Source organism: Glycomyces sp. NRRL B-16210 (assembly GCF_000719515.1).
Classification (GTDB): Bacteria; Actinomycetota; Actinomycetes; order Mycobacteriales; family Micromonosporaceae; genus Glycomyces.
The window spans coordinates 57,523-113,337 of record NZ_JOGR01000005.1; the positions used below are offsets into that span (position 1 = coordinate 57,523).

Below are 55,815 nucleotides of genomic sequence, written 5' to 3' on the forward strand. Positions count from 1 at the left end.
CTCGGCGGTCTTCATCGACGCCGTCGACCAGGGGCTGTGGAGGATCGCCGCCAGCGTGTTCCAGTGGTTCGTCGCCGCCACGGCGGGGATCTGGCTCGCCTCGAACCTGCCGACCCTCCTCGCCCGCGGCATCACCCGCCGCGAGATCACCGTCGCCTACCTCCTGTTCGGGCTCCTCGCCTCGATCGCGAGCGTCGCGATCACCATCGGCGGCTTCGCCGCCGAGCACGCCCTGCTCGCCCTGACCAGCGAGCCCCTCGGCACCTGGGGCGAGACCCTCACCATCGGCCTGCGCTACCTGCTGGTCACCCCGGTCTACTTCTTCGCCGGGGCGTTCATCGGCGCCGCGGCCGCGCGCTTCGGCGACAAGGGCTGGTTCACCGTGGCCGTCCTCGTCGGTTCCGGCGCCCTCTACGTGGGCCTGCTCGCCCTGGAGTTCGGCGACCTCGACGGCTCCGGCCGCCTCGCGGCCTTCCTCGCCGGAGGCATCGGCGCCACCGCGGCCCTGTGCGTCGCCACGGCCCTGGCCCTGCGGTCCATCCCCGTCAGAGCGAAGCGGGCATGACATGAACGCCACCCTCGCCGGACGCAGATACCGGCTCGGCATGCGGCTGTCGGCCGAGGTCGCCACCACCTTCGGCCTGTGGTTCCTGATGTCGCTCGCGGCCGTCCACGCCGTCATGATCGGACTGCGGGCGCTCACCCCCTTCGACGGGGACTTCAGCTTCTACCTCTTCCCGGCCCTGCCGCTGATCCTCACCGCCGTGTGCTGGGTCCACCTCCTGCGGGCCTTCCCGGCCGGCATCGCCGGCGGCATGACCCGCAAGGAGCTCCTGACCGCCTTCGCGGTCTTCGGCGCGCTCGTCACCGCCGGAGGGTTCGCCCTGTCGCAACTGATCGTGCTCCTCCAGGACCTCCTCGTCCCCGGCGACCTCGGCGACGTGGACGCCTACGGCCTCGCCCCCATCGAGTCCCTGACCCGCTCGGCGGTCTTCGTCGCCGCCGGCCTCGCCGCCGGAGCGCTCATGTCCCGCTTCGGCGCGCAGCGACTCGGCGGCGCCCTGGCCGGCGTCGTCGTCGCCGTCCTCCTGTTGCGCCAGATCCCGCTCGAACTGGCGAAGGCCGGATACGCCGGCGAGCGCACGATCGTCTTCCTGGAGTACCCCTCCAACCCCGACCTGCTCGCCCCGCTCGACGCGATCCTCGCCCTCCTGCTCGCACTCGTCGCCTGGGCCGCCCTCGCACGGGCGCCCATGCCGCACAAGAAGGGATGAGCCATGGGCCTCATCGGCGCGCAAGTCCCCTTCCCGGTGCTGGTGCTCGCCGCCTGCATCGCGGCCGGCGTCGTCGCCGGGCTCCTGCTCACCACCGGCCCCGTCGCCCCGCCCGGCCCGCGCGAGCGCCCCGGGCGGGCCGCGGGGGCACCGGCCCGCACCACACCCCCCGCCGACCCCTCACGCCCTACGCCCGGCGAGTGCGACACTGGAGAACGGCCAGTACACGCTTCGGAAGGTCAGCACATTGTCGATCCAGCCCATCCGCATCTTCGGCGACCCGGTCCTGCGCACGGCCGCCGAGGAAGTCGACACCTTTGACAAGGAACTGCGGGGCCTCGTGAAGGACCTGCTCGACACCATGCGCGACGAAGGCGGCGCCGGGCTCGCCGCACCCCAGCTGGGCATCGGCAAACGGGTCTTCTCCTTCGACGTCGACGACGTCATCGGCCACATCGTCAACCCCGTCCTCGAATTCCCCGACGAGGAGGAGCAGGACGGCCCCGAAGGGTGCCTCTCCCTCCCCGGGCTCTACTTCGACACCATCCGCCGCCAGAACGTCGTCGCCAAGGGCTTCAACGAATACGGCGACCCCCTCCAGATCGTCGGCACCGGCCTCATGGCCCGCTGCCTCCAGCACGAGACCGACCACCTCGACGGCATCATCTTCATCGACCGCCTCGACGCGGACCGCCGCAAGGCCGCCTTGACCGAGATCCAGGCCCAGGACTGGTACAACGAAGACGTCAAGGTCAAAGTCACCCCCCACGACGCCAAGGGTGTGTTCTTCAAACGATGAGGATCGTCTTCGCCGGGACCCCGGAGGTCGCACTGCCGACCCTCGAGGCCCTCCACGGCTCCGACCACGAGGTCGTCGCCGTCCTGACCCGACCCGACGCCCGCACCGGCCGCGGCCGCAAGGTCTCCCGCTCACCCGTCGCCGCCTGGGCCGACGAGCACGGCGTCGAAGCGCTCACCCCCGCCAGACCGCGCGAACCGGCCTTCCTCGAACGCCTCCGCGAACTCGACGCCGACCTCGTCCCCGTCGTCGCCTACGGCGCGCTCGTCCCGCCCGCCGCCCTCGCCGTCCCCCGCCTCGGCTGGATCAACCTGCACTTCTCCCTCCTGCCCGCCTGGCGCGGCGCCGCCCCCGTCCAGCACGCCGTGCTCGCCGGCGACGCCATGACCGGCGCCTGCGTCTTCCAACTCGAAGCCGGACTCGACACCGGCCCCGTCTACGGCCGCCTCACCGAGCCCATCGCCCCCACCGACACCTCGGGCGACCTCCTCGGCCGCCTCGCGGTCGCCGGAGCCCGACTCACCGTCGACGTCGTGAGCGCCCTCGAAGCCGGCGCGCTCGTGCCCGAACCGCAGCCCGAGGACGGCGTCACCTACGCCCCCAAGATCACCGTCGAGGACGCCCGCGTCCGCTGGGACCACCCCGCCTTCGCCGTCGACCGACGCGTCCGCGCCGTCACCCCCGCCCCCGGCGCCTGGACCGAATTCGAAGGCAGGCGCCTGCGCCTGGGCCCGGTCGCGATCGACCCCGAAGGCCCGAGCCTCGCCCCCGGCGAGGTCGCCCTCGCCAAGCGCGCCGTCCACGTCGGCACCGCCACCGAACCCGTCCGACTCGACCGGGTCCAACCCGCCGGGAAGCAACCCATGGACGCCGCCGCCTGGGGCCGCGGCCTCCAAACCGAGAGCCCGGTGTTCACATGAGCGACCGACGCAAGCGCGCCCGCCGCGAAGAGGCCAACGACCGCCCGAACGTCAACCCGCGCCGCGTCGCCTTCGACGCGATCCGCGCCGTCACCGCCGACAACGCCTACGCCAACCTCGTCCTGCCCCGGATGCTCGCCGAGACCGACAACACCGGACGCGACGCCGGCCTCGCCACCGAACTCACCTACGGCACCCTCCGCAGCCTCGGCACCCTCGAAGCGATCCTCGCCGCCGCCTCCGGACGCGACGTCCGCGCCCTCCAGCAGGACCTCGTCGACGCCCTCTGCCTCGGCGCCTACCAACTGCTCTACATGCGCATCCCCGCGCACGCGGCCGTCGCCACCACCGTCAGCCTCGTCAAGGCCGCCGTCTCACCGCGCGTCTCCGGACTCGCCAACGCCGTCCTGCGCAAAGTCGCCGCCAAAGACCTCGACGAGTGGGCCGAGGAACTCGCCACCGGCGACCGCCTCGCCGACCTCTCCCTGCGCCACGCCCATCCGAAATGGATCACCGCCGAAATCGAGGCCGTCCTCGGCCCCGACGAACTCCCCGCCGCGCTCGCCGCCGACAACGTCGCGCCCCCGGTCCACCTGTGCGCCAAGCCCGGCCGCATCACCAAAGGCGACCTCTCCCGCGAATCGCGCGGCGGCGTCCACGGGCAGTGGTCGCCCTACGCGGTCTACCTCCCCGGCGGCGACCCCGGCCGCCTCAAAGCCGTCGCCACCGGCCTCGCCCACGTCCAGGACGAAGGCAGCCAGCTCGTCGCCCTCGCCCTCGCCGAGGCCCCGCTCGAAGGCCCCGACCGCGCCTGGATCGACCTGTGCGCCGGACCCGGCGGCAAGACCGGCCTCCTCGGCGCCCTCGCCGCCCAGCGGGAAGCAGCCCTCGACGCCGTCGAGATCCAGCCGCACCGCGCCGAACTGGTCGCCAAGGCCGCCCGAGGACTGCCCGTCACCGTCCACACCGGCGACGGCCGCACCTTCGGCGAACCCGGCGCCTTCGACCGCGTCCTGGTCGACGCCCCCTGCTCCGGGCTCGGCGCGCTGCGCCGCCGCCCCGAGGCGCGCTGGCGCAAGCAGCGCTCCGACATCGACGACCTCGCGGTGCTCCAGCGCGAACTGCTCGCCGCGGGCCTGCGCCTGGCCCGCCCCGGCGGCATCGTCGCGTACGTGACGTGCTCGCCGGTCATCGCCGAGACCGAAGAGGTCGTCGCCGCGGTCCTCAAGGCCGGGGGAGCGGAGCCGGTCCGCTCCGAATGGCTCGCCTCCCGCGTGCCCGACTCCGCGCGCGGCGAAGCCTCGCAACTGTGGCCCCACCGCCACGGCACCGACGCGATGTTCCTGGCACTACTGCGCAAAACCGGGTAAACAGGCGCACAACGGTCGATAGGGCCTCGTCGGGAATATCCGGCGGGGCCTTGCCCCTTGCCAGATTGGTAGCGCTACCATACATTGACAAAGGTAAATGTTCTCCGGGTTTCCGGCATGAAAAGACCCCAAGGAGCACCGACATGCAACGACGACAACGACTCGCGGCCATCGTCGCGGGCGCGGCGACAGCGGCGGCCACCGCGCTGGGCGCGGCATTCCTGCTGAGCCCCAACGCGGGCGCGCAGGACGCAGAGGCAGCACAGGCGCAGGCACTGTGGACGAACCCGGACACGCAGGCGGCCCGCTGGGTCTCCCTGAACTCCGGCGACTCCCGCGCGAGCCTGATCAACGACCGCATCGCGCAGACCCCGGCGGGCAACTGGTTCACCCAGCACAACCCCGCCACGATCCAGAGCCAGGTCGCGGAGGTGGTCGCGGGCGCGGCCGCCGACGGCGCGGCGCCGGTCATGGTCGTCTACAACATCCCCAACCGCGACTGCGGCGGCCACTCCGGCGGCGGCGCCCCCGACCACCAGTCCTACCGCCAGTGGGTGGACGCGTTCGCGTCCGGCCTCTCGGGCCCGGCGTACCTCGTGCTGGAGCCGGACACGCTCCCGCACAACTGCTCCAACGACGCCGAGCGCCAGGAGATCAACCAGTCCCTGACCTACGCGATCCAGGCGTTCAAGGCCGCCTCGCCGCAGGCCCACGTCTACATCGACATCGGCCACTCGGACTGGCTCGCGCCCTCCGTCGCGGCCCAGCGCCTCCAGGACGCCGGCGTCCAGTACGCCGACGGCTTCGCGCTCAACACCTCGAACTACCGCACCAGCGAGGAGTCCGCCGGCTACGCCCAGGAGATCCAGAACATCATCGGATCCGACAAGGGCGCGGTCATCGACACCAGCCGCAACGGCAACGGCCCCTTGGGAGCCGAGTGGTGCGACCCGGCCGGTCGCGCGATCGGCGCCTTCCCGACCACCTCGACCGGCGTCGCGGGCGTCGACGCCTTCCTGTGGGTCAAGCTCCCCGGTGAGGCCGACGGCTGCGCCGGCAGCGCCGGGCAGTTCGTCGCCGACATCGCCTACGAGCTCGCCAACAACGCCGGTTCCGACTGGCCCGGCGACGTCGACCCGACCGACGGCCCCACCGAGGAGCCCACGGACGAGCCGACCGACGAGCCCACCGACGACCCGACCGACGAGCCGACGGACGACCCCACCACCGGTGGACCGGCCGAAGGGGACTGCACCGCCCGCATCCAGGTCGTCAGCGACTGGGGCACCGGCTGGCAGGGCAACGTCTTCATCACCACCGAGCAGGCCGTCAACGGCTGGACCCTCTCGTGGACCTGGCCCGGCTCGCAGTCGATCGAGAGCAGCTGGAACGTCCAGCTCTCCTCGAGCGGCTCGACCGTGACCGCCTCCGACGTCGGCTGGAACGGCACCATCGCCGCCGGCCAGACCCAGGAGGTGTTCGGGTTCGTGGCCTCCGGCCCCGCGGCCGACCTCGAATTCGCGTGCTGACGGGTCGAAACTCGACCTGAGTCTCACAAGCGTTGAGACGTCCGGCCTGCGTCGCGGTTTCGCGACCTACACTGTCCGTGTGGCACAGTTCCAAGCGGCGCAGGCCGACACCGTCATCGCCCCGAGTCTGCTGGCGGCCGACTTCGCCCGCCTCGCCGAGGCGGCCGACGCCGTCGAGGGGGCCGTCGACTGGCTCCACGTCGACGTCATGGACAACCACTTCGTTCCGAACCTGACGCTCGGACCCCCGGTCGTCAAGGCGCTCAAGGCCGCCACTGACATCCCGCTCGACTGCCACCTCATGATCGAGGACCCCGACCGGTGGGCCGTGGGCTACGCCGAACTCGGCGCCTACAACGTCACCTTCCACGCCGAGGCCGCCGCCGACCCCGTCACGCTCGCCAAGCGGTTGCGCGCGGCCGGCTCCAAGGCCGGGCTCGCCATCGACCGCGACACCGCCGTCGAGGACTACCTCGACCTCCTCCCCGAGTTCGACACCCTCCTGATCATGACGATCAAGGCGGGCTTCGGCGGCCAGTCGTTCCTGCCCGAACTCCTCGACAAGGTCCGCACCGCCCGATCCCACGCCCGCAGCGGCCATTTGGAGCTGCGCATCGAAGTCGACGGCGGCATCGCCGAGGACACCATCGCCGCCGCGGCCGAGGCGGGGGCCGACGCGTTCGTCGCCGGCACCGCGGTCTACGGCGCGGCCGACCCCGCCGATGCGGCACGGCGCCTTCGCGCCCGCGCCGACGCGGCGCGATCATCCGGATGAGCCGGCCATGCCAGCCACCCCTGATCTGGTCCTCATCGCCGACGCCGATCCCGAGATCGCCGAATTCCTCGCCGCACGCCTGAGAGCCGACGGCTTCGACACCGCGCTCGCCCGCGACGGCTACCAGGCCCTCGCCGGGATCGCCCTGCGCCGCCCCGGCATCGTCCTGCTCGAAGCCGACCTGCCGTTCATCGACGGCCTCGCCCTCACCCGGCAGCTGCGCGCCGACCCGGCCACCGCGAGCCTGCCGATCATCCTGCTGTGCGCGCAGGCCTCCTCGGCCGACAAGATCGCCGGCCTCAAGGCCGGGGCCGACGACTACATCGCCAAGCCCTTCGACCCCGCCGAGGTCTCCGCCCGCATCGGCTCGGCGATCCGCCGCCACCGCGAGATCCGCGAGTCCTCCCCGCTCACCGGGATGCCCGGCAACGACCGCATCCTGCGCGAACTCCAGGCCTGGATCAAACGCGGCGACCCGTTCGCCCTGTGCTACATCGACATCGACCACTTCAAGGCCGTCAACGACGTGTACGGCTTCGTGCGCGGCGACGAGTTCATCAAGGGCCTAGCCGAGTGCGTCTACGCCGCCGCCGGCGACGCCGGGGCCGCCCCGGTCTTCCTCGGCCACGTCGGCGGCGACGACTTCACGATCCTGTGCGCCCCCGAGCACGCCGAGGCCGTCACCGGCTTCCTCAACGAGCACTTCGCCCGCCGCGTCAAGCAGCTGTGCGACCCCCGCGACGTCGAGCGCGGCTACATCGAGCACGCCGACCGCAGCCGCCGCATGACCCGCTCGCGCCTGCCCACCCTCTCCACCGGCGTCGCCCTCTCCACCGTCCGCCGCTTCGCCGACGCCTACGAGGCGGTCGCCGAGGCCACCACCCTCAAGAGCGTCGCGAAGTCCCACACCGGGAACTTCGTGGCCTTCCCCGAGGGCCGTTCCCCGGGCAAAACGGGCAGAAGGCCCGTATTCTGGACGAACGACGGGTGACAGTGAGACGACACTCACGGAATAGGGACACCTCGATCCGACCGTGGCACAATTCCTAGTAGCAAACGCGCGTCAGCGGGGTCGGTGAAACTCCGAGCCGGCGGTGAGCGGCGACAAGCCGCGAGTCCGCGACCCGTCCGCAACCAGCGGACGGTTGACCTGGTGAGATTCCAGGACCGACGGTCAAAGTCCGGATGGGAGCAGACGCAGCGCAGGAGTCCACCCGTGGGCGCTCTGCGCGGAATCCTCTTGCCCCCGCCTGCGTGCGCACCGCCTCGCAAGGTAGGGAGTTCCATCCGTGTTCACCGGAATCGTCGAAGAACTCGGCGAAGTCGTCAAGGCCAGTGAAGCGTTCCTGGCCGTCCGCGGGCCGCTCGTCACCTCGGACGCCGCCCTCGGGGACTCCATCAGCGTCAACGGCGTCTGTCTCACCGTCGTGGCCGTCGAAGACGAGGTCTTCACCGCCGACGTCATGGAGGAGACCTACCGCCGCACCGCGATCGGCAAACTCCGCGAAGGCGACCGGGTCAACCTCGAGCGCGCCGCCACCCCCACCACCCGCCTCGGCGGGCACCTCGTGCAGGGCCACGTCGACGGCGTCGCCGAGATCGTCAAGCGCACCCCGGCCGCCGAGTGGGAGGAAGTCTCCTTCCGCCTCCCCGCCGGCCTGGCGAAGTACGTGGTCGAGAAGGGGTCGATCACCGTCGACGGCACCTCCCTCACCGTGGCCGCGATCGAAGGCGACGAGTTCACCGTCGGCCTGATCCCCACCACCCTGGAAGCGACCACCTTGGGCCGCAAGCAGGTCGGCGACCAGGTCCACATCGAGACAGACGTCGTCGCCAAGCACGTCGAGAAACTCCTTCAAGGCTCAACCGCATTCGCGCCCGCGCAGGCGTCCGACGAGAGAGGCCCCCGATGAACGACATCCATTTGGACGCCGTGGAGGACGCCATCGCGGCGATCGCCGCGGGCAGGCCCGTCATCGTCGCCGACGACGCCGACCGCGAGAACGAGGGCGACCTCGTCTTCGCCGCCGAGGACGCCACCACCGAGCTGGTCGCGCTGACCATCCGCCACACCGGCGGCTACATCTGCGTCGCCATGCCCTCGGCGACCGCCGACCGGCTCGACCTGCCCCCGGCCCACCACACGAACCAGGACAACAAGGGCACCGCCTTCGCCGTCTCGGTCGACGCCCGCAAGAACGTCACCACCGGCATCTCGGCCGCCGACCGCGCCCAGACCATCCGGGTCCTCGCCGACCCGGACACGCTCGCGACCGACCTCAACCGGCCCGGCCACGTCGTCCCGCTGCGCGCCAAGGACGGCGGGGTGCTCGTGCGCCGCGGCCACACCGAGGCGGCCGTGGACCTCACCCGCCTCGCCGGGAAGGCCCCGATCGGGGCCATCTCGGAGATGATGAACGACGACGGCTCGATGATGCGCCTGCCCGAGCTGCGCGCCTTCGCCGACGAGCACGGCCTGGCGCTCATCACCGTCGCCGACCTCGCCGCCTGGCGCCAGCGCAACGAGGTGCACGTCAAGCGCCTCGCCGAGGCCCGCCTGCCTCTGGAGGCCGGGCAGTTCACGGCCGTGGGCTACCGCGCGGTGTACGACGGCAACGAGCACGTCGCCCTCGTCAAGGGCGACATCGGCGACGGCCGGGACGTGCTCGTGCGGGTCCACTCCGAGTGCCTCACCGGCGACGCGTTCGGCTCGCTGCGCTGCGACTGCGGCCCGCAGCTCCAGGCCGCGCTGCGCGCGATCGAGGCCGAGGGCCGTGGCGTGGTCCTGTACATGCGGGGCCACGAGGGCCGCGGCATCGGCCTGGTCCACAAGCTCCAGGCCTACCAGCTCCAGGACCAGGGGCGCGACACGGTGGACGCGAACCTCGAACTGGGCCTGCCCGCCGACGCCCGCGACTGGGCCATCGGCGCGCAGATCCTCGAGGACCTCGGCATCAAGTCGATGCGGCTGCTGACGAACAACCCGGAGAAGCGCGCCGGGATCGAGGGCCACGGCCTCGAAGTGCTCGACCGGGTCGCCCTGCCGACCTACGCCACGCCCGACAACCTCGCGTACCTGACGACCAAGCGCGACCGCATGGGGCACCTCCTCGCGGACCTGCCCCTGGCCGAGCCGGTCGTCACCGCGCCGGTCACGGCCGCGCCGGTCCCGATCGAGCCCGCCGCGAAAGCGCCCGTCTCCTCCTGCAAGGCGGCCTGACATGGCCGGACACGGGGCACCCGAGGTCCACGCGCCCGACGCGTCCGGGCTCACCCTCGGCATCGTCGCCACGGACTGGAACGAGTCGGTGGTGGGCCAGCTGCTCAAGCGGGCCCTCGAAGCCGCGGCCGACGCCGGAGTCGCCGAGGTGAAGGTCCTGCATGTGGCCGGCGCGGTCGAACTGCCGGTCGCCGCTCAGGCGCTGGCCCGCAGGTACGACGCCGTGGCCGCGCTCGGCACCGTCATCCGCGGCGGCACCGCCCACTTCGACTACGTGTGCAAGTCCGTCACCGAAGGGCTCACGCGCGTCGCGCTCGACGAGTCGACGCCGGTGGCCCACGGCGTGCTCACCGTGGACGACCAGGAGCAGGCGCTCGCCCGCGCCGGCTTCCCCGACTCCACCGAGGACAAGGGCTACGAGGCGGTCGTGGCCGCGCTCGGCGCGGCCCTGGCGATCCGCTCGCTCGACGCTCGCGAGTAGGCCGACTCCGCACTCCTGCCGCACCCGTTGCCCCGCAACGGGTGCGGCTGCTCATTCCCCGGTCCGCAGTCCGTCCAGCAGCCGGTCCAGCGCCCGTTCGGTGTCCTCGCGCGCCCGCTCGCGGTCGGTGCGCGCCAGCCACAGCGCCGCCTCGTTCATCGCCCCCGACAGCAGCCGCGCGAGCGGCTCGACCGGCTCGTCCGCGATGACGCCGGCCTCGACGAGCGAGGCGAGGGCCTCGGCCAGGTGCCGCGCCGAGGACTCCTCGTCCATGGCCCGCCACTCGTCCCAGCCGAGCACGGTCGGCGCGTCCACCAGGAGGATGCGCCGCACGTCCGGGTCCGACCCGGCCGCGAGGAAGGCCCGGCACCCCGCCCGCAGCCGCTCCCACGGGTCCTCGTGCCGGTCGGCCTCGGCGGCCACGCGCTCGCCCAGCTCCTCCTGCGCCTCGGCGGCCACGGCCCTGAACAGCCCGAGCTTGCTCCCGAAGTGGTGGTAGGCCGCGCCCTTGGTGACCCCGGCGGCCTGCGCGACCTCGGCGAGCACCACCTCGTGGTACCCCTCGGCGCCGAACCTGCGGCGCCCCTCCGCCAGCAATGCCCGCCGCGTCGCGGCCCGCTGCTCGGTCCTCGTGACTGCCACGCCTCGCCCTCCTTTTTCACATACCCGGAGTATGTTAACATCGAGACTCACATACCGAAGGTATGTGAAACCGACCCACTCAGCAGGAGATCCGCCATGGGCACCAGCCTCAGCAGTTTCTATCCGGTGATCGCCACCGGCGACGTCGCCGCCGCGCACGAGTTCTACGTCCGCCACTTCGGCTTCGCGGCCACGTTCACCGCCGACTGGTACGTGAGCCTGCACCGGCCCGACGCGCCGCACTACGAGCTCGCGCTCCTCGACGCCGCGCACCCGACCGTGCCCGAAGGCCATCGCACCGCCCTCAGCGGCGGTCTGATCCTCAACTTCGAGGTGGACGACGTGGACGCCGAGCACCGCCGCCTCGTCGGCGAGGCGGGCCTGCGCGAGCTCCTGCCGCTGCGCACCGAGGAGTTCGGTCAGCGCCACTTCATCGTCGAGGCCCCCGACGGCGTCATGATCGACGTCATCACGGTCGTCCCGGCGACCGGGGACTACGCCGAGCAGTACGCCCCGGGGCATGCCCCGGACGCGTAGCCGCGCTCAGCTGTAGTGCTGGAACGCCGGCCACAGCTCCTCCCAGGTCCCGTTCGGCCCCTGGCAGACACCGACGGTCCGGCCCTGCTCCTCGTTCTCGACGCCGATCCCGTTGTCCAGCACCGCGACCGCTTCGCAGGAATCGAAGTATCGGCTCACCCGCGCCAGCGGCAGCCCGACCGTGATCACCGTGTCCGCCGCCTCGGTCGGCGGCCCGTACTCGTGCAACTGGTTGTGCCCGCTGTAGACCGGCGGCAGATCCTCGCCGAAGCGGTCCAGGGCCCCGGCCTCGCCGTAGTTCGCGGTGATGACGATCGCCTCCGTCCCGGCCGGGAGACCGTCGTACACCGCCTGCACCTGGTCGGTGTACGCCTGCCAGCCGATCTGGTCGGGCACCGAGGAGTTCATCGCCGGGACCGGCGTCTCGCCCACCGACTCGGCGGGGATCAGCGGCAGCGCGACCACCGCGGAGACGGCGGTGTTCAGGCCGACCGCGGCCACCAGGAGGACCCGGCGCCCCCTGGAGGCCGCCCAGGCGGCCACCGGCACGCACCCGGCCGCGTACAGGGCGATGAGCAGGCCCATCGGGTAGTAGAACTGCCCGCCGGTCGCCAACGTGACCACCAGCAGGATCGGATAGGCCACGGCGAGAGCGCGGACCGGGCGCCACTGGGGCCTGCGCAGCAGCGCGACGATCCCGGCGATCCAGACCGGCACGAGGAAGGTCCCCAGCAGCACGAACTGGAACGGCAGCAGCAGGATCCGGTTCTCGGCGCCGTCGGTCTCGTTGATCGCCGAGGCCATCTCCAGTTGCGGCCAGCCGTTGACCGCCTGGTAAATCAGGTTCGGCGAGCCGACGACCAGCGCCAGGGCGACCCCGGCCCACAGCCACTTCGAGGCCAGCGCCCGGCGCGGGCCCACCGCGAGGAGCGCGACCGCGACGCTGAGCAGCAGCAGGACCACCAGGTGCTTGTTGTAGAGGCCGACCCCGGTGACCGCGCCGACGGCGAGCCACCAGCGCGCATCGCGCGTGAGGGCCCGGATCGCGAAGAGCAGCACGGCCGCCCACACCACGAGGTCCACGGTGGCCGTCGAGAGCAGGTGCCCGAAGGCGAGGGCCACGCCCGCGAACGCCAGGCCCCACGCGCAGAGCGCCTGCGCGGCCTTGCCGCCGCCGAGTTCGCGGACGGTGAGCACCGCCAGCCACAGGACCGCGACCATGCACAGGACGGCCGGGACGCGCATGGCCCACACGGTGTCGCCGAAGAGCGCGATCGCCGCCTTCCCGATCAGCGGGGTGAGCGGCGGCTGGTCGACGTGTCCCCAGGCCGGTTCGAGCATCCGGAAGTACAGCTCGTCGCGGTGGTAGTCGTATCCGGCGTTCGTCGCGGCGAGGACCGCGGTGAGGACCAGGCTCGCGAGCGCCGGGTGGAGGCGGAAGAGGGGTCGCATGCGGGGCCTTTCGGGATCGAGGGGCACGGGAGTCCCCGGTGTCCTCAGAGCATCCCGCAGGGTGCGGTGCCGCGCAAGCTCATCGGGCGTCCCGGATCGTCTCGATCGCCTCGTGGAAGGCGGGCGCGGCCCGCTCGAAGTGGTCGGTGAGGAAGGCGATCTCGTCGGGGGAGCAGGAGGCGAAGACTTCGGCGAGGCGTTCGCGGGCGGGGGCCAGAACGGTGTCGAGTTCGATCGCCTCGGCCTCGACCGCTTCGACGAGGACCCGCCTGCGGTCGGTCGGGTCGGGGACGCGGCGCACCAGGCCGCGCTCCTCCAGGCGGTCGATGAGGCGGGTGGTGGCGCCGGTGGTGAGGCCGGTCTTGGCGGCGAGTTCGCCGGAGGTCATGCGCCCGTAGAAGGAGAGCGTGCCGACGGCGTAGAGGTCGGTCGGGCCCATGCCGACGGCCTGCGCGGTGGCGAGGCCGTGGAGGACGATCGCGTTGAGGTAGCGCGGGTAGACGGCGCCGAGCTTCGCGAAGTCGGGACTTGACACGACTGATTCCCTTCCTTAAGCTAATATCTGCATCAATGCAGAGAATGAACTGATGCAACCATTGCTCAAGCTACCAGAAAGGGAGCCGATGGACACCGAAGCCGTCACCGCGCTCATCGACCGCACGGTCGCCGCCTGGGGCCAGGGGGACGCCGAGGCCTACGGCGCGAGCTTCACCGCCGACGCCACCTACGTCACCTTCGTCGGCACCCTCTACCGCGGCCGCGAGGAGATCGTCCGCGCCCACCGGGCCCTGTTCGAGAAGTTCCTCCTGGGCACCGAACTCGCCGACCGGATCGTCGACATCCGCCCCGCCGGACCCGGCGCCGCGGTCGTCACCAGCCGCGGCGACGTCTACAAGCACGGCAGGCGGCCCGAGGACGCCAAGCTCACGAAGGTCCAGACCTACACCGTCGTGCGCGAGGACGACGGCGAATGGCGGATCGCCGCGTTCCACAACACGAAACGCAGGACGATCATGGAGCGGATCCAGTTCGCGTTCGCGCGCGAGACCGCCCCGGTGTGAGCCGCGATGATTTCGCGGGCCCCGGCTCGTCTGCACCGGGGAGACCGACAGAGGAGACGACATGAGCGACCCGAAGCCGCAGGCCATCGACTACACCTTCACCGCGCGGATCGAGAAGGACGGCTCCTTCCCGACCTACCTGACCGTGCCCGGCTCGGCCGAGCTGCTCGGCACCCGCAAAGCGGTGAAGGTGACCGGGACGCTGGACGGCCACGAGTTCGCCGCGACCCTCATGCCCTCAGGGCAGGGCCCGCACTGGCTGCCGGTGCGCGCGGCCCTGTGCAAGGCCATCGGCAAGGGCGAGGCCGGCGCCGAGGTGACCGTCCACCTGTCCCAGCGCCTCACCTAGGGCGTCGTGCGGCCCATCTGCGCTCGCTTTGCTGCCGGGCTTTCGAAAGAACCCCAGTACTCGAAGGCCCCGCCGCGGCTTCGGCGACGCTTGCAAGCCGTGCGATGCGCACGGTGAGCGAACGAATGGACTCGGACACCGACTCGCCGGGGTTCGTCATCACCCCCTGGCGTCGACGCGCGCGAAGTACGCGTCCACCAGCGGCTTCCCGACCCCGGTCATCCACTGCTCGAACGTGAGCAGGCCCGGGTGGATCCGCCGCAGCGCCGCGATGTCGACCGCGAACCGGGTCTCGTTGATCGCCGTGAGCATCTTCGCCGTCGACGGGCTCGACTCGCGGACCACCTCGATCGGGACGGCGGTGTACGGCACCTCGCGCCCGACGACGCGGCCGATCAAGGCGGCCTTCTCGACCTGCGTCAGGTCGTCCCCGGCCAGCTCGTAGGCCTTCCCGGCGTGCGCGACGGGATCGGCGAGCGCGATCGCGGCGAACGCCGCGATGTCGTCGGCGGCGATGAGCGGCTCGTACGTGTCGGCCCACAGGGTGGAGACGAGCGCGCCGTTCTGGAGTTCGCGCGGCGAGTCGAAGGTGTTCTCCATGAAAGCGGTGGGCCGCAGGACCGTCAGCGCCAGCCCCGTCTCCCGCAGCGCCGCCTCGGCGGCGGCCTTGCGTCCCAGCATGTCCATCTCGCCCTCGAGCGGCATCCCGACCCCGATCGCCGAGGAGTGCACGACGTGGCGCACCCCGGCGTCCTTCGCCGCCGCGCCGAGCTTCGCGGCCGCGCGCGCCTCGTGCTCCAGGTCGTCGCCGTACGGCCCGCCCTCGTACGAGCCGGCGTGGACGCTGAAGACGCCCCAGGCGCCCTCGGCGGCCCGGTCCAGCGAGGCCCGGTCGTCCAGGTCGCCGGTCACGACCTCGGCGCCCGCCTCGGCGAGCGCCCGCGCCTTCGCTGCGGAGGCGTCCCGGGTGAGGGCCCTGACCTTCCAGCCGTCGGCGAGCAGGCGAGCGGCGACGGCCCCGCCCTGGCGTCCGGTCGCGCCGGTGACGAGGACGGTCTTCGCGGTGGATTCGGTGCTGCCGGCTGCCATGCGCGGCTCCTTTCCGTTCCTGGGGCCGCCGACTAGTATCGGAGTCGACGACCCGGTTCCTGAAACGGAACAGTACACCCGTTTATTTTCGATCGCGAGAGGGGCACCCGTTGCACACCGCGGCCAAACGCGCCGAACGCGTCGACGCCCAGCGCAACCGCCAGAAGGTCCTGGAGACGGCCGACCGCCTGTTCGGCGAGCGCGGCACCGCGGTCTCCCTGGGGGAGATCGCCGCCGCCGCCGGCGTCGGCGCGGGCACCGTCTACCGGCACTTCCCGACCAAGGACGCGCTCATGGCCACCGTCCTCGACCTGCGCACCGAGCAGCTCACCGCCCGCGGCCGGGCCCTGCGCGAGGAGTGCGCGCCCGGCGCGGCATTCTTCGCGTTCCTGCGGCACGTCTCCGACCAGGCGCTGGCGAACCGCGCGATCTGCGAGGCCCTGGCCTCGCGGGGGGAGTGGCGCCGGCCGCTGCCGACCGAGGGCCGCTGCGTCATCGACTCGCCCCTGGCCTCGCTGCTCGCGAGCGCCCAGGAGGCCGGCGAGGTGCGCGACGACCTGGACGTGGAGGACGCGCGGGCCCTGATGCTCGGCTTCGTGGCCATGGCCCAGACCCTCGAGTCGCCCGAGCGGGCCTGGGTGCTCACCGAGATCCTGTTCGACGGCCTCCGTCCCGGTCCGAAACGAAACCCCGGGATGCATAACGAAACCGCGACCGCACTCGGCTCCCGTAACGAAACGGAACGGAACTGCCCGGTGTGCGGCGGCGCCCTGTCGCTCTCGCCGACCGGCCGCCCCGCCACGTACTGCTCGTCGGCGTGCCGCCAGAAGGCGTTCCGCGACAAGCGGAGAACCGCGGGGCCCTCCGCCCGTGAGGCCCGCGAACCCCGACCCGGCAAAGCCGGCGCCCGCGAACCCTAGAGCGGAGGGCCCTGCGGCCCCCGCCTTTCTCCTAGGTCGACAGCGAGTAGCTGTTCACCCGGAAGTCGTAGCCGCCCGCGGCCGAGGTGATCTCCCAGCCGAACTGGATCTGGTCGATCCGCACGTTCGGCATCCGGCCCTGGTTCACCAGCCACTGGCAGATCGCGGTGATGTCCACCGACCCGCTCGTCGACTGCGAGGTCGCCAGGAAGCTGTAGACCGGGTTGGCGCCGTTGCTGCCCTGGAAGTAGTCCCAGTTGCGCCCGCCGAGGTTGAACTGGCCCTCGTGGGACCCGAGCGGGCCGACCGGCCCGTGCCACTGGGTCCAGATCATGATCTCGTGGTCGTGGCCGTTGCCCCACACGTCGTAGGCGCTGTTGTAGGCCAGCCCCGAGCCGCTGGTGGGCACGGTGATGCTGTGGGAGCTGGAGACGCTCCCCATGTTGGAGACGTTGCGCCCGAGCGTGTACGAGACGTTCGGGTAGGACTTGATGCCGCCGGTGTTCGGGTGGTCGGCCCATACGCCCCAGTCGGACTGCGAGTTCGCCCAGATGGACTGGTAGCCCGCGCCCGAGCCCCAGATGTTGTTGTAGAGCGTGTAGGGCCCGGTCGTCCAGTTGCCCCACTGGTCGTCCGAGGACCAGGTCTGGGCCTGCGCGGGGGACTGGAGTGCGCCGACGGCGCCGGCGGTGGCCAAGGGGGCGGCCAGAGCGGCGGTGAGGAGCGATCTGCGTCGCATGACGAGCACGCCTTTCTCTCAGTTGCGGTTTCAGTCACCGGCATTCATGTTGACGAATGTCGATATATTAATTAGACCACACGCCCAAATTAATGTCTAGTCCCGGTTTGCCCCACCTGTACCCCAGCGTGATCCCGGTCTCGGCCGTCCCGCACTGCGGTAGCCGGGCCGCGTCGGCGTCGGCCCGCGCTCCCTCGCGGCGTAGAATTCCCGGTCGTGAAGACCTTCGAGCAGCTCTACGCCGAACTCGCCGAGAAAGCACAGACCCGACCCGAGGGCTCCGGCACCGTCGCCGCCCTCGACGCGGGCGTCCATGCCATCGGCAAGAAGATCGTCGAAGAGGCGGCCGAGGTCTGGATGGCCGCCGAGTACGAGTCGGACGAGGCCGCGGCCGAGGAGATCTCCCAGCTCCTCTACCACCTCCAGGTGATGATGGTCGCCCGCGGCATCAGCATCGACGACGTCTACCGGTACCTCTGATCCCCGAAAGGCCCATCCGCATGCTCCGCATCGCCGTGCCCAACAAGGGCGCGCTCTCCCAGGGCGCCACCGACATGCTCACCGAGGCCGGCTACCGCCAGCGCCGCTCCAGCCGCGACCTCCAGTCCGTCGACGCCGACAACGGCGTCGAGTTCTTCTACCTGCGCCCCGGCGACATCGCCACCTACGTCGCCTCCGGCGACCTCGACCTCGGCATCACCGGCCGCGACCTCGCCGTCAACTCCGGCGCCGAGGTCGAAGAGGTCCTCTCGCTCGGCTTCGGCCGCTCGACCTTCCACTACGCCGCCCGCCCCGGCACCGTCGACTCGGTCGCCGGACTCGACGGCAAGCGCATCGCGACCTCCTACCCCGGCGTGGTCGAGCGCGACCTCGCCGCCCACGGGGTCACCACCGCCATCGTCGAACTCGCCGGCGCGGTCGAGAACGCCATCGCCCTCGGCGTCGCCGACGCCATCGCCGACGTGGTCGAGACCGGCACGACCCTCAAGCAGGCCGGACTCGCCGTCTTCGGCGACCCGATCATGCGCTCCGAGGCCGTCCTGCTCCGCAAGACCGGCAACGGCGCGCCCTCCTCGGTCGACCAGCTCCTGCGCCGCCTGCGCGGCGTGCTCGTCGCCCGCTCCTACGTCATGCTCGCCTACGACGTGCGCGCCGAGATCCTCGAGACCGCGGTCGAACTCACCCCCGGCATCGAATCGCCCACGATCTCCCCGCTGCACCGCGAAGGCTGGGTCGCCGTCCAGTCCATGACCGAGCGCGCCGACCTCCACCGCGTCATGGACGCCCTCTACGAGATCGGCGCCCGCGGCATCCTCGCCTCGAACATCGACGCCTGCCGCCTGTAGCGCTCAGGACAGACGCGGCCGCTCCAGCGCGGCGGCCGCGTCGGCCCGCTCCCGCAGCTCCGCGGCCATCGCGACCGCCTCGCGCACATCGCGATGGGCCGCCACCGCGTCGTGCCACAGGTTCCCGGCCGTCATCGCCCGCACCGTCGCCAGACCCTGCATCCGCTGGACGCGGCCCTGCACCACGTCCACCGCCTGAATCCGCGCGTACGGCACCGCCGTGTACGTGTTGACCAGCAGCCCGCCGCGCACCACGAACGCCCGCTCCTGAAGGGCCGCACCGGTCCGCTTCCACCGCAACGGCATCCGCCACCGCGCCCGCCGCGGCGGACGCGCCACCGCTTCAGGATCGAGCGTCGAGGCCACGTCCAGCTCCGGCACCGCCTCCACCGCGACCCGGGCCACCAGCTCGGCCCCGCCGACCGGCAGCAGCATCGTCGACTCGGACGTGCCCGAGCCGCCCTGCTGCGCCACCGCCGCCGTCCACACCTGCACGCGCCGCCAGCCGCGCGAACGCCACAGCACCGGCTCGTCGAACGAGACCGCGGTGACCCGGTCGACCGGCACCGTCCCGTGGCTCGTGTCCGTCAAGCCCCGCTCGACCAGCAGGTTCCCGCCGTCGCGGCTGAGCCGGAACCGGCAGTTGCGCAGGAACTTGTTCACCGTCGAGATCGTGCTCTGGAGGTACCCCAGCAGCGCGGGCGCGAAGAACCCGACCCACACCGTCGTCACCACGTTGCCGAACCCGAAGATCGCCCCGCTGATCGCGAACGCCGAACCGATCACCGCCAACGCGGTGACCTGCACCGGCAGCGCCTCCAGCAGCGAGGCGAACGCGAGCCGCCGCGCCGTCACCGTCGGCACGACCTCGTCGAGCGCCGCACCCGTCGCCGCCGGCTCCGCTCCTTCCGGCAATGCCTCGTCCGCAGCGGGCGCCTCAGGGGCCACCGGCCTGCCCGCGATCGCCAGCAGCTCCGCGCGCAACGCCAGCGCCCGGTCCACCTTCAGGTAAGCCAGGCGCGCGTCCGTCCCGTCGCCCCCGGCGACCTCGATGTTCAACTGCGCCAACCCGAACAGCCGCGCCCGGATCGGGCGCACCAGGTCCACCGACTGGAGCCGGTCCAGCGGGACCGTCCGGTGGCTGCGGGTGAACACGCCCGCGTAGATGTGCAGCTCCCGGCCCCAGATCACGAAGCCCCGGTACTGGATCGCGATGAGGCTCGCGATCCCGCCCGCGACCGCCGCGAACACCGAGATGTACACCGCGAACAGGAAGTTCCCGGTCGTGAACACGTTGATGCCCGCCGCGGCCGCCGCGGCGATGAAGAACCGGAAGCTCTCCAGCAGCGGCGTGAGCGGGTGCAGGCGCTGGCGGACGGTCCCGGTCGGCGGCGCTTCCTGCTGGAACTGCACGTGATCCGCTGCGGCGGCACCGTTCTCGCCCGGGCCCTCGAAGGCTCCCTCGGCCACTGTGGCCGGTTCCTCCCACTGCGGGGGAGTGGCGTGCGTCCCGTCCTCGGGCGCGGCGTCCTCCGGGCGGTCCCCGCTCACAGGCCCTCCCGGACCTCGGCGGCGCGGACGGCCAGGCGGTCGCGCAGCGCCGCCGCCACGTGCGGGTCGAGCCCGGGCACCTCGACGGTCGATCCGAGCGCCGCGGTGCGGACCTTGACGGTGGTGAGGCCGAACATCCGCTCGATGGGCCCCGCCGAGAGGTCGATGAGCTGGATCCGTCCGTAAGGGACGATGTTGAGCCGCCGCGTCAGCAGCCCGTGGCGCACCAGGAAGTCCTCTTCGCGTTCGGCGTAGCCCCAGGAGGCGACGACGCGGACCACCGTGAACGCCCGCAGCCCCGCGATCACCACGTAGCCGCCGAGGGCCCACAGCGGACCCTCCCAGCCGAGCCAGATCGTCAGCGGCACCGACGCGAGCACCGCGAGTATGAACAGGTTCAGCAGGCTCCGCAGCACCCACACCGTGCGCAGTTGCCGCGACATCGGCTGCCAACGCAGGCCGGCGGGCCACAGGTCCCAGATCGGGGTCGCTCTCGGGCTCATGACTCGATCATTCCACCTTCTCGGTCTCGCAGGGAAACCCGCGCGCGGTCAGGAACCCGCGCAGGGTCTCCAGGTGCTCCTCGCAGGCCGCCCAGCGCTTGACGCGGTCGGCGTCGTGCAGGCGCGGGTTGCGCCACAGCAGCATCCACGCCGCGTCCAGGCGGCAGCCCCTGGCGGAGCAGACGGGGGTATCGGCATCAGCGGTCACAAGTGCGATTGTCGTCCCCGCCGCGCGCCCGCGCCGCCCGCGAGCGCGAAAAGTGGCGCATTCCTTCGCAGGCGCCGTAGAGCGGTCCTCACCCGTGGCGCGGCCACACCGCGGTGTCGATGAACGCCTCGACCACCTCGATCACGTCCGCGAGCGCGTGCGCGGACTCCACCAGCGGCCTGCCGCGGATGAACAGGCCGTGGTCGGCGCCGGGGATCTCGCAGACCTCCCCGGGCAGCTCCTTCGCCAGCGCGTTGTTCCAGGCCGGGTCGGCCGTGCCCCCGATGAGCAGGAACGGCGCGGTCGAGCGGCGCAGGGCCTGCACGATCGGATAGTGCTGGAGGAGCGGGGTGAACCAGATCGCCGGGAGCCCGTGGTGGGCCGCCAGCACGGAGGCGGCGGTCCCGATGGACTTGCCGACCAGCAGCGGCGGGTCGTCGTTGTGGACCCGGTCGAGCACCGCCTCGGTCTGCTCGCACACGCCCTCGATGAGCGTCTGCGCGTCCGCCGCGAGCCGGTCCACGTCGTTCCACACGATCGGATACGTATGGGCGCCACGCGATTGCAACGCCACGTGCGTGTACATCAACAGCGGGCCCTGGACGCTGTAGTTGCGTCCGGGAAGCAGCAGGGCCTGGCGGCGACGGGGCATGAGTGGAATTCTAGTGCCGGCGGGCCGCGATCGCGGGCCTGCCGACTGGAGGTACAGGAGAGCCGCACGACCACGGGGGAAGTCGTGCGGCTTGCAGAAAGCATAGCGCTCCGACATTTCGCAGCAACGGATTGAATCGGCGCGGCGTGCCATCCTTGGGGCGAAAGGCCCTTCCCGAAACCTCGAAACGGCCATGAGGCAGTCTAGACCTGCTGTGCCGCAAGGGGTTCGGCCGCAATTGTCGGGTTCCTGACAAAACCCGGTGCGGGCGCGCCACACCGGTCCCCGCGGGCCCCTGCGAGTGGGGAACGGGCGAATTAGTATCGACAGCACCAGACCGAAGCGCGTGAAGGAGCCCTCATGGCATCACCCGAGGACGACCGTTCGAAGGACCGCCCCGGCGGCGTGCCCACTCCCGCGGAGAACGCCGCCCTGCTGGAGAAGGCGCTCTTCGAGATCAAGAAGGTCATCGTCGGTCAAGACGCCCTGGTGGAGCGCATGTTCGCCGCCCTCCTCGCCCGCGGCCACTGCCTCATCGAAGGCGTCCCCGGCGTCGCCAAGACCCTCGCCGTCGAGACCATGGCCGGCGTCGTCGGCGCCGAGTTCCAGCGCATCCAGTTCACCCCCGACCTCGTGCCCGCCGACATCGTCGGCACCCGCATCTACCGCCAGTCCACCGAGACCTTCGACGTCGAACTCGGCCCCGTCTACACCAACTTCGTCCTCGCCGACGAGATCAACCGCGCCCCCGCGAAGGTCCAGTCCGCCATGCTCGAGGTCATGGCCGAAGGCCGCATCTCCATCGGCGGCCAGACCCACCGCCTCCCCAAGCCCTTCCTCGTCATGGCCACCCAGAACCCCATCGAGCAGGAAGGCGTCTACCCCCTGCCCGAAGCCCAGCGGGACCGCTTCCTGTTCAAGATCAACGTCGGCTACCCCACCGACGCCGAAGAACGCGAGATCGTCTTCCGCATGGGCGTGGACACCCCCGTCCCCGACCGCATCCTCGACACCGACGACCTCCTGCGCCTCCAGCAGGCCGCCGACGGCGTGTTCATCCACAACGCGCTCGTCGACTACGCCGTGCGCATCGTCATGGCCACCCGCAACCCCGCCGCCGCCGGACTCGGCGCCATCAGCCACCACATCCAGTACGGCGCCAGCCCCCGCGCCTCCCTCGGCCTCATCCGCGCCACCCGCGCCATCGCCCTCCTGCGCGGCAGGGACTACGCCCTCCCGCAGGACCTCGACGACATCGCACCCGACGTGCTGCGCCACCGCCTCGTCCTCTCCTACGACGCCATGGCCGACGGCATCGGCGCCGACCGCCTCGTCGCCCAACTCCTCGCGGCCGTCCCCGCCCCCACCGTCACCCCCCGCCAGGACGCCGCGCCCCGCGCCGCCGTCAGCCCGCAGCAGCCGGGCGCCTGGTAACCGCGTGAACCTCGCCGACCTGCGCGCCCTCGACCGCCTGCAACTGCTCGTCACCCGCCGCCTCGACGGGCTCCTCCACGGCGACTACCTCGGCCTGCTGCCCGGACCCGGCTCCGAAGCCGGCGAGGCCCGCGAATACCGCGCCGGCGACGACGTCCGCCGCATGGACTGGCCCGTCACCGCCCGCACCACCGTCCCGCACGTGCGCACCACCGTCGCCGACCGCGAACTCGAGACCTGGCTCGCCATCGACCTCTCCCCGAGCCTCGACTTCGGCACCGTCGGCATGCTCAAACGCGAACTCGCCGAAGGCGCCGTCGCCGCCTTCGCCTACCTCGCCGGACGCGGCGGCAACCGCATCGGCGCCGTCGTCACCGATGGCGGCCCGCCCAAAGCCATCCCCCCGCGCCCCGGCCGCGGCGGGGCCCGCTCGCTCCTGCGCGCCATCACGAGCCTGCCCCGCGCCTCCGGCCCGATCGCCGAGGCACCGGGCCACAGCCTCGCCGACCTCATCGACAAGACCCGCCGCCACGCCCGCCGCCGCGGCCTCGCCATCGTCATCTCCGACTTCTTGGAGGACGAAGTCCGGAAAGAACAGCAGCACGGTCTCGGAGACGAGTACGGCCCGGCGGGCGAAGCCCGCTGGGTCCGCGAACTGCGCCGCCTCGCCGTCCGCCAGCAGGTCCTCTGCGTCGAGATCCTCGACCCGGCCGAACTCGCCCTCCCCGACGTCGGCGTCGTCGACCTCATGGACCCCGAGACCGGCGCCTCCGTCGAAGTCCAGACCGGCAACGCCCGCTTCCGCGCCCGCTACGCCGAGGCCGCCGCCGCCCAGAGGGCCCGCATCGCCGCCGGCATCCGCTCCGGCGGCGCCGCCCACCTGCGCCTGTCCACCGGCTCGGACTGGCTGCGCGACATCGCCGCCTTCGTCGCCGAACGCCGCCACCTCGCCGCCTACCGCTGACCCGGTCCGACACCGACCTCCGAAGGAGCACCCTTGATCCGCCTGCTCGACCCGATGTGGCTCCTGGCGCTCATCCCCGTCGCCGCGCTCGCCGCCGTCTACGTCTGGGCCCAGTTCGCCCGCAAGCGGGTCGCCGTCAGGTTCGCCAACGCCGCCCTGCTGGCCAAACTCGTGCCGCGCCTGCCCGGCTGGCGCCGCCACCTCCCGGCCGGCCTCCTCGTCATCGCGCTGGCCCTCCTGGTCGGCGGCATGGCCCGCCCCGCGGTGGACGTCGAGGAGCCCCAGGAGCGGGCCACGGTCATCCTCGCCATCGACGTGTCGCTGTCGATGATGGCGACCGACGTGGACCCCACCCGCATCGACGCGGCCAAGTCCGCCGCCGCCGACTTCGTGGCCGAACTGCCCGAGCAGTACAACGTCGGGCTCGTCTCCTTCGCCGGCTACGCCTCGGTCGTGGTGCCCCCCACCAAGAACCGCGCCGAGGTCACCTCCGCGATCAACGGCCTCACCCTCGCCGAGGCCACCGCCACCGGCGACGCGGTCTTCGCCTCGCTCCAGGCCGTCCAGCAGGTCCTGGCCGACGCCACCGGCGAGCTCGCCCCCGCGCGCATCCTCCTGCTCTCCGACGGCTACCGCACGGCCGGGCGCACCGTCGAGGAGGCCGCCGACGCGGCCGCCGCCGCTGAGATCCCCGTCTCCACCGTCGCCTTCGGCACCGACGAGGGCATCATCGAACTCGACGGCGACCTCGTCTCGGTCCCGGTCGACCGCGAGGCCCTCGCCGGGCTCGCCGACGCCACCGGCGGGGAGTACTACGAGGCGGTCACCGTCGAGCAGCTCCGGGCCGTCTACGAGGACATGGGCTCCTCCCTCGGCTACCGCACCATCGCCGAGGACGTCTCGCAGTGGTTCGTCGGCTCGGCCATGGTCCTGCTGTTCACCGCGGCCGGCCTCAGCCTCGCCTGGACCTCCCGGCTCACCTGATCGTCTGAGGCGGATACCACACGGTGCGTGAAGGCCCCTTCGCCGCCGCGGCGGCCCGTCGCTACGATCGTCGGTGGCTTCGTACAAAGAACATGAGGGAGTTCGAACAATGGCGCGCACGGTCCTCGTCACCGGAGGCAACCGCGGGATCGGCCTCGCGATCGCCCGGGCCTTCGCGGCCCAGGGCGACAACGTCGCCGTCACCCACCGCGGCTCCGGCGCCCCCGACGGCCTCTACGGCGTCCAGTGCGACATCACCGACGCCGCCTCGGTCGACGCCGCCTTCACCGACGTCGAGGCCAAGTTCGGCCCCGTCGAGACCCTCGTCGCCAACGCCGGGATCACCGACGACACGCTCCTGCTGCGCATGAGCGAGGAGCAGTTCGAACGCGTCGTCGACACCAACCTCAAAGGCGCCTGGCGGGTCGCCAAGCGCGCCTCCTCGAAGATGCTCCGCGCCAAGCACGGGCGCATGATCTTCATCTCCTCGGTCGTCGGCCTCTACGGCAACGCCGGTCAGACCAACTACGCCGCCTCGAAGGCGGGCCTGGTCGGCCTCGCGCGGTCCATCACCCGCGAACTCGGCTCGCGGAACATCACCGCGAACGTCGTCGCGCCCGGCTTCGTGGAGACCGACATGACCGACGCCCTGCCCGAGGCGCAGCGCAACGCCTACTTCGCGAACATCCCGGCGAAGCGCTTCGCCACCCCCGAGGAGGTCGCCGGAGCCGTCACCTGGCTCGCCGGCGACGCCGCGGCCTACGTCAACGGCGCGGTCATCCCCGTCGACGGCGGCCTGGGCATGGGCCACTAGGCCCCGCGAAAGCCCCTGGGCCTCAACAGTTTTCGAGAACGAACAGTGACGACGGAGGAAGACATGTCTGGAATCTTGGACGGCAAGCGGCTGCTCATCACCGGGGTGATCACCGAGCAGTCCCTCGGGTTCGGCGTGGCCAAGTACGCGCAGGAGCAGGGCGCCGAAGTGGTCCTCACCGGCTTCGGACGCCTCTCCCTGGTCAACCGCATCGCCGGCAAGCTGCCGAAGCCCGCCCCGGTCATCGAACTGGACGTGACCGACGCCGAGCACCTCGACGGCCTCGCCGCCAAGGTCCGCGAGCACGTCGACGGCATCGACGGCGTGCTGCACTCCATCGCCTACGCCCCGCCCTCGGCGCTCGGCGGGAACTTCCTGAACACCCCCTGGGACGACGTCGCCACCGCCGTCCAGGTCTCGGCCTTCTCCTACAAGTCCCTGGCCATGGCCGCCCTGCCGCTCATGGGCAACGGCGGCTCCATCGTCGGCCTCACCTTCGACGCGAGCCAGGCCTGGCCGGTCTACGACTGGATGGGCGTGGCCAAGGCCGCCCTGGAGTCCGCCAACCGCTACCTCGCGCGCGACTTCGGCCCCAAGGGCATCCGCGTCAACCTCGTCTCGGCGGGCCCGCAGCGCACCATGGCCGCGAAGTCCATCCCCGGCTTCGAGGCCTTCGAGGAGGCCTGGACCAAGCGCGCCCCGCTCGGCTGGTCGCTCACCGACTCCGAGCCGGTCGCCAAGGCCGTCGCCGCGCTCCTGTCCGACCTGTTCCCCGCGACCAGCGGCGAGATCCTCCACGTCGACGGCGGCTTCCACGCCGTCGGGGTCGAGCGCACCGAGTCGTAGCGGAGCCGCCGGTTCCCCGACCATGAGCAGTCCAGCCAGCAACCGCCCGGCCGCGAACGGCCAGTCACGAACGGTCCATCCATGAACGAAGCAGCCTTGAACGGATACGACGCGGTCCTGCTCGTCTCCTTCGGCGGACCGGAGGGCCCCGGCGACGTCCTGCCGTTCCTGCGCAACGTCACCCGAGGCCGCGGGATCCCCGACGAGCGCCTCGCCGAGGTCGCCGAGCACTACTACCACTTCGGCGGCGTCTCGCCGATCAACCAGTGGTGCCGCGAGGTCATCGAGGCGCTGCGCCACGAGTTCCGCATCAGCGGCATCGACCTGCCCATCTACTGGGGCAACCGCAACTGGCCGCCGATGCTCGTGGACGCGGTCACCCAGATGACCGGCGACGGCGTCAAACGCGCCCTCGCGCTGTGCACCAGCGCCTACGGCTCGTACTCCTCGTGCCGCCAGTACGTGGAGGACATCAACGCCGCCCGCGCCGCCGTCGGCGAGACCGCGCCCGCGATCGACAAGATCCGGCACTTCTTCGACCACCCCGGCTTCGTCGGCGGCTTCGCCGCGCAGCTGCGCGAGAGCCTCGACCGCATCGAGGACCAGTCGAAGACCCGCGTGGTCTTCACCGCCCACTCCATCCCCACCGTCATGGAGGAGTGCTCCGGCCCCGAAGGCGCCCGCTACTCCGACCAGGTCGCCGAAGCCGCCGGACTCGTCGCCGACGGCGCCGGCTGGAACGGACCGATCGACGTCGTCTGGCAGTCCCGCTCGGGCCCGCCGTCGATGCCGTGGCTCGCCCCCGACGTCAACGACCACCTCAAGGTCCTCGCCGCCGAAGGCGTCGACACCGTCGTGGTCAGCCCCGTCGGGTTCCTCTCCGACCACATCGAGGTCCTCTGGGACCTCGACAACGAGGCCGCCGAGACCGCCGCCGAACTCGGCCTGCGCTACCTGCGGGCCGGCACGCCCCGGGTCGGGGCCGACCTCGTCGGCATGTTCCGCGACCTGGTCGCCGAGCGCGTCAAGGGCGAACCGCTCAAGCGCCTGGGCAAGCTCCCGGTCTGGGACCCGACGGTCGAGGGCTGCTGCCCCGCCCGCCGCCCCCCGGCCCCCGAGAAGCACCGCCGCTGACATCGCCGGGCCCGCCCGCCGAGCCGTTCCGCGGCCTTCGGCCGAGCGGGCCCGGCACCGTCGTCCCCGCAGGTAGCACTCGCATGACATGCTTGGGGGGTGGACTCCGTATTCATCTGGATCATCGCCGCAGTGATCCTCGGCGTGGCCGAACTCTTCACCGGCACTTTCGTCCTCGCCATGGTCGCCGGCGGTGCCGCGCTCGCCGGCATCGCCGCCGCCTTCGGCGCGCCCTTCTGGCTCCAGGCCGTCCTCTTCGGGGTCGGCTCGGTCGCCTCGATCTTCGGGCTCCGCCCGTTCCTCAAGCAGGCCCTCGAATCCGAGCGGAGGAACGAGGGAGGCCACGCCTTCGGCACCCGCGCGATCGAGGGCGCCGAAGCCCACGTCCTCGAGACCGTGGACGTCTCCGGCGGCCTCGTCGAGATCGCCGGCGACAACTGGACCGCCTACCCCCTCGAACCCGACCAGGTGCTCGAACCCGGCGACAGCGTCACGGTGGTAGAAATCAAGGGGGCCACCGTGATCGTCTGGAAGCAGACCTGAAGCCGCCCCTCCGCCGGCCCGCCCCTCGGGCCGGACACCGACGCAAGACCATGAAACGCCCGCCGATCCGCCAGACAACTGGAGGCTAGAACACCATGGATGCCGTAGGCATACTCCTGCTCATCGTCGCGTTCTTCTTCATCATCGTGCTCTTCCGCTCGATCAAGATCGTGCCGCAGCAGTGGAACTACATCATCGAGCGCCTCGGCCGCTACCGCCGGACCCTCGAACCGGGGCCGCGACTGCTCGTGCCCTTCGTGGACTCCGTCCGCGCCAAAGTGGACCTTCGCGAGCGCGTCGTGAACTTCCCGCCGCAGCCGGTCATCACCGCCGACAACCTCGGCGTCCAGATCGACACGGTCCTGTACTACATCATCACCCAGCCCACCGCGGCCGTGTACAACATCGACGACTACCTCGCCGGCGTCGAGCAGCTCACGACCACCACGCTCCGCAACGTGGTCGGCTCCATGGACCTGGAGAAGACGCTCACCAGCCGCGAGGAGATCAACGCCCGCCTCGCCGCCGAGCTCGACAAGGCCACCGACAAGTGGGGCCTCAAGGTCACCCGCGTCGAGCTGCGTTCGATCGAGCCGCCGCTGAGCATCCGCGACGCCATGGAGAAGCAGATGCGCGCCGAGCGCGACCGCCGCGCCGCGATCCTGAACGCCGAGGGCACCAAGCGCTCGGCGATCCTCAACGCCGAAGGCGAGCAGCAGGCGCAGGTCCTGCGCGCCAAGGGCCAGAGGGACGCGGCCGTCCTGCGCGCCGACGGTGAGGCGAAGGCGATCCAGACGGTCTTCACGGCCATCCACACCGCCAAGCCCACCGACCGCCTCCTGACCTACCAGTACCTCCAGACGCTCCCGTCGATCGCCCAGGGCACCGCCAACAAGGTCTGGGTCGTCCCCGCCGAGCTCACCCGGGCCCTCGGCGGCATCGGCAACGCCTTCGGCGGCGGCGACAACGCCACCCCGGACGCCGAGGAGGAAGAGGTCGAGGTCGACACCAGCGCCCTCGAACTCGACGACGAGGCGAAGAAGGCCCTCGAAGCGGCCCAGCAGGCCGCCCGCGAGGTGCAGAACTTCGGCGAGGGCAAGACGACCAACGAGCTCCCGCCCGCGCCCGCGTAAGGCGCCGCGACCGAGCACGACGTGACGCCCCGGAGCGGCCCTGCGGCCGCCCCGGGGCGTTTCGCGCGCCTGCGGCACAATCAGCGGGTGCCCGAACCAGTGACCCGCATCGACGACCCCGACGACGAGCGCCTCGGCGACTACCGCGCCCTCACCGACCTCGCCCTGCGGACCCGCTTCGAGCAGCCGCACGGCTTGTTCATCGCCGAAGGCCACCAGGTCATCGCCCGCGCCCTGCGGGCCGGGTACCGGATGCGGTCGATGCTCATCGACGCCAAGCGCGCCGACCAGCTCGCCGGCCTCGCCGAGGACGCCCCCTGCTACACGGCCGGGCCGGACGTGCTCGAATCGGTCACCGGCTTCCACGTCCACCGCGGGGCCCTCGCCTCCTTCCACCGCAAGGAACTCCCCGAACCGGCCGCGCTCCTCGCCGCCGTCGGGCGCCTCGTCGTCCTGGAAGGCATCAACAACCACACCAACATCGGGGCGATCTTCAGGGTCGCGGCCGGGCTCGGCTTCGACGGCGTCCTGCTGGCCCCCGACTGCGCCGACCCGCTGTACCGCCGGAGCGTGCGGGTGAGCATGGGGGAGGTGTTCGCGGTGCCGTACGCCTACCTCGACCCGTGGCCCGGCGGGCTCTACCAGGTGCGCGAGGCCGGGTTCACCCTGCACGGGCTGAGCCCTTCGCGTGGCGCGGTCGACATCGGCGCCGTCGGCGCCGCCGAGCGCGAGCGCCCGGCCCTCATGTTCGGCGCCGAAGGCCCCGGGCTCACCGAGGCCGCCCTGGACGCCTGCGACCGCACGGTGGTCATCCCCATGCACGCGGGCGTCGACTCGCTCAACGTCGCCGCCGCGACCGCGGTGGCCTGCTGGGAGCTGTCCCAGCCGCGCCCTAGAGGCTGACGGCGGTGAACTCGGACTCGCACGGCGGGCCCCACGTGTAGGAGAACCGCCTCGCGTCGAGTTCGAGGTGCACCGCGAGCGCGGTGTGCGTCCGCAGCTCCTCCGGGTCGGTCTCGACGGGGTGGCGGCACACGGCGATCGGGCCGCCCTCGTGGTCGCGCATGGACGCGTAGAGGTGCTCGACGGTCACCGGCGACTCCTTGGCCAGCAGCGTCTCCATCCGCTCGCAGCGGTGGTAGGTCGACACCCGCCCCGTCTCCAGCCAGCTCTGGTGCACCCCGAGCGCCTCGGGGTCGCGGAAGTGGTTGGCGTGCAACAGGGGAGCAGTGCCCTCCTGGTAGATCACGCGCGAGCCGATCGGCGAGGTCTCGACCGTGACGACCCCCGAGTCGGCGCTGCCGACGAAGAAGTTCGCCGAGCACGCGGGCCGCGGGGCCGCGGCGTGGCCCACGGCCTCGGCCAGGGTCGCGGACTGGAGGATCCGCCAGGTGCGCAGGTGGAACGGCACCGAGTCGAGCTTCCAGTCGTCGACGCTCGCGCCGAGTCCGTTGACGCACAGGCCGATCCCAGCGCTGTTGACGCCGATCTTCGCCCCAGCCACGCCCGCCTCGGTGAATCCGATCACCGTGGTGTCGCCGTGCTTCCATTGCAGCAGTGCGCCTTCGACGCCGGTGAACCAGTCCCAGTTCTGTCCGATCTGGGTCCCGCCGGAGGCGAACACCCCGTCGGACCCGCCGAAGGAGGTGCACTCGGACCGCAGGCCCTCGGCCGTGGGCCGCCCGAACTCGCTCCAGGCGCTGTACAGCAGCTCGTACCTGGCGTTGAGCAGCGCGATGTCGAGCAGGCTCTGCCCCGAGCCGTCCGCGATGCCGTCCATGATCGCCCGGTAGAGCGCGTCCTCGCGCGTGAAGAGTCCGAGGTAGCGCTGCGAGCGCTCGGCGAGGTCGGCCTCGCTCAGGCCCGCGGTGAGCATCCGGGAGCGGTAGACCGCGATGTTGCCCGCGATCTGGTCCCGCAACTGCCGGCCGTGCTGCATGCCTTGCCGGTAGGGGCTCCCCTGGAGGTGGAGGAGGGGCAGTTCAGTCATGAGGGCCATTGTGACAGAGCCGATATGGGTCCGCCACCTGCTTTACTACCGCCCCATGAGCGACTGCTCGACCTGCGAGTAGTGGATGGTCCACCACTTCACCAGGCCCGTCTGGCCCGGCAGCAGGTGGTCGCAGGCGGAGTTGTGCCGCACGTAGTGCCACTCGATGACCCAGTTGTCGGTGAGCCGGTCCCACCACAGCTGGTGCGTCGCGAGGCCGATCTCCGGCTCGCCGACGTCGAACACCGACCGGTACCCGCCGGCGAAGGCCCGGATGCGGTCGCAGTCGAGCCCGCGCTCGTCGCCGTACGTGAAATAGAACACCGCCGCGCGGGCCATCTCCCTCGCGTACGAGGAGATCGTCAACCGGTCCCAGTCGAGGATCGCCGAGACCCGGTCGTCGGGTCCGTGCAGGACGTTGTGCGGGTGCAGGTCGCCGTGCGTGTAGCCGGTGTACTGCGGCGCGAGGTCCGGCGGCCGGCGGTCGCCGAGGCGCACCAGCAGGCCCCGCTTCAACCTGAGCGTCTGCTCGGCGGTGGCCTCGAACCCGGTCTTGTCCCCGCGCCCGGCCGCGACCAGCTCCAAGAGCCGGTCGACCTTCTGCAATGCCGCTTCCGTTGTCGGCGGGTTCTCCGCCTTCGGGGCACGGTCGGCGGGAATCGAGGCGTGCAGCGTCCGGTGGAGGCGCCCGATCACCGAGCCGAGGTCCCGGCAGGCGTCACGCGACATCGACAGGCCCGAGCGGTGCCGTCCGCCGACCCACGGGAAGACCCCGAACTCCTCGCCCTCCAGCAGGATGATGGCCCTGCCGTCCCGGCTGAACACCGGCAGCACGACCGGCACTCCTGAGGCCCCCAACGTCTGAAGCACATGAAACTGGAACTGGAGTTCGGGCCCGGTCACATCGCGGAACATCTTCAACAGGTACGAACCGGACGAAGTGTCGACCCGCCAGGAGCGGTTCATCAGCCCGGTCTGGACGCGTTGCATCTGGAAGACCTGGCCCAGATCCCAATGTGCCAGCGCCGCGTCGGGGAGTCGAGGCGCGGTCACGGTCATGCCCCCAAGCGTAGCCGTCGCCCGACCGCGCGGGCGACCGCGAACCCCCCTTGCGCCGCTCCCCGAACCGTCGTGTAAAGTTTCGTCTCGTGCCGGAGCGACCCGAAAAGGCCCGCCTGGCAGGCAAAACAAACTCCATATACACTCTTCAGTGTGCACGCGCGAGTGGCGGAATGGCAGACGCGCTAGCTTGAGGTGCTAGTGTCCTACTAATGGACGTGGGGGTTCAAGTCCCCCCTCGCGCACAGAACAAAAGGCCCCGGCAACGGGGCCTTTTTCGTGCCCTCGGCTGAATAACCGCCCGTGCCGGAAAGTGCCGATTCACGAGCCATTCGGCGCGGTCATCGGCCACAGTGCTCACTGACCGAACGGTCGGGCGGCTTCTGGTGTCGTACTCGCGCACTATCGTGGCTCGGGTATCGCAACGACTCCAGAGAGGCCCGTGATGGGAGCGAAGTCCGGACTCGTCTTTCTCGGTGAGGGACGTCCCGCCGAGGTGCTGAAGACGCTTCCCGAGCCTGACCCGGAGCGCTCGGCCGCGCTCGCCGACACGATTCTCGGTGGGGCTGTGGCGAGCGCCGGGACGCGGGTGCTCGGCGAAGGCGGCGTCTGGCCCGAGCGCGGGACGGTCTGCGTCGGCGCCTACGACGGCTTCGCGCTCGTCGGCTACGACAGGCTCGGCCCCGATCGGCCCAGCGACATCTCCGGGTGGATCGACGCGGTCTCGCCGACCGGCGGCGCCCACGGGGTCTTCATGCACAGCGTGGTCGACTACTGCGCGTTCGCGGTGTGGGAGGGCGGCGAACTGCGCCGGTCCGTCAGTCTCGCACCGGACTCGGGCGTCATGGAGGACCTGGGGGACCGTCTTTCCTTCGAAGCGCCGTTCTGGGACGGGAAGCACCCGATGGACGAGGGCTACCCGCTGCCATTCCACCCTCTGGAGTTCGGCGAGGCGGCCCTGGGCGCGTGTTTCGGCTTCGGCATCGAGGGCGATCCGTCCACGTACGAGTTCGACCCGTTCGCGTTCACGGTCCCCGCGTTCCGCCTGGCCGAGTAGCAGGGCGGCACCGCCGTACGGCAGTGCCGCCCTGCTACTCAGAACGCCCAGTCGTCGTCGCTGGTGTCCTCGGCCTTGCCGATGACGTAGGAGGAGCCCGAGCCGGAGAAGAAGTCGTGGTTCTCGTCGGCCCCCGGTGAGAGCGCCGCGAGGATCTCCGGGTTCACCTCGGTCTCCTCGGCGGTGAACCGGGTCGGGTAGCCGAGGTTCATCAGGGCCTTGTTCGCGTTGTAGCGCACGAAGACCGCGACGTCCTCCATGAGTCCGAGCGGTTCGTACAGCTCCCCGGAGTACGCCAGTTCGAGCTCGTACAGCTCTTCGAGGAGCGCGAACGTGAAGTCCTGCATCTCCTGCCTGCCTGCGGCGTCGAGCTTCTCCAGGCCCCGCTGGTACTTGTAGCCCGAGTAGTAGCCGTGGACGGCCTTGTCGCGCAGGATGAGCCGGATCATGTCCGCGGTGTTCGTGAGCGTGGCGTGGACCGAGAAGTGCAGCGGCAGATAGAAACCGGCGTACAGCAGCAGCGAGGACAGCAGGGTCGAGGCGACCTTGCGCTTGAGCGGCTCGTCGCCGTAGTAGTGCGCCAGGACCTTCTTGCAGCGCTCCTGGAGCAGTTCGTTGCCCACCGCCCACCGGTAGGCGTCGTCGATCTCCGCGGTCGAGGTCAACGTGGAGAACACGCTGGAGTACGAGCGCGCGTGCACCGACTGCATGAAGGCGATGTTCGTGTACACCGCCTCCTCGTGGTCGGTGCGCGCGTCCTGGATCTGGCAGATCTCCCCGACGGTGGCCTGCACGGTGTCGAGCATGGTCAGCCCGGTGAACACCCGCATGGTCAGCGTGCGCTCCTCGGGCGTCATGCGCTGCCACGCCTGGATGTCGTTGGACAGCGGGACCTTCTCGGGGAGCCAGAAGTTCGCCGTCAGCCGGTTCCAGACCTCGAGGTCCTTCTCGTCGGTGATGCGGTTCCAGTTGATCGGGCGCAGCCGGGCGGCCGGGTCGTGCCGGTACGACGGCGGGGTCACCGAGATCTCGGTGATCGGTCGGCCGGGGATCGTGTCGGTCATTGCGGAGTCCTTCTTCCTCGAACGGGGGCTAGAGCGTGCAGGCGCCGACGCACGCGTCGATCTCGGTGCCTTCGAGGGCGGGCTGGCGCAGCCGGATGTAGTAGAGGGTCTTGATCCCCTTGCGCCACGCGTAGATCTGGGCCTTGTTGATGTCGCGGGTGGTCGCGGTGTCGAGGAAGAACAGGGTGCACGACAGCCCCTGGTCGACGTGCTGGGTCGCGGCGGCGTAGGTGTCGATGATCTTCTCGTAGCCGACCTGGTAGGCGTCCTCGAAGTACTCGAGGTTGTCGTTGTCCAGGTGCGGGGCGGGGAAGTAGACGCGGCCGAGCTTGCCCTCCTTGCGGATCTCGATCTTCGAGGCGACCGGGTGGATCGAGGCGGTCGCGTTGTTGATGTAGGAGATCGACCCGGTCGGCGGGACGGCCTGGAGGTAGGCGTTGTAGATGCCGTGCTCCTGGACCGACGCCTGGAGCTCGCGCCAGTCCTGCTGGGTCGGCAGCGCGATCCCGGCGTCGGCGAAGAGCCCGCGGACCCGTTCGGTCGCCGGCTCCCACGCCCGCTCGGTGTACTTCGCGAAGTACGTCCCGTCGGCGTAGGCCGAGCCCGCGAAGCCCTCGAACGTCGTGCCCCGCTCGATCGCGAGCCGGTTCGAGGCCCTGATCGCGTGGTAGACGACGGCGTAGAAGTACATGTCGGTGAAGTCGACGCCTTCGGCGCTGCCGTAGTGGATGCGCTGGGACGCGAGGTAGCCGTGCAGGTTCATCTGGCCCAGGCCGATCGCGTGGCTCGCGTCGTTGCCCGCCTCCACCGACGGGACGGCCCGGATGTGCGACTGGTCCGAGACGCTCGTCAGGCCGCGCACCGCGGTCTCGACGGTCGCGCCGAAGTCGGCCGAGGCCATGGCCTCGAAGATGTTCAGCGAGCCGAGGTTGCAGGAGATGTCGCGCCCGACCTGCTCGTACCCGATCGCCTCGTCGAACGTGGACGGCGTGTTGACCTGGAGGATCTCCGAGCACAGGTTCGACATGTTGACCCAGCCCGGCAGCGGGTTGTCGCGGTTGACGGTGTCCTCGAACAGCACGTACGGGTAGCCGGACTCGAACTGGAGCTCGGCGAGGGTCTTGAAGAACTCGCGGGCGCTGATGGTGGTCCTGCGGATCTTCGGGTTCGCCACCAGCTCGTCGTAGTGCTCGGTCACGCCGAGGTCGGAGAGCGGGACGCCGTAGACGCGCTCGACGTCGTAGGGGCTGAACAGGTGCATCTCGCGGTTGTCGCGGGCGAGCTCGAAGGTCACGTCCGGGATGACCACGCCGAGGGAGAGCGTCTTGATGCGGATCTTCTCGTCGGCGTTCTCGCGCTTGGTGTCGAGGAACCGCAGGATGTCGGGGTGGTGGGCGTGCAGGTACACCGCGCCGGCGCCCTGCCGCGCCCCGAGCTGGTTGGCGTAGGAGAAGGAGTCCTCGAGGATCTTCATGACCGGGACGACCCCGGAGGCCTGGTTCTCGATCTGCTTGATCGGCGCGCCGGTCTCGCGCAGGTTCGTCAGCAGCAGCGCCACGCCGCCGCCCCGTTTGGACAGTTGCAGCGCGGAGTTGACGCTGCGGCCGATCGACTCGAGGTTGTCCTCCACGCGCAGCAGGAAGCACGAGACGAGTTCGCCGCGCTGCTTCTTGCCGGCGTTGAGGAACGTCGGCGTCGCCGGCTGGAAGCGCCCCGAGATGATCTCGTCGACCAGGCCCGTCGCGAGCTTCTCGTCGCCGCGGCCCAGGAACAGCGCCGTCGCCACCACCCGGTCCGTATAGGTCTCCAGGTAGCGGGTGCCGTCGAAGGTCTTGAGGGTGTACGAGGTGTAGTACTTGAACGCGCCCAGGAACGAGGCGAACCGGTGGTCGGCCGCGTACGCGCGCCGGTACAGGTCCTTGACGAACGTCCACTCGTAGGCGCGCAGGAACGCCTCCTCGTAGTAGTCGTTGTCGATCAGGTACGCGATCTTCTCCTCGAGGCTCTCGAAGCGGATCGAGTTGGGGACCACGTGCTGGCGGAAGTACGCCTGCGCAGCCTCGCGGTCCTTGTCGAACTGGATGGACCCGTCGGGGGCGAACAGGTTCAACTGGGCGTTGAGCGCGTGGTAGTCCAGGCGCGCTCCGATGCCGACCCGCTCGGCGGTCGTGAAGTCCATTGCGGTCGTGCTCATGCGCTGACCATCTCCCTCTCGTTCGCGCCGGCCCAGAACCGGGCCAGCCCCTCGTTCACTCGTTCCACGTCGCGCTCGGTCCCCAGCAGCTCGAACCGGTACAGCTCCGGCACCCCGCACTTGGCCGAGATGACCGGCCCCGCCAGGCAGTAGTACTCGCCGAAGTTCGTGTTCCCCGCGGCGATGACGCCGCGAAGGAGTCCCCGGTTGACCGGGTGGTTGAGGAAGTCGACGACCTGCTTGGGCACCGCGCCCCCGCGGATGCCGCCGCCGTAGGTCGGGACCACCAGCACGAACGGGCGCGCGACCTGGATCTGCCCCTCGCGCCTCGGTCGCAGCGGGATGCGGACCGCAGGCCGGTCGAGCCGCTCGACGAACCGCCGGGTGTTCTCCGAGACGCTGGAGAAGAACACCAGATCCGTCGACTCGGAATCCGGCAGCACGCGATACTGCCGCGGAACCCGTTCGCCGACCACGTCGCTCGGATACATGCGCGCCCCCTCGTCTCGATCTGCCGAACCCTACCTGAAACCCAAGATATAGTGAGTACGGTTTCTTCAGATCACTAGATCTAGTTCCGTGGCGAATCGTAGCGCGCACCGCCGACAGTCCGGGACCCCGGGTTTCCGAGCAGTCGATGACCTGCGAATTTAGGTGAGGCTAGCCTAAAGTTGTGACCTGATCGTCAGGACCGGCGATCCCGCGGCCGCCGTCACCGAGACGGGGGAACCGCGTCTCAGAGGTGTCGCCGTTCACCGGTCCGTGATTTCCCGTGCATTGACACCATTCAGTTAGTTAGTTAACCTGACTATTTATGACGGTCGCCTTCCCCGACCGAACTGATCGAGAGGACCTGCATGAAGATCGCCGTGGTCGGTGGCGGTTCCACCTACACCCCTGAACTCGCGGAGGGCTTCGGCGCCAATGCCAAAGCCCTCGGCATCGACGAGGTCGTGCTGGTGGATCCGGCCGCGGACAAGCTCGAGGTCATCGGCCCCCTGACGCGACGCATCATGCGCCGCCAAGGCAGCGACGCGCGCGTGACCTGGACCTCCGACCTCGACCGCGGCGTGGACGGCGCCGCCGTCGTGCTCCTCCAACTGCGCGTCGGCGGCCAGGACGCCCGCATCCAGGACGAGGCCTTCCCGCTCGAATGCGGCTGCGTCGGCCAGGAGACCACCGGCGCCGGCGGCCTCGCCAAGGCCCTGCGCACCATCCCGGTCGTCCTCGACATCGCCGAACGGGTGCGGCGCATCGCCGCCCCGAACGCGTGGATCGTGGACTTCACCAACCCCGTCGGCATGGTCACCAGGGCGCTGCTCGACCAAGGCCACCGCGCCGTCGGCCTGTGCAACGTGGCCATCGGCTTCCAGCGGCGCTTCGCCGCGCTCCTCGACCGCGCCCCCGAGGAGGTCACCCTCGACCACATCGGCCTCAACCACCTGACCTGGGAGACCGTGGTGCGCCTCGACGGCCGCGACGCGCTACCCGACCTGCTCGAACAGCACCGCGAAGCGCTCGCCGAGGAGGTCGACCTGCCTCCGGAGGTCTTCGCCGACGGGCTCGTTCCCTCCTATTACCTGCGCTACTTCTACGGCCACGACGCGGAGGTCGAACGGCTCCGCACCGCGCCCTCCCGCGGACAGGAGGTGGCCCGGATCGAAGCCGAACTCTGGGACCTCTACCAGGACGACACCCTCGACGAGAAGCCCGAACCCCTGTCGCGGCGCGGCGGGGCCTACTACTCGCAAGCCGCGGTGGACCTGATGCGCTCACTGCTCACCGAGGACGGCGCGGTGCACGCGGTGAACCTCCGCAACCGGGGCTTCCTGCCTTACCTGCCCGACGAGGCCGTCATCGAAGTCTCGGCCACCGTGGGCGCCGAGATCGAGCCCGCCGTGACGACGCCGCTCAACGCGCGGCAGCGCGGACTCGTGTCCGCCGTCGCCGCCTATGAGGAACTCGGCGTCGCGGCCGCCGTGCACGGCGGCGAGCGCCGCGTCTACGAGGCGCTGCTGGCGCATCCGCTCGTGGGCCAGCACGATCTGGCCGAGGGCCTGACCCGCCGCCTCATCGCGACCGGGCGGGAACACCTGCCTTGGGCGTGAACGGAGACCGGTTCATCGCCGTCGACGGCGGCAACTCGAAGACCGATGTCGTGGCCGCGACCGCCGACGGCCGCCTGCACGCCTACTTGCGCACCGGCACCTCGTCACCCCACCGGCTCGGCTACCGCGAATCGATCGACCTGCTGGGCAAGCTGATCGAAATCGCACGCGCCGAGGCCGGGTGGGGGAGCGAGACGCCGCTCGCGCGAGTCGACGCCCTACTCGCCGGCGCTGACCTGCCGGTCGAAGTGGAGCGCCTCAACACCGACGCGCGCTCACGGGACTGGGCCGAGCAAGTGCGCGTCGACAACGACACCTTCGCGCTGCTGCGCGCCGGAACCGACGACCGGAACGCGGTCGCCGTGATCTGCGGCGCGGGCATGAACTGCATCGGGCGCAACGAGAGCGGCGAGTGGTCGCGCTTCCCGGCACTCGGGCCGATCACCGGCGACTGGGGCGGGGGAGAGGACCTTGGCGACGCGGTGTTCTTCCACGCCGCACGGGCCGAGGACGGCCGCGGACCGGAAACCGCCCTGTGCGACGCGGTGCGGACGCACTTCGGGACCGCCTCGGCCGAGGAGGCCGCTCTGGGCCTGCACCTCGGGACGTTCGGGCGCGAGCGGGTCCACGGCTTGGTGCCGCTGCTGTTCGCGGCGGCCGACGCGGGCGACGAGTGCGCCGAGCAGGTCGTGGAGCGGCAGGCGGAGGAAATTACCGCGATGGTGCGGGTCTCGGTGCGGAGATTGGGTCTGAGCAAGGCGCCGTTCACGATCGTAGGCGGCGGGGGAGTGCTCGGGTCCGAACCGGAAGCGCTGCGACGGCATTTGGAGCCGAGGCTGGCGGAGGAGTTTCCGCTGGCCGCGTACACGGCGCTGAAGCGACCGCCGGTGCTCGGAGCGGCCTGGTCGGCGCTTGATGCTCTCACCGGCGAGGTCGGCGGCCCTGCGCATAGACGACTGGCCGCTGAACTCGAGGGAAGGGAGCCTTTGCGGGTCTCCTAGGGTCGCGGGCCGGTTGTCAACGGTGTTGCGAGGCAATGGAGTTGAGAGACAGCGGCGGCGCGGTGGTCCGTGGCGGTTGTCGATGGCGCAGTGGCGCAACGACCGTGCGGTATGCGGTCGAGCAGTGATGCGCTGGCGAGGCCGGGTACGTTTCGGGTTGCGGTGCAAACCATCAGCGACGGGACGGCCGCCCGGAAAATCGCGGTGCGTTGCCGGAGAGCGGCTGATTTCAGTCGCGGTTCAGGCAGGCGAGGCGTTCTCAGCCGCCGTCTCCTAGTGCCGCCTCCAGTACTCGGTTCTTGAGGTCTTCGTACGCGAGGTCCAGGACGCCTATCGCCACCGCGTCGCCGTACACCGCCGAGGGCAAAATCCTGTCGGCCAGCGGTCCGGCCTTGCCGCGCACGTGGTTCACCAGGGTCTCTCCACCCGCCCTCGCGATCTCCCCTCCCAGCACCAGGCTCGGCGGGTCGAACAGGCAGGTCAGCAGGTGCAGCGCTCCCGCGACCCTCTCCGCGTACGCGTCCATGAACCCTGCCGCGCCGCGCTTGACCGCCTCCGCCAGCACCGCCGCCGCATCCGCGCCCTCGATCCCGTGCCCCCGCCCGATCTCCATCACCGCCGGCGCCCCGATCCAGTCCTGATAGGTCGGCGCATCCGGGCCGGTCCGGTCCGGGAACACCGGAACGTATCCGAGCTCCCCGGCCGCCCCCTTCGCCCCCACGACCAAACCCTGACGCAGGTCGATCCCCGAGCCGATGCCCTCCCTGCCAAGCCACAGCAACACCAGGCCGCCGTCTACCGCCGGATTGCGCCGCTCGGCGACCGTCGCCGCGTTCACGTCGTTGTGGATCGTCACCGAGCAGTCCATCACTGCCTCGATCGCCGCGCGCATCCGAACGTCTTGAGCCCCTGGGATGTCCGCATAACCGATCGTGTCGGTCTCGGCGTCGTACGCGCCCGGCACCGCCATGTGGACCACCGCGATCCGGTCACGGTCGATCCCGGCGTCTTCTGCCGTGTGCCGCAGCATCCCGAGCGCCGCCCGGTCGATCGGCACGGCCGTGAAGTCGGTCCTCCTGGTGAACGAGGCGCGCTCGTTCCCCTTGAGGTCGCGAATGGCGACGGTGACGCCGTCCGGCTCGCGGAGCGTCACTGCGGCGGCGAACGCGTAGTCGGCGTTGACCGAGTAAACCTCCGCCTTGGGTCCCACCTGCTTTGCGGTGGTGCGCCCCAGCGTGACGGCGAGACCGGACTCGAACAGCCGCAGCATCACCTGCGAGGCCGTGGGCTTCGCGAGCCCGGTGAGCTTGCGCAGCTCCACCCGGGTGAGCGTGTCGTTCTCCAGCAGGTGGTGCAGCGCGGCGCGCTCGTTGATGGTGCGCAGCAGGTGGGAGGAGCCGGAGGGGACCGGTGAAGCCGGTGAACTGTTGGTTCGCATTGGCGTCCTTCTCGAGTGTGCGCAGGTGACCGGGCGTGCGGGAAGTTTATTCGCGCCGTCATTGACTCGGACGCTCGACGAGTATACTATCGGCGCTTATCAGTTAGTAATGTTATCTAACTATTAACTGGCGTCTTACCCCGACGGCGACCCCTCGTCGCCCCGAACAAGGGACACGACCATGATCGACCGCTCCGCGCGTCCGAGTTCCGGCAACCCGAGCCGTCATCTCCCGAGCGCCTTCACCGCGAGCCGCCGCACCCTCCTCCAGACCTCGGCCGCCGTCGGCACCGGCGGACTCCTCGCCGCCTGCACCGGCACCGGAGGCGGCGAGGGCCGCGCCACCACCCTCTACACCACCGGGCTCCAGGACGGCGCTCCGACGAACTTCAACCCCCTCGGCTGGACCGCCGCGTGGCCCGTAGGCAACTTCGCCGTCTACCTGTACGAGACCCTGCTCAACTTCAACCTGCTCACCGGCGAGGCCGAACCCTTCCTCGCCTCCGGCCTCGAATGGGCCGACAACGTCGGCACCGCGACCCTCCACGAAGGCACCACCTGGCAGGACGGCACGCCCCTCACCAGCGCCGACGTCGTCGCCACCTTCCGCCTCGCCGACCGCAACCCCGGCATCGGCTACGGCGACATCTGGACCTACATCGAGTCGATCGAGGCCCCCGACGACCGCACCGTCGTGTTCACCCTCGACCCCCAGAGCCCCCAGCGCCTGCGCCTGACCGACCTGCTCTGCTTCACCTACATCCTCCCCGCCCACGTCTGGGACCAGGTCGCCGACGACGCCCTGACCGAGGACCCCAACCTCGAACCGCTCGGCTCGGGCCCCTACAAGGTCGCCTCCCACACCCACCAGGACGTCACCCTCGAACGCCACGACGACTACTGGGGCAACGAGGTCCACGGCAAGCCCGTCCCCGAGAAGGTCGTCCACGCCATCTACGAGGGCAACGACGCCGCGAACCTCTCGTTCCAGAACGGCGACACGGATGTCTCGGCGCACTTCCTGCCCCGCGTCAACGAACTGTGGGAGGACCGCGGCCTGCCGGTCAAGACCTGGGACACCGCCGCCCCCTACCACCTGCCCGGCTCCATCCCGATGCTCATCATCAACACTGTCGAGGGCCCGCTCGCCGACGCGCGCGTGCGTCGCGCGCTCGCCCACGCCATCGACTACGCCAAGATCGCCGAGAGCGCCATGGCCGGCATGAGCGAGCCCGCCCACGCCAGCGTCATCCTCCCGCAGGGCGCCGAGAGCGTCCACTTCAACGCCGAGGCCGCCGCCGCGGGCTGGTCCTACGACCCCGCCGAGACCGCCCGCATCCTCGAAGAGGAGGTCGGCGCCGCCAAAGGCGGCGACGGCGTCTACGTCCTGCCCGACGGCACCCGCCTCGGCCCGTTCGTCGCCGCCACCCCGCAGGGCTGGACCGACTGGAACGCCGCCCTCGACATCGTCGCCACCACCGCCACCGAGGCCGGCATCGAGGTCGTCACCGAGTTCAGCGACTGGTCCGAGGTCAACGACAACCTCGGCAACGGCGCGTTCGACATGGTCCTGTGGTACGTCTCCGACGTCGCCCCCTCCAGCCCCTGGTCGCGCATCCGCGACCTCCTGGACGACCGCGACGTGCCGCCCGCCGGCGAGATGGCCTTCTGGAACTTCGGCCGCTTCCACCACGACGCCGTTCCCGCCCTCCTCGACGAGGCCGCCACCGCGCCCGACGCCGAGAGCGCCACCGCCGCCTACACGCAGCTCGACGACATCATCCGCGCCGAGGCCCCCGCCATCCCGCTCATGTACCGCCCGCTGGAGTTCTTCCAGTTCAGCGAGAAGAACTGGACCGGCTTCCCCACCAGCGAGGACCCCTACTGCGCCCCGATGCAGGGCATGACCGGCATCCAGATCCTCTCCAAGATCAAGCCCGTCGAGCAGTAGTACATGGGCTTCCTCCGCCACCTCCTCTCCAAGCTGGGCTGGTACGCCGCGGCGTTCGCCGCGGCCCTCGGGCTCAATTTCTTCCTGCCGCGCCTGCTCCCGGGCAACCCCGTCGACACCCTCGTCGCCCAGGCGCTCCGCGGCGGCGCCTCCAGCGAGACCAAGCAGCGCGTCTACGAGACCTACATCCAGGAGTTCGGACTCGACCAGAACCTCGGGGCCCAGTTCCTCACCTACGTCGGCAACGTCCTGCAAGGCGACTTCGGCACCTCCTTCAGCCGCCACCCCGCCGAAGTCTCGGCGATGATCGCCGACGCCCTGCCGTGGACGATCGCGCTCCAACTGCCCGCCGTCCTGCTCGGCTGGATCATCGGGAACCTCGTCGGCGCCGTCGCCGCCTACCGGCGCGGCGGCCTCGACCGCGGGATCTACCTCTCCAGCCTCTTCCTGACCGCCGCCCCCTACTACTGCCTCGCGATCCTGCTGCTCTACGGCTTCGCCGTGGTGCTCCCGCTGTTCCCCACCGGCGGCGGCTGGTCCTTCGGCCTCAGCCCCGAGTGGTCGGCCCCGTTCGCAGCCGACGCCCTCTCACACTGGTTCCTGCCGTTCCTGTCGCTCCTGCTGGTCTTCATCGGCGGGCAGGCGATCGGGATGCGCTCGATGGCCGTGTACGAGGTGGACGCCGACTACGTGCGCTTCGCCGAGAGCTTCGGACTCCCCGACCGCAAGATCGTCGGCTACATCTTCCGCAACGGGATGCTCCCGCAGATCACCGGACTCGCCCTGGCCATCGGCACCCTCGTCGGCGGCGCGCTCCTGACCGAGATCGTCTACTCCTACCCCGGGATCGGCACCCTCCTGTACGACGCCATCCTCAACAAGGACTATCCCGTGATCCAGGCCGTCACCCTCCTCGTCCTCATCGTGGTGCTCGTCGCGAACTTCCTGGTCGACGTCCTCTACGGCCTCATCGACCCGCGCATCCGCGCCGCCGAGAGGGGCGACCGGTGAACCGCCTCAGAGCACTCCCGCCGCACTGCCTCGCCGCCGCCGCGGTCTTCCTCGCGATCGCGGCCGCCGGCCTCGTCGGACCCCTCGCCGCCCCCGCCGGCCCCGGCGAGCTCCTCGGCGGTCCCTTCACCCCGCCCGGCGCCGAATACCTCCTCGGCACCGACCACCTCGGCCGGTCCGTCGCGATCCAGCTCGTCCACGGCATCCGCACCTCCCTCTACATCGGCCTCCTGGCCGGGGTCACCGGGACCGTGGTCGGCGTCGTCGTCGGCACCCTCGCCGGCTACCGCGGCGGCCTCCTCGACGAGATCCTCATGGGCTTCACCAACATCATGATCACCGTCCCGGCGATCATCGTGCTCCTGCTGCTGTCCATCAGCCTCGACACCCGCTCGGTCACCGTCATGGGCCTGTGCATCGGCGCGGTCTCCTGGCCCTGGACGGCCCGCGCGGTACGCTCCCAGATCGCCAGCCTGCGCGAACGGGAGCACGTGGACATCGCCCGCCTCTCCGGCTCCGGCACCTGGCGCATCATCACCGTCGAACTGCTGCCGTACATGATGTCCTATATCGTCATGGCCTTCGTGATCCAGCTCTACGGCGCCATCCTCGCCGAAGCGGCCCTGAGCCTCCTCGGCCTCGGCCCCTCCGGCACCCCCTCGCTCGGCGTCATGCTCCACTGGGCCATCGCCTGGGAGTCCATCCGCGGCGGCCAATGGTGGGTCTTCCTCACCCCGACCGTGTTCATCACCGCGATCACCTTCTCCCTCCTGCTCGTCCAGTCCAGCCTCGACTCGGTCTTCAACCCGCGGCTGCGGGCACGAAAGGCGGCCCGATGACCCTCGCGAGCATCCGCGACCTCTCCGCCCACTACAGCGCGGGCGGCACCCGGTTCCACGCCCTCGACGAGGTCGCCCTCGACGTCCGCTCCGGCCAGATCCTCGGCGTCGTCGGCGAATCCGGCTGCGGCAAGTCCACGATGGCCTCCGTCCTGTCGCTCAACCCCGGCCCCTCCCTGCGCGTCACCGCCGGGACCCTCTCGGTCGCCGGCACCGACATCGACCTCACCGACGCGACCCGCGGCGCCAGCGCCTCCCACCGCGCGCTGCGCGGCGGCACCGTCGCCCTCCTCCCGCAGGGCGCGCTCAACGCGCTCAACCCGACCCGGCGCGTCGGCGCCCAGGCCCACGACATCCTCGCCGCGGGGGACCGGCGCATCAAGCGCGCCGTCTCCTACGAGCGCGCCGCCGCCCGCCTCGAAGCCCTCGACCTGCCGCCACGGGCGCTGCGCGCCTACCCGCACCAGCTCTCCGGCGGTATGCGCCAGCGCGTGGTCACCGCGCTGGCGACCCTGCGCAACCCGCGCCTGCTGGTGGCCGACGAGCCGTCCTCGGCCCTGGACGTGTCCTCCCAGCGGCTGCTGGTGGACCTGCTGCGGCGCCTGATCGCCGAGGGCCTGGTGGAGGGCATCGTGTTCATCACCCACGACGTGGCGCTGCTGTCCGAACTGGCCGACCGCATCGCGGTCATGTACGCGGGCCGGGTCGTCGAGGAGGCGCCCGCCCGCGAACTCGTGAGTTCCCCGCGGCATCCCTATTCGCAGGCGCTGCTCGCCTCGGTGCTGGTGCCCGAGCCGGGCACGCGCGGGCGGCGCCTCACCGGCATCCCCGGTTCGCCGCCGGACCTGCGCGCCCCGCTGGCGGGCTGCGCGTTCGCGCCGCGCTGCGAGCACGCGATGGACGTGTGCGCCACGGACCGGCCGCCGCGCGTGGTCACCGGCTCGCGCGACGACTCCTGCTGGCGCAGCGCCGAGACCGAGGAGGCGGCCCATGTCGGCTGACACCGAACTGCTGCGCACCGAGGGCCTCGCGAAGACCTTCGGGCGCGGGTGCGAGGAGGTCCGCGCCGTCGCGGGCGTCGATCTCGCCCTGCGCCGCGGCGAGATCACCGCCCTGGTCGGGCAGAGCGGTTCGGGCAAGAGCACCCTGGGCCGACTGCTGCTGCGGCTCCTGGACCCCACCGAGGGCCGCGTCCTCTTCGACGGCCAGGACGTGACGGCGGTGCGCGGCTCCGCCCGCCGCGACTACTGGCGCGAGGTGCAGGCGGTCTTCCAGGACCCGTTCGCCGCCTTCCACCAGTACCGGCGCGTCGAGGCGACCTTGGCGACCGCGCTGCGGCTGCTGCCTGCCGCCACCAGGGCCGACGGCCGTCCGCTCATGGAGGCCGCCCTGGCGGCGGTCGGGCTCGACGCGGCCGAGACGCTCGCCAAGCGCCCGCACGAGCTCTCGGGCGGGCAGCGGCAGCGGGTGATGCTCGCGCGGGCGCTGATGCTGCGGCCGCGCCTGCTGATCGCGGACGAGGCCACGTCCATGCTGGACGCCTCGGTGCGGGTCACGGTCCTGAACCTCCTGGCCGACCTGCGCGACGAGCAGGGGATGACCGTGCTGTTCGTGACGCACGACCTGGGGCAGGCGTACTACCTGGCCGACCGCATCGCGGTGATGCACCGGGGCGCGATCGTCGAGTCGGGTCCGGCCGAGCGCGTGGTGGCCTCCCCCGAGCACGAGTACACGAGGTCGCTCCTGGCCGACGTGCCGAAGCTGCACCGAAGCGGCTGAACCGTGCCCCCGAACCGTGCCCCCGAACCGACAATATTGATCTTAATGGATCTATTGACTCGAAACGGCCGTCGAAGTAAGGTGACCAATAGATAGTAATACTGTCTAACTATTGAGGAGGAGTTCATGACGTTCCCACCCCGCCGCAAACGGATGCTCGGCCTGCTGGCCGTCCTCGCCGCCTTCGCGATCCTCGCCCCGCTCGGCATCAACGCCGCCTCCGGCGATCCCGCCGCAGAGGAGGCCGACGCGCCCGAGACCTTCGCCGTCGCGGACACCGCCGTCGCCGAGCACGGCAAGCTCACCGTCTGCGGCACCAAGCTCTGCGACGCCTCCGGCGAACCGGTGCAGCTGCGCGGCATGAGCACGCACGGCCTCCAGTGGTACTCCCAATGCGTGAACGACGCCTCCTTGGACGCCCTCGCCTACGACTGGGGCGCCGACGTCGTGCGCCTGTCGATGTACATCCAGGAGGACGGCTACGAAACCGACCCCGCTGGCTTCACCGCCCGGATGCACGAGCTCATCGAGGAGGTCACCTCCCGCGGCCAGTACGTCATCGTGGACTGGCACCAGCTCACCCCCGGCGACCCGAACTACAACCTCGACCGCGCCAAGACCTTCTTCACCGAGATCGCCCAGGTGCACGGCGACAAGGACAACATCTTCTACGAGGTCGCGAATGAACCCAACGGCGTCGCGTGGCCGAGCATCAAGTCCTACCACGAGGCGATCATCCCGGTGATCCGCCAGCACGACCCCGACAGCGTGATCCTCCTGGGCACCGCCGCCTGGTCCTCGTTCGGGCTCTCCGGCAGCTCCAGCGAGCAGGAGGTCATCGACAACCCGGTGAACGCCTCGAACATCATGTACACCTTCCACTTCTACGCCGCCTCGCACGACGACTACTACCTGAACGGCCTCGAACGGGCGACCGCCGCCCTCCCGGTCTTCGTCACCGAGTTCGGCACCCAGGACCACGCCGGCGAGGGCCCGAACGACTTCACGATGTCGCAGCGCTACCTCGACCTCATGGAGCGCGAGTCCGTCAGCTGGGTCAACTGGAACTACTCCGACGACCACCGCTCCGGCGCGGTCTTCCAGACCGGCACCTGCCCCGGCGGCCCGTTCACCGGAGACGGCGGGAACCTCAAGGAGGCCGGACAGTGGATCCGCGACCAGATCCGCGCCGGCGGCGTCCCCGGCGCCCCGCCCACCGAGGAACCCACTGACGAGCCCACGGAAGCACCCACCGACGACCCGACCGAGGAGCCCACGAACGACTCCGGGACCTGGCAGGCCGGCGAGTACTACGCCGCCGGCAGCCAAGTCGCCTACGGCGGCGCGACCTACCGCTGCCTCCAGTCGCACACCGCGCTGACCGGATGGGAGCCGCCGAACGTCCCGGCACTGTGGACGCATATCTGACCCGACGCACCCTCGGCGGCGGCCCCCGGTCCGGGGGCCGCCGCCGTCGTCCGCCGAAGGGCCCGACGACATCGGCGCGGCCGCCGCACTGTGCGCAGGGGCTCGTTTCGATCCCGAGGCGGCCGGCCGATGTTGCGGTAGAGTCGTCCTGTTCGCAGCCGCCACCGCCGAGGCGGCTCCGTCTCCGCCCATCCACACTTGTCGACACCGAGCGCCGCGCGGTCAACGTCCGACCCCGCCGCTCGGTCGCAGCCGTCCGCACGCGGGCGTCCATGACACCGACGGGAGACCGTATGTCAGAGCTGACGACCATCGAACGATCGCCCGACCCAGAGCGCCCTCCCGCCCGGAGCGAGCGCCGCCCCTCGATCGCCGCGCACATCCAGGCCATGGACCAGAGCCGCAAAGGCGCGCTCCTGCTCCTCCTCGCCACCGTCGCCGCCATCGTCTGGGCCAACGTCGGACTCGGCTCCTACCACGACTTCTGGGAGACCCGGTTCAACATCGGCGTGAGCGACCTCCAGCTCGAGTTCACACTGCACGCCCTCGTCAACGACGCCCTCATGGCCATCTTCTTCTTCACCGTCGGCCTCGAGGTCCGGCGCGAGTTCGTCATCGGCGAACTCACGAGCTGGTCCCGAGCCCTGGTCCCGACCCTCGCGGCGATCGCCGGCCTGGCCGTGCCCGCGCTGCTCTACGTGCTCGTCAGCTCCGGCTCGGGCCAGGAGCACGCCTGGGGCATCGTCATCTCCACCGACACCGCCTTCCTCGTCGGCGCCCTCGCGCTCATCGGCCCGCACGCCAACGGGCGCCTGCGCGTGTTCCTGCTCGCCCTCGCCGTCATCGACGACATCGGCGCCCTGAGCATCCTCGCGCTCGTCTACACCGACGACTTCTCGTTCGCGCCGCTGCTAATCGCCGCCGTCGGACTCGTCGGCATCTACTACGTGCGCTACATGCCCGGCGGCCGCGGCCCCGTCTACGCCTCGCTCTCGGTCGTCGTCTGGCTCGCCTTCCTCGCCTCGGGCGTCCACCCGACCCTCGCGGGCGTCGCGATCGCCCTGCTCGTCCCCGTCTACCGGCCGAGCCGCCGCGACGTCGAGCACGCGCTCCAGCTCGCCCGCACCTTCCGGCAGTCGCCGAACACCGAGTACGCCCGCGCCGCGGCGAACAGCCTCCGCGAGTCCATCTCGATCAACGAGCGGCTCCAGACCGCCTACGCCCCCTACGTCGCGTTCGTGATCCTGCCGGTGTTCGCGCTGGCCAACGCCGGTGTGGAGCTGGGCGGCGACATCATCGCCGCGGCGCTGCGCTCGCCGATCACCTGGGGCGTCATCGTCGGCCTCCTCGTCGGCAAGTTCCTCGGCATCTTCGGGTCCGCGGTCGTGCTGAAGATCCTGCGCATCGGCCACTTCGGCCCGGGCCTCTCGCTCGACCGGATCGCCGGCGGCAGCCTGCTGTGCGGCATCGGCTTCACGATCTCGCTGTTCATCGTGGACATCGCGATCGACGACCCGGCCGCGCAGAACGAGGCCCGCGTCGGCGTCATCGCCGCCTCCCTGCTCGCGTTCCTGCTGGCCACGATCCTGTTCCGGATCTCCGACGCGCGCCACCCGGCCGAGGAGACCGGCGCGACGCTGGCGCGGCCGATCGACCCCGAGCGCGACCACGTCTTCGGCGCCGACGACGCGCCTTACACGATCGTGGAGTACGGCGACTTCCAGTGCGGCTTCTGCCTGAAGGCCTCGGGCTCCATCCAGGAGGTCCACCGCGAACTGGGGGACCGGCTGCGCTACGTGTGGCGACACGCCCCGCTCACCCAGTACCACCCGAACGCGCTCGCGGCGGCCGAGGCCTCCGAGGCCGCGTCCCTCCAAGGGAAGTTCTTCGAGTACGAGCGGGCCCTGTTCGTGGACCAGGAGCACCAGCTCCCCACCGACATCCTGCGCCGCGCCGAGGAGCTCGGGCTCGACATGGACCGCTTCGAGAAGGACCTCGGCTCAGCCGAGGTCGCCGCCCGGGTCCGCGAGGACATGCTCGACGCCGAGGTCATGGACATCACCGCCGCGCCGACGCTGTTCATCAACGGCCGCAGGCACGTCGGCCCCTACGACGCGAAGTCCCTGATCCGGGCCCTGGAAGAGGCAGAACCGATGGCCGAGCCGCCGAAGGCGGACGCCGGAACCTCGGACTGAGGTGAAGGGCCCGGCCGCGAGGCCGGGCCCGCTACGCCTCCAGGACCGCCATGGCCGCGTTGTGGCCGGGGATGCCGCTCACCCCGCCGCCGCGCGCCGCTCCGGCCCCGCACAGGTACACGTTGGCGTGGCCGGTCTCCACGCCCCACCGGCCCGGAGCCTCCTCGGTCCGGAACGGCCACGCCAGGTCCCGGTGGAAGATGTTGCCGCCGGGCAGCCGGAGGTCGCGTTCCAAGTCCAGCGGAGACTTCGCCTCGATGCACGGCTCGCCGTTCGCGTCTGTCGCGAGGCAGTCCTCCAGCGGCTCGGCGAGATACCCGTCGAGCTGCCCGATCGTCGCCTCCAGGAGCCGCGCCTTCGCCCCGTCCTCGAACAGCCGCGCGGGCGTGTGGAGGCCGAACAGCGTCAGCGTCTGATACCCCTCGCGCACCAGCTCATCGCCCAGAATGGACGGGTCCGACAGCGAGTGGCAGTAGATCTCCGAGGGCGGGCTCGACGGGAGCCGCCCGGAGGCCGCCTCCGCATAGGCCGCTTCGAGCTGCTCGAAGGACTCCGAGACGTGGAACGTCCCGGCGAACGCCTCGCGGGGATCGACCGCCGCGTCCCGCAGGCGCGGCAGCCGCTTGAGGAGCATGTTCACCTTCAACTGCGCCCCCTCGGCGGGCTCGGGGCCAGCCTCGCCGAGGAACCCCGCCAGCGCCTCCGGCGAGGCGTTGACCAGCACGTGCCGGGCCTCCACGGCGCCGGCGCCGTGCTCCGCCGCGAAACGCACCTCGGCCCGAACGCCGTCCGTCTCGATCGCCGTGACCTCATGGCCGGTGAGGATCTCCGCGCCCGCCGAGCGCGCCGCCGCGGCGAGCGCGTCCGTCAACGCCCCCATGCCGCCGACCGGCACGTCCCAGTCCCCGGTGCCCCCGCCGACCACGTGGTACAGGAAGGTCCGGTTCTGCCGCAGGTCCTCGGCCCACGCCGAGGTGAAGGTGCCGATGAGGCCGTCGGTGAGCACGACTCCGCGAACGAGGTCGTCGGCGAAGACCCGCTCGATCGTCTCCCCGAGCGGCCGCTCGAAGCCCATGTCCCAGGCCTCGTCGTCGCCGACGCGCTCTCGCAGTTCGCTCCGCGTCGGCAGCGGCTCGGTGAGGGTCGGGAAGACCCGCTCGGCCAGGCGCGCCGCCGAGCCGTAGAACCCCTGCCACGCGTCGAACTCGGCGTCCGAACCGGTGAGGCGCGCGAACGACTCCCGGGTCCGGTCCCGGTCGCGCGTGACCAGGAGCCCGGTCGCCCGCCCGCCGCGCTCGACCGGCGTGTACGAGGAGACGCCCCGCTTGCGCACCGCGAATTCGAGGCCCAAATCATCGATGATCTTGCGCGGCAGCAGGCTCACCAGGTACGAGTACCGCGACAGCCGGGCGTCGACGCCCGGGAACGCCTGCGCCGAGACCGCCGCCCCGCCGGTGCGCCCCAGCCGCTCCAGGACGAGCACCCGCTTCCCGGCTCGGGCGAGGTAGGCGGCGGCGACCAGGCCGTTGTGGCCGCCGCCGACGATGACGGCGTCGTATGACTCGTGTACGGGCATGCCCAGTTCTAACACGGCACGGCCGCCGACGCATCGGCCCGCGCGGCACCGACTGTCAGACGGAGGTGTTCCCCTGTTCGGACCGCAGTTCCAGCGTGAACGCGCCGTCCTCGCCGATGACCGGTTGCATGTTCCCGACGCCCACGCCGCAGTGTCCGTCCAGAGCCGCCTCGTCGCGGCTGCCGAACTGGAGGGTCCCGTTGCCGCTCAAGGCGATCCATCCTTGATCGACGGTCTCCAGCAGCAGTTGGCGGTTGAAGCGGATGTGCGGGTAGGCCTCGACGGTCCACGCGACGGACTCGACCGAGGCGAACTCCTCGCGGCCGTCGTAGGCGAGGCCGTATTCATAGGCGGCGCTGAACGGGCAGCCCTCGGGCGCGAGTTCCCCGCTCGTGGCGCATTCGTCCAGCCAGGCGGCGAGGTCCGCGTTGATCTGGGCCTCGACGGCCTCGCTGCCGAAGACCGGGTCGGTCATGATCGTGTCGAGGTCGGTCGAGTCGCCGTCGTACCAGGCCGTGCCCGCGCCGGGCACGGCCAGCAGCGGGACGCCGCCGCCCAGGCCGTCCGCGCTCTCGAACAGCAGGTAGGAACCCGGGTACAGTGCCACCGGGAGCGTCACGTCCTCCTCGGTCTCGACCTGGTCGCGGAAGCCGTTGACCTCCAGCGCGGCGAACATCGGCCGCACGTTCACCAAGTACAGGTACGGGTTGGCGATCCTCGGCCCGTCCTCGGTGGTCTCCAACCGGAACGCGCCCTCGACGCGGGTCCCGCCGGAGGTGATGGCGGCGTGGACGGTGATCGTGGAGGCCGACTTGAGCGCGACCGACTCGATCTCCCAGTCCGCCGACATCGCCTCGGGCGTCAGCCACGACCGGTCCGCTTCCTTCACGCGCTCGGCGGCGGTGAAGGTCTCGGCGCGCTCGACGTCGCCCTCGCGCAGCGCCTCGAGGTAGGCGGTGACGACCTCGACCTGCTCGGCCTCCCCGCCGATCGCGAGGATCGGCCAGAACACCAGCGCGACCGAGGCCGCCAGCACCGCCTCGGCGAGGATCGACCAGCGGCGCGGCCGCGCCCATCGCAGCAGTCGCATCCCCTACGCCCCTTCGCTCTGCGTGCCCCGGCAGGTGTCCTCCACGTCCGGCCCCAGCGGTGCGACCAGGGTCGTGCCGTCGAGGTCGACGAGGACGCGCAGCGCGCTCCCGCCGAAGCGGCAGGCCGCGGTGAACGCCTCCCACACGTCCGAGCCCTCGGTGCCCTCGCCCTGCAACGTGATGCGTCCCGGATCGGTGAACGCGACCGTCAGCACCGGCTCCTCGAACAGCCCGGTGTCGACTACGGCGGTCACCACCGGGTAGGCCTCGACCGTCCACACCGGATCGCGGATCGCGTTGACGCGGCGCAGGTCGAGGGTGTCCACCTGCCCGTCCGTCGCGAACGGGCAGCCCGGCGTCGCGACCCGCCGGTACTCGACGCACGCGTCGATATGCTCGTTCACGGCGTGCTGCAACGAGTCCGCGTACGCGGCGGGGTCCGGCAGCGGCACGCCGATCGTCTTCGCGTCCTCGTCGCCCAGCAGCGCGACCGCCTCGCCCCCGAAGAACCGGTAGACCCCCGGCAGCAGCTCGACCTTGCGCTGCGCCTGCTCCCCGTACCAGTACTGCCAGGTCGTCTCGGGCGGCCGCGGCACGACCCGGTCGTTCACCTGCAACGACAGGTACGAGCCAGCCGACAGCGCGACCGTCTGGAACGGGTCCTCGACGAGGTAGCGGCCCTTGGACTCGCTCACGGCGAACGCGCCCGCGGCCGTGCCCTCCTCCGTGCCGATGACGACCCGCACCATCTGCTTCCCCGAGGCGGTGTCGGCCGGCTCGACCGCCAATAGGTCCCAGTCGCTGATCGCGTCCGGGTGGAGGAACACCGCGTCCGGACCCGAGGGGACCGAGGTGCCGATGAAGCCGTACGCCCGGTCGAGGTCCCTGTCGCGCACGGCCTCCATGAACGCCGTGACGACCTCGACGGCCGTGTCCGGCTCGCGCACGTCGTTCCACACCGCGATCGGCACGAGGCTCAACGCCGAGAGCACCATGATCCAGCCGACCCGCAGGCCTTCGCGGCGGGTGCGGGAGGCGACGGGCTCGTTTGAGGGCATGGGCGCTTCCGGTGGATCGGGGCTCGGTCGGACCGAGGATAGCGACCGGATGCCAGCGCGGCCCGGTCCCGGCTTGCGACATGCCGCTATGGTGCGAGTCGAGCACCCGCCCGCCCGTTGGAGGCCCCATGCCGCCGGAGACCGACCGCGCGACCCTGTGGCGGGAGCTGCGCAGCTGGCCCTGGTACGTCCAGGTCGGCGGCGCGGCCCTGGCCGCGGCGATCCTCGGCTCCTCCTTCGTGATCGCGCCGCTCGCCGCCCACGACTTCCCCGACCGGTCCGAGTGGCCCGAAGGCTCCCTCCCCGAGCGGCTCGCGGTCGGCGCCGTCGAGGAGCCGGACGACGCCTCCGGGACGGGACGCCCCGAAGGCGTCGCCGACTACCGCGGCGACCCGCTCTGGACCATCGAGATCGCGTCCCAAGGCGACCAGGCCGCCCGGATCGACCAGGGCGTCCTGCACCTCTCCGACAAACGCATCGAACTCGAACGCGACGGCCGCACCGTCTGGTCCCGCGAATGGGACGAGTACGGCGCCGAGATCGGCGTGGCCGGCGAGGTCGTCGTCATCTCCGAGCGCCTCGCCGGCCTCGACGACGAGGCCTACGAATGGCCCGGCCGCCAGGACACCGTCGCGCTCGACATCGGCACCGGTGAGGAGGTCTGGCGCGACCGCGACGCCTCCTTCGTCTCGGTGTTCGCCGACGCGGTGGTCATGACCGAGTGCACCGGGAAGCAGGAGGACCACATCGGCGACTGCACGCTCTACGTCCGCGACCCCCTCGACCGCTCCCTGCGGTGGTCGGCCCCGACCTACGCCAGCGCCCAGGTCGACTCCTCCAACCACTGGACCGGCGAACCCCTGCCCGACCGGCTCCTGGTCCGCTCCTTCCCGACCGGCCACGAGAGCCGGACCGTGACCGTCTACGAGGACGGCCGGAGCCTCGTCAGCGCCGCGACCCACGGCGCGGCCTCGCTCGCCGGCGACACCCTCATCGTCTACGACGACTACGACGACAACCCCGCCGACGGGTGCAGCGCGACCCTCGCCGGCCACCGGTTCGGCGAATCCGCGCCAGCCTGGCAGATCGAGGCCACGACCCGCAAGACCGCCGACCTCGCCTACTGCGGCGGCCTGCCGACCGGCCGGGCCCTGGACGGGCGACTGCCCCTGACCATCGACGGCACACCGTCGATCGTGGACGCGACCACCGGCGAGACCCTCTGGGAGGCCCCCGCCCAAGGCCAGGCCATCGCCCTCGGCCCCGACACGCTCGTCGCCCTCGACTGGGAGTCGGAGACCGACAACCTCGTCGCCTACGACACCGCCACCGGCGAGGAGCGCTGGCGGGCGACCGCGCGCTTCGGGCCCGGCGACCGGGCCTGGACGGTCGAATCGACCCTGTGGCTCTACGGCTCCTCCAGCATGTGGGGCTGGAGCTCCACCGACGTGTACGCCTACGACCTGGACACCGGCGAGGGCGTCGTCCTGCCCGGCGCCGCCGCCTACTTCGGGCCCGGCGAGATCGTCACCACCACCGGCGGCGACGACGCTCCCGTCCTGAGCGCCTGGCCGGCCGACCTCTGGTGAGCCCGACCGCACCTCGCCGCACCCGTTACCCGGCAGTACAGTGAGGGCGCCCACCCGCCCCGAGTCCCGAGGATCGAACATGCGCGGCCGCATTCTCACCTTGCCCGACCGACCCTGG

At 71.0% G+C, this 55,815-nt stretch carries 56 protein-coding genes, 1 tRNA gene and 1 riboswitch (2 of these 58 cut by a window edge); of the genes, 39 read left to right on the forward strand and 18 right to left on the reverse strand.

What is annotated here, in order from left to right:
* The 11 genes from IF12_RS25530 to ribH form a co-directional block, all read left to right on the forward strand.
* Positions 1-565, forward strand: partial view of a hypothetical protein gene (locus tag IF12_RS25530; RefSeq protein WP_030156693.1) — the 3' portion only. Its footprint begins 113 nt before the window's first position; the window shows 565 of its 678 coding nt (coding positions 114-678); its start codon lies off the left edge, out of view; it ends in the stop codon at positions 563-565.
* A gap of 1 nt (position 566) precedes the next feature.
* Positions 567-1,274, forward strand: a complete 708-nt coding sequence (locus IF12_RS0108145; protein ID WP_030156696.1) for a hypothetical protein — start codon at positions 567-569, stop codon at positions 1,272-1,274.
* A 247-nt stretch (positions 1,275-1,521) separates the two neighbouring features.
* The gene (gene def / locus IF12_RS0108150; protein ID WP_030156698.1) at positions 1,522-2,073 is read left to right on the forward strand and encodes a peptide deformylase; all 552 of its coding nucleotides are present in this window, start codon (positions 1,522-1,524) and stop codon (positions 2,071-2,073) included.
* On the forward strand, positions 2,070-2,993 hold the full coding sequence (gene fmt / locus IF12_RS0108155; RefSeq protein WP_030156700.1) for a methionyl-tRNA formyltransferase: 924 nt from the start codon (positions 2,070-2,072) through the stop codon (positions 2,991-2,993). The genes def and fmt overlap by 4 nt, the downstream gene beginning before the upstream one ends.
* Positions 2,990-4,363: an RsmB/NOP family class I SAM-dependent RNA methyltransferase gene (locus tag IF12_RS0108160; RefSeq protein WP_051704121.1), complete on the forward strand. Its 1,374-nt coding sequence runs from the start codon at positions 2,990-2,992 to the stop codon at positions 4,361-4,363. The genes fmt and IF12_RS0108160 overlap by 4 nt, the downstream gene beginning before the upstream one ends.
* 143 nt (positions 4,364-4,506) lie before the next feature.
* On the forward strand, positions 4,507-5,892 hold the full coding sequence (locus IF12_RS0108165) for a glycoside hydrolase family 6 protein (RefSeq protein ID WP_030156704.1): 1,386 nt from the start codon (positions 4,507-4,509) through the stop codon (positions 5,890-5,892).
* Positions 5,893-5,971: 79 nt separating this feature from the next.
* On the forward strand, positions 5,972-6,667 hold the full coding sequence (gene rpe, locus IF12_RS0108170; RefSeq protein ID WP_030156706.1) for a ribulose-phosphate 3-epimerase: 696 nt from the start codon (positions 5,972-5,974) through the stop codon (positions 6,665-6,667).
* 7 nt (positions 6,668-6,674) lie between these two features.
* The gene (locus IF12_RS0108175; protein WP_081913393.1) at positions 6,675-7,658 is read left to right on the forward strand and encodes a diguanylate cyclase; all 984 of its coding nucleotides are present in this window, start codon (positions 6,675-6,677) and stop codon (positions 7,656-7,658) included.
* Between the two features lie 67 nt (positions 7,659-7,725).
* Positions 7,726-7,868, forward strand: a riboswitch (FMN riboswitch).
* Between the two features lie 88 nt (positions 7,869-7,956).
* On the forward strand, positions 7,957-8,580 hold the full coding sequence (locus IF12_RS0108180; RefSeq protein WP_051704122.1) for a riboflavin synthase: 624 nt from the start codon (positions 7,957-7,959) through the stop codon (positions 8,578-8,580).
* Positions 8,577-9,887: a bifunctional 3,4-dihydroxy-2-butanone-4-phosphate synthase/GTP cyclohydrolase II gene (locus IF12_RS0108185; protein ID WP_081913395.1), complete on the forward strand. Its 1,311-nt coding sequence runs from the start codon at positions 8,577-8,579 to the stop codon at positions 9,885-9,887. Before IF12_RS0108180 ends, IF12_RS0108185 begins: the two co-directional genes overlap by 4 nt.
* A 1-nt stretch (position 9,888) precedes the next feature.
* Complete coding sequence (gene ribH, locus IF12_RS0108190) at positions 9,889-10,368, forward strand: 6,7-dimethyl-8-ribityllumazine synthase (RefSeq protein ID WP_030156716.1); 480 nt, start codon at positions 9,889-9,891, stop codon at positions 10,366-10,368.
* A 51-nt stretch (positions 10,369-10,419) separates the two neighbouring features.
* Here the strand turns inward: ribH and IF12_RS0108195 are convergent, their stop codons facing one another.
* Positions 10,420-11,010, reverse strand: a complete 591-nt coding sequence (locus IF12_RS0108195; RefSeq protein ID WP_030156718.1) for a TetR/AcrR family transcriptional regulator — start codon at positions 11,008-11,010, stop codon at positions 10,420-10,422.
* Between the two features lie 96 nt (positions 11,011-11,106).
* Here IF12_RS0108195 and IF12_RS0108200 point away from each other — a divergent pair, with 96 nt between their 5' ends.
* Positions 11,107-11,547, forward strand: a complete 441-nt coding sequence (locus tag IF12_RS0108200; protein WP_030156721.1) for a VOC family protein — start codon at positions 11,107-11,109, stop codon at positions 11,545-11,547.
* A gap of 6 nt (positions 11,548-11,553) precedes the next feature.
* Here the strand turns inward: IF12_RS0108200 and IF12_RS0108205 are convergent, their stop codons facing one another.
* Both IF12_RS0108205 and IF12_RS0108210 read right to left on the reverse strand, forming a co-directional pair.
* Positions 11,554-12,999, reverse strand: a complete 1,446-nt coding sequence (locus IF12_RS0108205; protein ID WP_030156723.1) for a glycosyltransferase family 39 protein — start codon at positions 12,997-12,999, stop codon at positions 11,554-11,556.
* A gap of 79 nt (positions 13,000-13,078) precedes the next feature.
* Positions 13,079-13,534, reverse strand: coding sequence for a MarR family winged helix-turn-helix transcriptional regulator (locus IF12_RS0108210; protein ID WP_030156726.1), 456 nt, complete (start codon positions 13,532-13,534; stop codon positions 13,079-13,081).
* Between the two features lie 52 nt (positions 13,535-13,586).
* On the opposite strand from IF12_RS0108210, the gene IF12_RS0108215 reads away from it, so the two are divergent.
* Both IF12_RS0108215 and IF12_RS0108220 read left to right on the forward strand, forming a co-directional pair.
* Entirely contained in the window at positions 13,587-14,060 is a 474-nt protein-coding gene (locus IF12_RS0108215) for an SgcJ/EcaC family oxidoreductase (protein ID WP_231492455.1), read from the forward strand.
* 61 nt (positions 14,061-14,121) lie between these two features.
* A complete protein-coding gene (locus tag IF12_RS0108220) occupies positions 14,122-14,409 on the forward strand; it encodes a DUF1905 domain-containing protein (RefSeq protein ID WP_030156728.1) in 288 nt (95 codons plus the stop codon).
* Between the two features lie 159 nt (positions 14,410-14,568).
* On the opposite strand, the gene IF12_RS0108225 is transcribed toward IF12_RS0108220, so the two are convergent.
* Complete coding sequence (locus IF12_RS0108225; protein WP_035748698.1) at positions 14,569-15,498, reverse strand: NmrA family NAD(P)-binding protein; 930 nt, start codon at positions 15,496-15,498, stop codon at positions 14,569-14,571.
* 110 nt (positions 15,499-15,608) lie between these two features.
* Here IF12_RS0108225 and IF12_RS0108230 point away from each other — a divergent pair, with 110 nt between their 5' ends.
* Positions 15,609-16,418 carry a TetR/AcrR family transcriptional regulator gene (locus IF12_RS0108230; protein WP_051704123.1) on the forward strand — a complete coding sequence of 270 codons (810 nt, stop codon included), beginning with the start codon at positions 15,609-15,611 and terminating at the stop codon, positions 16,416-16,418.
* Between the two features lie 31 nt (positions 16,419-16,449).
* Here the strand turns inward: IF12_RS0108230 and IF12_RS0108235 are convergent, their stop codons facing one another.
* Positions 16,450-17,157 carry a hypothetical protein gene (locus tag IF12_RS0108235; protein WP_030156731.1) on the reverse strand — a complete coding sequence of 236 codons (708 nt, stop codon included), beginning with the start codon at positions 17,155-17,157 and terminating at the stop codon, positions 16,450-16,452.
* Between the two features lie 216 nt (positions 17,158-17,373).
* Between IF12_RS0108235 and IF12_RS0108240 the strand changes: the two genes are divergently transcribed.
* Together IF12_RS0108240 and hisG are read left to right on the forward strand one after the other, a co-directional pair.
* Entirely contained in the window at positions 17,374-17,637 is a 264-nt protein-coding gene (locus IF12_RS0108240; RefSeq protein WP_030156732.1) for a phosphoribosyl-ATP diphosphatase, read from the forward strand.
* 20 nt (positions 17,638-17,657) lie between these two features.
* A complete protein-coding gene (gene hisG, locus IF12_RS0108245; protein ID WP_030156734.1) occupies positions 17,658-18,503 on the forward strand; it encodes an ATP phosphoribosyltransferase in 846 nt (281 codons plus the stop codon).
* A gap of 3 nt (positions 18,504-18,506) precedes the next feature.
* Here hisG and IF12_RS0108250 read toward each other — a convergent pair whose 3' ends face one another.
* From IF12_RS0108250 to IF12_RS0108265, 4 genes are all read right to left on the reverse strand, one after another.
* Positions 18,507-20,054 carry a PH domain-containing protein gene (locus IF12_RS0108250; protein ID WP_166659591.1) on the reverse strand — a complete coding sequence of 516 codons (1,548 nt, stop codon included), beginning with the start codon at positions 20,052-20,054 and terminating at the stop codon, positions 18,507-18,509.
* Positions 20,051-20,557 (reverse strand): PH domain-containing protein, encoded by a 507-nt coding sequence (locus tag IF12_RS0108255; RefSeq protein WP_030156739.1) that lies wholly within the window; start codon positions 20,555-20,557, stop codon positions 20,051-20,053. The genes IF12_RS0108250 and IF12_RS0108255 overlap by 4 nt, the downstream gene beginning before the upstream one ends.
* Before the next feature lie 7 nt (positions 20,558-20,564).
* Positions 20,565-20,765 (reverse strand): hypothetical protein, encoded by a 201-nt coding sequence (locus IF12_RS0108260; protein WP_030156741.1) that lies wholly within the window; start codon positions 20,763-20,765, stop codon positions 20,565-20,567.
* An 88-nt stretch (positions 20,766-20,853) separates the two neighbouring features.
* Positions 20,854-21,417, reverse strand: a complete 564-nt coding sequence (locus IF12_RS0108265) for a hypothetical protein (protein ID WP_030156744.1) — start codon at positions 21,415-21,417, stop codon at positions 20,854-20,856.
* A gap of 360 nt (positions 21,418-21,777) precedes the next feature.
* Here IF12_RS0108265 and IF12_RS0108270 point away from each other — a divergent pair, with 360 nt between their 5' ends.
* The 9 genes from IF12_RS0108270 (at position 21,778) to IF12_RS0108310 (ending at position 30,172) form a co-directional block, all read left to right on the forward strand.
* Positions 21,778-22,851: a MoxR family ATPase gene (locus tag IF12_RS0108270; protein WP_030156747.1), complete on the forward strand. Its 1,074-nt coding sequence runs from the start codon at positions 21,778-21,780 to the stop codon at positions 22,849-22,851.
* 4 nt (positions 22,852-22,855) lie between these two features.
* Positions 22,856-23,815 (forward strand): DUF58 domain-containing protein, encoded by a 960-nt coding sequence (locus IF12_RS0108275; RefSeq protein WP_030156749.1) that lies wholly within the window; start codon positions 22,856-22,858, stop codon positions 23,813-23,815.
* A gap of 33 nt (positions 23,816-23,848) precedes the next feature.
* A complete protein-coding gene (locus IF12_RS0108280) occupies positions 23,849-24,799 on the forward strand; it encodes a VWA domain-containing protein (RefSeq protein ID WP_030156752.1) in 951 nt (316 codons plus the stop codon).
* A 109-nt stretch (positions 24,800-24,908) separates the two neighbouring features.
* Positions 24,909-25,613 carry a beta-ketoacyl-ACP reductase gene (locus tag IF12_RS0108285; RefSeq protein ID WP_030156754.1) on the forward strand — a complete coding sequence of 235 codons (705 nt, stop codon included), beginning with the start codon at positions 24,909-24,911 and terminating at the stop codon, positions 25,611-25,613.
* Between the two features lie 63 nt (positions 25,614-25,676).
* Complete coding sequence (gene fabI / locus IF12_RS0108290) at positions 25,677-26,459, forward strand: enoyl-ACP reductase FabI (protein ID WP_030156757.1); 783 nt, start codon at positions 25,677-25,679, stop codon at positions 26,457-26,459.
* A gap of 81 nt (positions 26,460-26,540) precedes the next feature.
* Complete coding sequence (locus IF12_RS0108295) at positions 26,541-27,593, forward strand: ferrochelatase (RefSeq protein ID WP_030156760.1); 1,053 nt, start codon at positions 26,541-26,543, stop codon at positions 27,591-27,593.
* A 99-nt stretch (positions 27,594-27,692) separates the two neighbouring features.
* Positions 27,693-28,136 carry an NfeD family protein gene (locus IF12_RS0108300; protein ID WP_030156762.1) on the forward strand — a complete coding sequence of 148 codons (444 nt, stop codon included), beginning with the start codon at positions 27,693-27,695 and terminating at the stop codon, positions 28,134-28,136.
* A gap of 95 nt (positions 28,137-28,231) precedes the next feature.
* A complete protein-coding gene (locus IF12_RS0108305) occupies positions 28,232-29,269 on the forward strand; it encodes an SPFH domain-containing protein (RefSeq protein ID WP_030156764.1) in 1,038 nt (345 codons plus the stop codon).
* Between the two features lie 87 nt (positions 29,270-29,356).
* Complete coding sequence (locus IF12_RS0108310) at positions 29,357-30,172, forward strand: RNA methyltransferase (RefSeq protein ID WP_030156767.1); 816 nt, start codon at positions 29,357-29,359, stop codon at positions 30,170-30,172.
* Here the strand turns inward: IF12_RS0108310 and IF12_RS0108315 are convergent.
* Complete coding sequence (locus IF12_RS0108315; protein ID WP_166659592.1) at positions 30,162-31,259, reverse strand: C45 family peptidase; 1,098 nt, start codon at positions 31,257-31,259, stop codon at positions 30,162-30,164. The genes IF12_RS0108310 and IF12_RS0108315 overlap by 11 nt on opposite strands.
* A 45-nt stretch (positions 31,260-31,304) precedes the next feature.
* Positions 31,305-32,318 (reverse strand): phosphotransferase enzyme family protein, encoded by a 1,014-nt coding sequence (locus tag IF12_RS0108320; protein WP_030156773.1) that lies wholly within the window; start codon positions 32,316-32,318, stop codon positions 31,305-31,307.
* 159 nt (positions 32,319-32,477) lie between these two features.
* Between IF12_RS0108320 and IF12_RS0108325 the strand changes: the two genes are divergently transcribed.
* A tRNA-Leu gene (locus IF12_RS0108325) sits at positions 32,478-32,563 on the forward strand.
* A gap of 251 nt (positions 32,564-32,814) precedes the next feature.
* Complete coding sequence (locus tag IF12_RS0108330; protein ID WP_133884284.1) at positions 32,815-33,375, forward strand: hypothetical protein; 561 nt, start codon at positions 32,815-32,817, stop codon at positions 33,373-33,375.
* Between the two features lie 38 nt (positions 33,376-33,413).
* Here IF12_RS0108330 and nrdF read toward each other — a convergent pair whose 3' ends face one another.
* From nrdF to nrdI, 3 genes are read right to left on the reverse strand one after another with little or no spacing between them, the layout of a single operon-like run.
* Positions 33,414-34,439, reverse strand: a complete 1,026-nt coding sequence (gene nrdF, locus IF12_RS0108335; protein ID WP_081913403.1) for a class 1b ribonucleoside-diphosphate reductase subunit beta — start codon at positions 34,437-34,439, stop codon at positions 33,414-33,416.
* Between the two features lie 28 nt (positions 34,440-34,467).
* A complete protein-coding gene (gene nrdE / locus IF12_RS0108340; RefSeq protein WP_030156786.1) occupies positions 34,468-36,633 on the reverse strand; it encodes a class 1b ribonucleoside-diphosphate reductase subunit alpha in 2,166 nt (721 codons plus the stop codon).
* Positions 36,630-37,124 (reverse strand): class Ib ribonucleoside-diphosphate reductase assembly flavoprotein NrdI, encoded by a 495-nt coding sequence (nrdI, locus tag IF12_RS0108345; protein WP_051704126.1) that lies wholly within the window; start codon positions 37,122-37,124, stop codon positions 36,630-36,632. Before nrdI ends, nrdE begins: the two co-directional genes overlap by 4 nt.
* 366 nt (positions 37,125-37,490) lie before the next feature.
* On the opposite strand from nrdI, the gene IF12_RS0108350 reads away from it, so the two are divergent.
* Together IF12_RS0108350 and IF12_RS0108355 are read left to right on the forward strand one after the other, a co-directional pair.
* Positions 37,491-38,741, forward strand: a complete 1,251-nt coding sequence (locus tag IF12_RS0108350) for a 6-phospho-beta-glucosidase (protein ID WP_030156791.1) — start codon at positions 37,491-37,493, stop codon at positions 38,739-38,741.
* Positions 38,738-39,742 carry an N-acetylglucosamine kinase gene (locus IF12_RS0108355; RefSeq protein WP_051704156.1) on the forward strand — a complete coding sequence of 335 codons (1,005 nt, stop codon included), beginning with the start codon at positions 38,738-38,740 and terminating at the stop codon, positions 39,740-39,742. Before IF12_RS0108350 ends, IF12_RS0108355 begins: the two co-directional genes overlap by 4 nt.
* 259 nt (positions 39,743-40,001) lie before the next feature.
* Here IF12_RS0108355 and IF12_RS0108360 read toward each other — a convergent pair whose 3' ends face one another.
* On the reverse strand, positions 40,002-41,180 hold the full coding sequence (locus IF12_RS0108360; protein WP_030156802.1) for an ROK family protein: 1,179 nt from the start codon (positions 41,178-41,180) through the stop codon (positions 40,002-40,004).
* Positions 41,181-41,361: 181 nt separating this feature from the next.
* On the opposite strand from IF12_RS0108360, the gene IF12_RS0108365 reads away from it, so the two are divergent.
* From IF12_RS0108365 to nhaA, 7 genes are all read left to right on the forward strand, one after another.
* Positions 41,362-43,131, forward strand: coding sequence for an ABC transporter substrate-binding protein (locus IF12_RS0108365; RefSeq protein ID WP_051704127.1), 1,770 nt, complete (start codon positions 41,362-41,364; stop codon positions 43,129-43,131).
* 3 nt (positions 43,132-43,134) lie between these two features.
* Complete coding sequence (locus IF12_RS0108370) at positions 43,135-44,142, forward strand: ABC transporter permease (protein ID WP_030156810.1); 1,008 nt, start codon at positions 43,135-43,137, stop codon at positions 44,140-44,142.
* Positions 44,139-44,981: an ABC transporter permease gene (locus IF12_RS0108375; RefSeq protein ID WP_051704128.1), complete on the forward strand. Its 843-nt coding sequence runs from the start codon at positions 44,139-44,141 to the stop codon at positions 44,979-44,981. Before IF12_RS0108370 ends, IF12_RS0108375 begins: the two co-directional genes overlap by 4 nt.
* On the forward strand, positions 44,978-45,982 hold the full coding sequence (locus IF12_RS22810; RefSeq protein WP_035748702.1) for an ABC transporter ATP-binding protein: 1,005 nt from the start codon (positions 44,978-44,980) through the stop codon (positions 45,980-45,982). Before IF12_RS0108375 ends, IF12_RS22810 begins: the two co-directional genes overlap by 4 nt.
* Positions 45,972-46,760, forward strand: a complete 789-nt coding sequence (locus IF12_RS0108385) for an ABC transporter ATP-binding protein (protein WP_030156816.1) — start codon at positions 45,972-45,974, stop codon at positions 46,758-46,760. The genes IF12_RS22810 and IF12_RS0108385 overlap by 11 nt, the downstream gene beginning before the upstream one ends.
* Positions 46,761-46,886: 126 nt before the next feature.
* Positions 46,887-48,188, forward strand: a complete 1,302-nt coding sequence (locus tag IF12_RS0108390; protein WP_081913405.1) for a cellulase family glycosylhydrolase — start codon at positions 46,887-46,889, stop codon at positions 48,186-48,188.
* Between the two features lie 293 nt (positions 48,189-48,481).
* Positions 48,482-50,383, forward strand: coding sequence for a Na+/H+ antiporter NhaA (nhaA, locus tag IF12_RS0108395; protein WP_030156821.1), 1,902 nt, complete (start codon positions 48,482-48,484; stop codon positions 50,381-50,383).
* 31 nt (positions 50,384-50,414) lie between these two features.
* Here nhaA and IF12_RS0108400 read toward each other — a convergent pair whose 3' ends face one another.
* Genes IF12_RS0108400 through IF12_RS0108410 form a run of 3 tightly spaced genes read right to left on the reverse strand, consistent with a single transcriptional unit; the run spans position 50,415 to position 54,108 of the window.
* On the reverse strand, positions 50,415-51,959 hold the full coding sequence (locus tag IF12_RS0108400) for an NAD(P)/FAD-dependent oxidoreductase (protein ID WP_030156823.1): 1,545 nt from the start codon (positions 51,957-51,959) through the stop codon (positions 50,415-50,417).
* A gap of 55 nt (positions 51,960-52,014) precedes the next feature.
* Entirely contained in the window at positions 52,015-53,049 is a 1,035-nt protein-coding gene (locus IF12_RS0108405; protein ID WP_030156825.1) for a hypothetical protein, read from the reverse strand.
* A gap of 3 nt (positions 53,050-53,052) precedes the next feature.
* On the reverse strand, positions 53,053-54,108 hold the full coding sequence (locus tag IF12_RS0108410) for a hypothetical protein (protein WP_030156828.1): 1,056 nt from the start codon (positions 54,106-54,108) through the stop codon (positions 53,053-53,055).
* Positions 54,109-54,236: 128 nt separating this feature from the next.
* Here IF12_RS0108410 and IF12_RS0108415 point away from each other — a divergent pair, with 128 nt between their 5' ends.
* Positions 54,237-55,697, forward strand: coding sequence for a PQQ-binding-like beta-propeller repeat protein (locus tag IF12_RS0108415; protein WP_030156831.1), 1,461 nt, complete (start codon positions 54,237-54,239; stop codon positions 55,695-55,697).
* A gap of 79 nt (positions 55,698-55,776) precedes the next feature.
* Positions 55,777-55,815: the 5' end (the start) of a M28 family peptidase gene (locus tag IF12_RS0108420; protein ID WP_051704129.1), read on the forward strand. It continues 2,280 nt past the right edge of the window; only the first 39 of its 2,319 coding nucleotides appear in the window; it begins with the start codon at positions 55,777-55,779; its stop codon lies off the right edge, out of view.

What these genes read in the sequence shown, in the direction of transcription:
- IF12_RS0108145 (WP_030156696.1), top strand. Translation starts at nt 567, where the DNA reads ATGAACGCCACCCTCGCCGGACGCAGATACCGGCTCGGCATGCGGCTG.
- fmt (WP_030156700.1), top strand. Translation starts at nt 2,070, where the DNA reads ATGAGGATCGTCTTCGCCGGGACCCCGGAGGTCGCACTGCCGACCCTC.
- IF12_RS0108160 (WP_051704121.1), top strand. Translation starts at nt 2,990, where the DNA reads ATGAGCGACCGACGCAAGCGCGCCCGCCGCGAAGAGGCCAACGACCGC.
- IF12_RS0108165 (WP_030156704.1), top strand. Translation starts at nt 4,507, where the DNA reads ATGCAACGACGACAACGACTCGCGGCCATCGTCGCGGGCGCGGCGACA.
- IF12_RS0108175 (WP_081913393.1), top strand. Translation starts at nt 6,675, where the DNA reads ATGCCAGCCACCCCTGATCTGGTCCTCATCGCCGACGCCGATCCCGAG.
- IF12_RS0108185 (WP_081913395.1), top strand. Translation starts at nt 8,577, where the DNA reads ATGAACGACATCCATTTGGACGCCGTGGAGGACGCCATCGCGGCGATC.
- ribH (WP_030156716.1), top strand. Translation starts at nt 9,889, where the DNA reads ATGGCCGGACACGGGGCACCCGAGGTCCACGCGCCCGACGCGTCCGGG.
- IF12_RS0108200 (WP_030156721.1), top strand. Translation starts at nt 11,107, where the DNA reads ATGGGCACCAGCCTCAGCAGTTTCTATCCGGTGATCGCCACCGGCGAC.
- IF12_RS0108205 (WP_030156723.1), bottom strand. Translation starts at nt 12,999, where the DNA reads ATGCGACCCCTCTTCCGCCTCCACCCGGCGCTCGCGAGCCTGGTCCTC.
- IF12_RS0108215 (WP_231492455.1), top strand. Translation starts at nt 13,587, where the DNA reads ATGCAACCATTGCTCAAGCTACCAGAAAGGGAGCCGATGGACACCGAA.
- IF12_RS0108220 (WP_030156728.1), top strand. Translation starts at nt 14,122, where the DNA reads ATGAGCGACCCGAAGCCGCAGGCCATCGACTACACCTTCACCGCGCGG.
- IF12_RS0108225 (WP_035748698.1), bottom strand. Translation starts at nt 15,498, where the DNA reads ATGGCAGCCGGCAGCACCGAATCCACCGCGAAGACCGTCCTCGTCACC.
- IF12_RS0108235 (WP_030156731.1), bottom strand. Translation starts at nt 17,157, where the DNA reads ATGCGACGCAGATCGCTCCTCACCGCCGCTCTGGCCGCCCCCTTGGCC.
- hisG (WP_030156734.1), top strand. Translation starts at nt 17,658, where the DNA reads ATGCTCCGCATCGCCGTGCCCAACAAGGGCGCGCTCTCCCAGGGCGCC.
- IF12_RS0108255 (WP_030156739.1), bottom strand. Translation starts at nt 20,557, where the DNA reads ATGAGCCCGAGAGCGACCCCGATCTGGGACCTGTGGCCCGCCGGCCTG.
- IF12_RS0108265 (WP_030156744.1), bottom strand. Translation starts at nt 21,417, where the DNA reads ATGCCCCGTCGCCGCCAGGCCCTGCTGCTTCCCGGACGCAACTACAGC.
- IF12_RS0108270 (WP_030156747.1), top strand. Translation starts at nt 21,778, where the DNA reads ATGGCATCACCCGAGGACGACCGTTCGAAGGACCGCCCCGGCGGCGTG.
- IF12_RS0108285 (WP_030156754.1), top strand. Translation starts at nt 24,909, where the DNA reads ATGGCGCGCACGGTCCTCGTCACCGGAGGCAACCGCGGGATCGGCCTC.
- fabI (WP_030156757.1), top strand. Translation starts at nt 25,677, where the DNA reads ATGTCTGGAATCTTGGACGGCAAGCGGCTGCTCATCACCGGGGTGATC.
- IF12_RS0108295 (WP_030156760.1), top strand. Translation starts at nt 26,541, where the DNA reads ATGAACGAAGCAGCCTTGAACGGATACGACGCGGTCCTGCTCGTCTCC.
- IF12_RS0108305 (WP_030156764.1), top strand. Translation starts at nt 28,232, where the DNA reads ATGGATGCCGTAGGCATACTCCTGCTCATCGTCGCGTTCTTCTTCATC.
- IF12_RS0108315 (WP_166659592.1), bottom strand. Translation starts at nt 31,259, where the DNA reads ATGACTGAACTGCCCCTCCTCCACCTCCAGGGGAGCCCCTACCGGCAA.
- IF12_RS0108320 (WP_030156773.1), bottom strand. Translation starts at nt 32,318, where the DNA reads ATGACCGTGACCGCGCCTCGACTCCCCGACGCGGCGCTGGCACATTGG.
- nrdF (WP_081913403.1), bottom strand. Translation starts at nt 34,439, where the DNA reads ATGACCGACACGATCCCCGGCCGACCGATCACCGAGATCTCGGTGACC.
- nrdE (WP_030156786.1), bottom strand. Translation starts at nt 36,633, where the DNA reads ATGAGCACGACCGCAATGGACTTCACGACCGCCGAGCGGGTCGGCATC.
- nrdI (WP_051704126.1), bottom strand. Translation starts at nt 37,124, where the DNA reads ATGTATCCGAGCGACGTGGTCGGCGAACGGGTTCCGCGGCAGTATCGC.
- IF12_RS0108350 (WP_030156791.1), top strand. Translation starts at nt 37,491, where the DNA reads ATGAAGATCGCCGTGGTCGGTGGCGGTTCCACCTACACCCCTGAACTC.
- IF12_RS0108360 (WP_030156802.1), bottom strand. Translation starts at nt 41,180, where the DNA reads ATGCGAACCAACAGTTCACCGGCTTCACCGGTCCCCTCCGGCTCCTCC.
- IF12_RS0108365 (WP_051704127.1), top strand. Translation starts at nt 41,362, where the DNA reads ATGATCGACCGCTCCGCGCGTCCGAGTTCCGGCAACCCGAGCCGTCAT.
- IF12_RS0108370 (WP_030156810.1), top strand. Translation starts at nt 43,135, where the DNA reads ATGGGCTTCCTCCGCCACCTCCTCTCCAAGCTGGGCTGGTACGCCGCG.
- IF12_RS22810 (WP_035748702.1), top strand. Translation starts at nt 44,978, where the DNA reads ATGACCCTCGCGAGCATCCGCGACCTCTCCGCCCACTACAGCGCGGGC.
- IF12_RS0108385 (WP_030156816.1), top strand. Translation starts at nt 45,972, where the DNA reads ATGTCGGCTGACACCGAACTGCTGCGCACCGAGGGCCTCGCGAAGACC.
- IF12_RS0108390 (WP_081913405.1), top strand. Translation starts at nt 46,887, where the DNA reads ATGACGTTCCCACCCCGCCGCAAACGGATGCTCGGCCTGCTGGCCGTC.
- nhaA (WP_030156821.1), top strand. Translation starts at nt 48,482, where the DNA reads ATGTCAGAGCTGACGACCATCGAACGATCGCCCGACCCAGAGCGCCCT.
- IF12_RS0108400 (WP_030156823.1), bottom strand. Translation starts at nt 51,959, where the DNA reads ATGCCCGTACACGAGTCATACGACGCCGTCATCGTCGGCGGCGGCCAC.
- IF12_RS0108405 (WP_030156825.1), bottom strand. Translation starts at nt 53,049, where the DNA reads ATGCGACTGCTGCGATGGGCGCGGCCGCGCCGCTGGTCGATCCTCGCC.
- IF12_RS0108410 (WP_030156828.1), bottom strand. Translation starts at nt 54,108, where the DNA reads ATGCCCTCAAACGAGCCCGTCGCCTCCCGCACCCGCCGCGAAGGCCTG.
- IF12_RS0108415 (WP_030156831.1), top strand. Translation starts at nt 54,237, where the DNA reads ATGCCGCCGGAGACCGACCGCGCGACCCTGTGGCGGGAGCTGCGCAGC.